The sequence below is a fragment of the Micromonospora sp. NPDC050795 genome (assembly GCF_044456785.1).
Taxonomy (GTDB): Bacteria; Actinomycetota; Actinomycetes; order Mycobacteriales; family Micromonosporaceae; genus Micromonospora.
In genome coordinates, this window is record NZ_JBITGE010000027.1 from 1 (window position 1) to 57,671 (window position 57,671).

Consider the following 57,671-nt stretch of genomic DNA (forward strand, 5'->3'; position numbering starts at 1 on the left):
GACGTCCTCTACGCCATGCTCCGCGACAAGATCCCCTACCAACCACGCCCAGCCACGCCGATCTCCGCTTGACGAAACCCATAGGGACACCCCCCCGATGGCGATCAACATGTGCGACGCGTACGCAGGGGCGTTTCGCTCGGTCGGTTGGCTCGTTGGGTCAGGAGCGACCATCCACATCCCAAAGGGGGCCCGCTCGCAATGACCTGGCCCGGGGCTGCCCTCGACCCCGGCGGGGCGACCGGTGCGACCGAGGCGCGGATGGATCGGCCAACCGGAGACCAGGCGTCTGGCGCCCGGCGGGATCTCGTCGGTCGGGTGCTCCGCTGCTACCCGGTGACCGTCGTCGTGCTCGCCCCGTACGCGCTGCTCATCCTGCCGATGGCGGCCTTCTACCGGAATCCGGAGACCAGTTTCATCGTCTCCCTGGTCGGGCTCGCGTTGCTGGGCAGCGTCGCCGTGGAGACGATCGCTCGACTGTTCATCCGCGCCGACCCGCGCTGGCAGGACGGCTTCCGACGCGCCCACGCCCGCTATCCGTGGCTCTACCCGATCGCCGTCGTGGTCACGGTGACCAGCGTCGCCGCGAACGTGCTCGGGGCCCACCTCGGTCGGGGAACCATCGTCAACCAGATCTCCGGTGACCTGTCCGGCGGGCCGCTCGCCATGGTGAGCACGCTCTTCTCGGGATGGACCGCCCTGGGCTTCGCGCTGCTGGTGGCCAGCCACCTGAGCAGTCGACTGTCGCGGGCGAAGCTGTACGGCTGGCTGGCGGTCCTCGTCGCTGCCCAGCTCTACGTCGCCCTGCTGACGGCGGTCACCGCGCCACTGGTGGGACTGGTGTTCTTCATGGCGGCGACCGGGGCGCTCTGCGGCGTCTTCCGGCTGCGTTACCTGGTGCTCTGCGCGGTGGTGCTCTTCCTCGCCTGGCCGGCCGTGTTCGAGCACCGCAACAGCATCCGGGAGGATCGCGGGGTCGCGGTGGACACCACGGTCACCGCCACGGACCGACTGCGGCTGGACAGCCAGCTCAGTATGGTGGCGGGCTTCGACGTCCCTGTCGACCTGGGCCAGCCCGGGGTCACCGACTACCTGCGGTACGGGCTGGTGCCCCGGGTGCTCGATCCGGACCGGCCGGCGCTGTCCACCGGGCAGCGGATCAACCAGTACATCGGCGGTGGCCCGACGTCGGCCTACACGTTCCTGCTGCTGGGCAACATCTGGTTCTTCGACGGCGCGGCCGGCGTGGTCGCCGTGCACGCCTTCTGGGCCCTGGTGGCGGCGGTGCTGCTGCGGTGGCGGGGCACGCCCGGCCCGATCCGGCTGAGCCTCTTCTGCCTGGTGCTCTCCGACCCCCTGCTCTGGTCCAACACCTACCCGGACTCCACCATCAGCTTTCTGCAACACGTGGTGGCGGCGATGCCGGTCTTCGTCCTCCTGGCGCTCAGCCGCCGTTCCCTGCACGGGGCCCGCAAACGCCCGGAACCCGGCCGGTCACCCGTGCTCCCGGTCGCGCGCCGGTGACCGTGCGGGTGGGCCGGCACGCGGTCGGCCGGGCCGACGCGCCAGCCGGTCGACGCACCGGTCGTCGGGCGCTGCTCGCGTTGGTCGTCGGCGGGCTCTCCAGCGGCGGCAACCTGCTTCTGGCGATCACCGTGACCCGACTGGAGTCGGTCGGCGGGCTGGGTCAGTTCGCCCTCGCCTTCTCGTTCTACATCGTCGGCTCCGGGTTGGTGCGGAGCACCGTCACCGACACCGTGCTGGCCACCGGGGACGGGGTCGCGTCGGCCGCCCGGCGGGCGATCCTGCTCGGCCTCGTCGGTGGCACCCCGGTCTGCGCCGCCGGCGCGGCGTACGGCTCGCCCTACCTGCTGTTCGCGGGCCTCGCCCTGCCCGGGTTGGTCCTCTACGACTACACCAAGGCGGTCGCCGTCGGCATCGGCGCTCCCTCGGCGGCGATGGCCCAGGAGATCGCCTGGGCGGCGCTCACCGGGTGTGCCGCGCTGGCCGGCCTGCTCCGGGTGATCGACACGCCGTACGTCTTCGCCCTGTGGGCGTTCGGCGGTGGTCTGATCGGTGTGGTCGTCGCGGCCCGGCGCCGGTACGCGCTGGTGCCCGGCTGGCGGGTCAGCCGAGCCGAGACCCGCGTCGCGGCGGGGTTCGGTGCGCAGTTCCTGCTGACCACCGGGTCGGCGCAGTTGGCACTGACCGCGGTGGCGCTGGTCGTCGGCACGGCGGTGGTCGGCGCGTTGAGCGCCGGGCGCACGCTGCTGGGGCCGGTCAACCTGGTGCTGTCGACGGCGGCCACGCTGATCCTGCCGCAGTTGGCCCGAACCCGGGCCGCGTCTAGCGCGGTGCGGACGCGGGCGGCGGTTCGGCTGGCACTGCTCGTGGCCGCCGCCGTCCTGCCGTTGACCGTCGCGGTCGCCCTGCTGCCGGACGCGGTCGGGAAGGAGTTGCTCGGGGCAAACTGGACCGTCGCCCGGAGCCTGCTGGTGCTGCTCGCGCTGGAGAGCCTGCTCGCCGTGCCGGCCGCGATCGGCTTCGCCGGGCTGCGGGTGGAGCGGGCGAGCCGGCGGGCGATCGTGCTCGGCATCCTGCTCGGCGGGCTCCGCGTACCGGCGGTCGTCGCTGGGGCGGTCCTTTTCGGCGCGCCCGGCGCGGCGGGTGCGCTGGTCCTGCTGGCCCTGGTCAGCGCGGTCGCCTGGGGCGGCAGCTACCTCCTACTGCTGCGAGACCGTGCGGCGGACCGCGCACCAGCGGTCCAACCAGTCTGACCGCCGGACCCGCGCCGACACCGTCGACGCGGGTCCGGCGGCGGGTCAGGCGATGGTCGCCAGGGCGGCGCGGACCCGCTCCACCACGGCCTTGACGGCCGGTTCGGTCAGATCGGCGTACGTGGGCAGGTTGATGCCACGTCGACTCAGGTCCTCGGTCACCGGACAGTCCGCGCCGGGATCACGATGCGCCGGTAGGTCCGGGATCGGCACGAAGAACGGGCGGGTCTCCACGCCGAGCCGGGCGAGTGCCCGCGCCAGCGCGTCCCGGGACGTCGCGTCCCCCTCGGCCCCGACGAGGAAGGCCGCCATCCACGGCGCGCGGCGAACCCCGGCGGCCACCGGCTGCGCCGACAGCGCCGGCTCGTCGGCCAACTGCTCCTCGTAACCGGCGATCACCCGGTCCCGGTGGGCGATGATCTCGTCGGCCCGCTCCAGTTGGGCGCAGAGCACCGCGGCGCACAGGTTCGTCATCCGGTAGTTGTAGCCCAGCACCGGGAAGTAGTACCGCCGTTGCGGGTCCATGCCCTGGTTACGCAGCAGACGCATCCGGTCGGCCAGGGCCGCGTCGGAGGTGGTCACGCAGCCGCCCTCGCCGGAGGTGAGCACCTTGTTGCCGAAGAACGAGAAGGTGGTGACGTCGGCGAGCGAGCCGGTGGGTCGCCCGTCGACTGTGGCGCCGAACGACTCCGCCGCGTCGGCGACCAGGAGCAGACCGTGCCGGTCGCAGAGGTGGCGCAGGGTGGCGTAGTCGGCCGGGTGCCCGTACAGGTCGACGGCGATGACCGCCCGGGTACGCGGGCCGATCGCGGCGCGTACCGCTGCCGGGTCGACACACCAACTCTCCGGCAGGACGTCCACGCAGACGGCACGCGCGCCGCAGTACGCGACAGCGTTGGCCGTCGCCACGTAGGTCAACGCGGGGACGATCACCTCGTCCCCCGGCCCGACGCCGGCCGCCGCGAGGACCAGGTGCAGCGCGACGGTGCCGTTGCTGGTCGTCAGGGCGTGGTCGGCGGCGCACCGTCGCGCGAAACGTTCCTCGAAGTCACGCAGGTACGGGCCCTGTGAGGAGATCCACCCGCTCCGCAGCGCGTCGACCACGTACCGCTCCTCCAAGGTGGAGAGGCTCGGTCTCGCCACCGGATAGCTGTCGTTCGCGAGGCTCATGTTCCGTCCCCTCCGCCGGCCACGGTGTCGTTCGCGGCCGCCGTGACGAAGGGAGACCGTGGCACCGGGCCCGATCCACCCCGCGCCGCCCAGCCCAGGACGTCCAGGTAGTCGCGGGCGGTGGCCGCCCAGGTGCGACCGGCCAGTCGGTCGTTCGCCCGCCGGGAGGCGGCGGCGTAGCGCTCCCGGTCGTCGAGCAGGTGCCGCACCGCGTCGGCCAGGGATCGCGGATTCCGCGCCTCGAAGACGGCTGCCTCGGCGCGGTTGAACGTCAGCTGGTCGAGCAGCGGCTCGACGTCGGCGCAGGCGACCGGGAGCCCCCAGGTGAACGCTTCCAGGATCGCGCCGCTGGCGGCCTCCCAGAGCGAGGGTACGACCACCGCGTCCGCCCGGGCGTAGATGGCGTTCAGCTCGTCCAGGCTGACGAAACCGGGGAAGGACACCCGGCCGCGCAGGTCGGGTTGCGCGGCGCGGGCCAGCAGCCGGCTCGCCTCGGGCTCGACCAGCGGCCCCGGGCAGATGAGGCGGCAGTCCGGCAGCAGCGCCATCGCCTCCAGCAGGGTCGCGTGGTTCTTGTGTTCCGCGGTGGACGACGGGTAGACCAGCAGCCCCGGTTCGGTCCGCGCGTGCGCGCGCTCCGGTGCGGGTTGGAACGCCGGGGTCGGGATGAGCACGGTCCGCTCCGCGGCCTCCGGGAAGAGGCGCAGTGTCTCCCGGTACGGATGCGGCCAGGTGACCACGATCGCCGCCGCGCGGGCCACGTTCTCCCGGATCACCGCCGCGAAGCCGGGGGCGTGGAACTCGGCCCCCAGGTGGCGCAGGTCGTGCAGGACGACGACCGATCTGGTCGACCCGATCGGCGCACAGTGGAACGGGAACAGGGTGACGTCGGTGTCGGCGTGCCGCACGACGGACCGTTGCCGGACCGCGTTGACGGCCGTGCGAACCGTGCGGGAGTTGCGCATCACCCTCGGCGTCCACCGGCGCAGCAGTTGGCCGGTGGGGTTGTCGGAGCGTAGCGGCTGCGCCACCTCGGTCCAGCCGATCCGCGCGTCGGGCACCTGCTCCCGCCACTGGGGCAGCGTGCCCCGCAGGACGTTCACCCGCAGCTCGCAGGAGTCGTCGTCGGCCATGCCGGTCAACAGGCCGTAGGTGAAGGCTTCGAGCCCCGCGGCGTGACCGGGACGGATGGGTGCGGCGTCGACCGCGACCCTCACCGGTCCACCCGGATCAGTCGACCCATCCGCTCGTCCTCGAGAAGCTGCCGGTCGGCGTCGACCATGACCCGGACCAGGTCGCTGAAGAGCGTCTTCGGCGCCCACCCCAGGGTGCGTCGGGCCTTCGAGTAGTCGCCGATGAGGGCGTCGACCTCCGCCGGGCGGAAGTAGGCCGGGTCCAGCTCCACGTACTGCTGCCACTCCAACCCGACCCGGTCGAACGCGGCTTCGACGAACTCGCGCACGGTGTGACCCTCGCCGGTGGCGATCACGTAGTCGTCCGGGGTGTCCTGCTGGAGAGCGAGCCACATCGCCTCGACGTACTCCGGCGCGTAGCCCCAGTCCCGAACGGCGTCGAGGTTGCCCAGGTAGAGCTTGTCCTGGATGCCGGCCTCGATCCTGGCCACCGCACGGGTGATCTTGCGGGTCACGAAGTTCTCACCCCGGCGCGGGCTCTCGTGGTTGAACAGGATGCCGTTGGCGCAGAACATGTTCCAGGACTCGCGGTAGTTCACCGCCGACCAGAAGGCGTACACCTTGGCGCACGCGTACGGGCTGCGCGGGTGGAACGGGGTCTCCTCGCGTTGCGGGGGTGGGGTCGAGCCGAACATCTCCGACGAGGACGCCTGGTAGAACCGGCAGCCGACGTCGGCGGACCGGGCCGCCTCCATCATGCGCAGCGCCCCGAGCCCGGTGACGTCCGCCGTGTAGCCGGGGATGTCGAAGGACACCCGGACGTGGCTCTGTGCGCCCAGGTTGTAGATCTCGTGGGGGCGGATGTCCCGAATCAGCGCGGTCAGTGAGGCCGGGTCGGACAGGTCGCTGTAGTGGAGGAAGAGGCGGGCGTCACCGCTGCGCGGATGGACGTCGACGTGGTCGATCCGCTCGGTGTTGAAAGAGGACGACCGCCGTTTGATGCCGTGCACCGTGTATCCCTTGTCGAGCAGGAACTCCGACAGGTAACTGCCGTCCTGACCGGTGATGCCAGATATGAGTGCCGTTCGTGACATGAAGTCCCTCTTCCGCTGGGCCAATTTTCCCCCGCGGTTCCTTATATCGCTCTCGGGCCCGCCACTTCTGAGGTTTCATGAATCTGGCGGAGTTTATTCTGCGCCGTCCATTTGAGAAGGTGACTCAGTCACGGATCGGGCATCCACTCGTTGAGTCAATCGATCCCGTGGCACGATCGAGGAGCGAGGATGGCCGGCGAACCCACCCCCGCGGCGGACACCCGAGAAGCACTGGCGACTGTCGACAAGAATAAATTCCACGTCCTTGTCACGGCCGGTTACTTCGCTCCTGGCTGGCGTGCCGGAGGGCCTGTTCGGTCCATTTCCGAAGTGCTCGCCCTGGCCAGTGACGATATTGAGACGTCCATGCTGACCCGCGATCGTGATCTCGGATGCCGTGACCCCTATCCAGGCCTCTCCGGCCGCTGGGCCCGGGTCGGCCGGACCAACGTCTTCTATCTCGGCGTACGTCGGCCGGGGCAGTGGCTGTCGCTCTGGCGCTCGCTGCGCGCCGGCCGTTTCGATCTGCTGTACGTCAACAGCGTCTGGTCGACGTTCTCCATCCTGCCCATGGCCGCGGCCCGACTCGGTCTGCTGCGGGTGGGCCGAATCCTGGTCGCGCCCCGGGGTGAGTTCGGCGAGGCCGCCCTTCGGGTGCACCGATTCCGTAAGCGGATCTTCCTGACCGCCTGGCGCTGGATGCTGCTCGACCGTCGGGTGCTGTGGCACGCCACCACACCTGTCGAGGCGAATGACATCCGGCGGGTGCTGCCGCGGGCGCGGATCGGCGTCGTCGCGGTCAGCCGGGGTCCCGAACCGCAGGAGACGCCGGTCGAGATACCCGCGACCCACCACGCGCGGCTGGTCTTCATCGGGCGGATCTCGCCCATGAAGAACCTCGACCTGGTGCTGGCCGCGCTCGCCTTCGTGCCGGTGCCGGTGCGGCTGGACATCTACGGCCCGGTGGAGGACCAGGCGTACTGGCGACGCTGCCGGGAGCACCTGGCCGAGCTGCCCGACTCGGTCGCCGTCAGCTACCGGGGTGAACTGCTGCCCGAGCAGGTCCGGGCGACCTTCTTCCGCTACGACGCCTTCGTCATGCCGACCCGGGGGGAGAACTACGGCAACGCCATCGCCGAGAGCCTCTCCGCGTGCTGCCCGGTGCTCTGCTCTGATCGGACACCGTGGACGTCGGTGCTGCGCGACGGCGGTGGGCTGGTCCTCACCGAGCTGACTGCGACGGCACTGGGCGCCCTCGTCACTCAGGTGGCGACCAGCACCCCCAAGCAGCGGCACGCGGCGCGGGTCGAGGCGGGAGCCGCGTACCGCCGTTGGCGGGCGAGCAGGGCGCCGATCAGCGTCCTCGACCAGGCGTGGCGGGTGATTCGCGATCCCGCGTACCGGGAGCCCTGCCCACTTCCCGCTCAGCGGGCCGAATCCGCACACCTGCCACCAGGAGGCGTCAAGTGACCCGCGTGATGACCGTCGTCGGAACCCGGCCGGAGATCATCCGGTTGGCCCGGGTGATCGACTCGTTGGATCGGACCGTGGAGCACACGTTGGTGCACACGGGACAGAACTGGGACCCCTCGCTCTCCGATGTCTTCTTCAGTGAGTTGGGGGTCCGCGCTCCGGATCTCTTCCTGCGGGCCGACACCCGGTCGCTCGGCAGCCTCCTCGGCGCCGTCCTGGTTGGTACGGAGAGGGCGATCACCGAGTTGCGCCCGGACGCGCTGCTGGTGCTCGGTGACACGAACAGCGCGATATCGGCACTGATGGCTCGTCGGATGAACGTGCCGGTCTACCATATGGAGGCCGGCAACCGCTGCTTCGACCTGAACGTGCCGGAGGAGACGAACCGGTGCATGGTCGACCACATCGCCGACTTCAACCTGGTCTATTCGGAGCACGCCCGGCGCAACCTGCTCGCCGAGGGGCTGCACCCGCGCCGCATCCTGCACACCGGCTCACCGATGCGCGAGGTGCTCGATCACTACCGGCGGCAGATCGACGGATCCACCGTGCTGGCCCAGCTCGAACTCGAACCGGGCGGCTACTTCGTTGTCAGCGCGCACCGGCAGGAGAACGTCGACCACCCGGACCGGCTCCGTCGGCTGCTGGACTGCCTGCGGGCGGTCCGCGACGAGTGGCGGCTACCGCTGCTGGTCTCCACGCATCCGCGTACCCGTAAGCGGTTGGAGGCGCTCGCGGGCGACGGCCTGCACCTCGACGGCGTGGCCTTCCACGAGCCGTTCGGCTTCTTCGACTACGTGACACTGCAACGGCATGCCCGGTGCACCCTCTCCGACAGCGGCACCGTCAGCGAGGAGGCCGCGATTCTCGGGTTCCCGGCGGTGACCCTGCGCGAATCCATCGAGCGTCCCGAGGCGCTGGACAGCGGGGCGATCGTGATGACCGGCCTGGAACCCGACGGGGTCGTCGAGGCCATCCGGGTGGTGATCGCGCAGGTGGCCGATGGCTCGGTCGCCTGCCCGCTCGACTACCAGGTTCCCGACACGTCACGCCGGGTGGTCGACTTCATCCTGTCGACCGTGCGCCGCCATCACGACTGGGCGGGCATTCGCCGGTGACCGGTCCATGGGCCGGGCCGGCACACCCGTGACCACGACTTCCGGGGCGACATCGCGCGTCACGCAGGCACCTGCGCCCACAGTGGCGTCCCGGCCAACGGTCAGCTTCGGCAGGATCGCGGCCGTGGTGCCCACCAGGACGCCGTCCCCCAGCCGGCAGTACCCGGAAACCGCGGCGAGCGGATTGACCGAGACATAGTCCCCGAGCACGGTGTCGTGCCCCACCGTGCAGTTCTGGTTGAGGTGCACGTGGCGCCCCAGCAGCACGTTCGTCGTCACCCGGGCGCCGCCGGCGGCGAACAGTCCCTGCTGGTAGACGCAGTCGGGGCCGATCTCGGCGGCCGGGTGCAGCACCGTGGCCGCCGGTAGGCCGTACCCGGCGATGGCCTGGTCGGTCTCGCGGCGCAACCTCGGATGGCCGACGCCGAGCGCCACATGGGTGCTTGCCGGTTGGGCTGCCAGCCATCGGGTCGGGCCGAGGAAGGCGACGCCGAGGCGGTGTACCGACTCGACGTGGAGTTCGGTGGGGTAGTCGTCGACGAAGCCCAGAACCCGCCAGGGTGGCGCATTGTCCGAAATGGTGTTCAACAGCCGAATGACCCCATATACCTCACGGCCCATCCCACCCGCGCCTACGATCACTACGTCGGTCGTCAACCGCGGCTCCCTCGGCTACGGAGAACGCTGGCCGCTCTCCGTCATCTGAACCGGTTACCGGTGCCGATGGTGACGGGTGAGTGCCGGCGACGGTGACGGTCGGTCGCCCGTGACCGCCAACGCGTCGGCCGCATCAGTACCGGGCGTCACATGCGAGCCGTACCCGGCGCTTCCTCCGGGTGCTCTCGTCAATCCTCGCGCGTTCCAGGTGTCGGCGTGCCGGTGCCGACGCCGGGTCAGCAGTCTGGAAGGTGAACCGAAGGTGAACGAGCTGGCAAGGACGCGTCTAACCGGCAGCGCCGGGACAGCCAGGGGGGCGACGCGATCCGCGACCACTGCGGCTTACCGGGTGCTCGCCACCGCTCGCGTTTTCGAGCCGGGGTTTCGTGGCGGCGGCCCGATCCGCTCCCTGCGGTTCATCCTGGACACCCTGCCGGATGACCTCGACGTCACCCTGGTCACCGGAGACCGGGACCTCTGTTCGCCCAAACCCTACCGGGGCCTGTCCGGGCGGCTGGTGCGGCGCGACGAGCGCTGCGCCGTCTTCTACCTCGGCCCGTTCGCGCTGCGGCACTGGGTCCGACTGGCTCGGCACATCCGGTCCCGCCCGGTCGACCTGATCTACGTCAACAGCCTCTGGTCCCTCTTCTCGGTGCTGCCGATTCTGGCGGTGGCGCTGCGACTGGTGCGCGTCCGCGCGATCATGCTGGCCCCGCGCGGCGAGCTCTCGCCCGGCGCGCTCGCCATCAAGGCGCGCAAGAAGCGGCTCTTCCTGGCGGTCTGGGCCCCGCTGCTGCGTCGGCTCGACGTGCGCTGGCAGGCGTGCAGTGGGCTGGAGGAGAACCAGATCCGCACCGTCCTGCCGTGGGCGCAGATCATGGTGAACGGCAACGAGTGCCCGATCCCGGATCAGCCGCCACCCCCGGCCGTCGCTCACGACGGGCCGTTGCGGTTGGTGTTCGTCGGCCGGATCTCCCCGATGAAGAACCTCACCAGGGCGTTGGAGGCGGTCGCCGGCGCCACCCACCCGCTGGAGTTCGACATCTACGGTCCGCGGGAGGACGAGCAGTACTGGGCGGGCTGCCGACGCCTCATCGACGCGATGCCCGACCACGTCCAGGTCCGCTACCTCGGGGAACTCAAGGCGGACGAGGTGATGGCGACGTTCAGCCGATACGACGCCTTCCTCTTCCCGACGCTTGGCGAGAACTACGGACACGTCATCCTGGAAAGTCTCGCGTCCGGTTGCCCGGTGGTCTGCTCCGACGCGACGCCATTCAGCGACCTGATCGCCACCGGCGGGGGAGCGGTGGTCCGACCCGCGACCGCTGCCGCGCTGAGTGAGACCCTCGACCGGCTGGCCAACCGGTCGGCCCGCGAGCGCGCCGAGGCGAAGGAGATCGCCGGCCGGCGCTACCGACTCTGGCGACAACAGGTCCGGGAACTCAACGTCCTGGACCACGCCCGGCAGTTCTGCGCCTGATCCGGCTGGGCGCGACCGCGTCACTCGGGCTGGAGCTGCGTCGTTGCAATGGCTGGGCCCGCGTTGGCGGGTCCGTCGTCCGCCACCCCGGTAGGCTCCGATGAGCGAGGACAGCACGTGCCCAAGCGCGTTCGTACGATGGTCCGACGAGTCCAGGACCACCTGGCCGCCACCCGTGACCCCGAGGCGTTCGCGCGGTCCCTGGGGGTGAACCTGACCGGTCGGGTCAGGTTCTACGGCATCAGCCGGGCGATGTTCGGCTCGGAGCCGTGGCTGATCACCATCGGAAACAACGTCTACATCACCTCCGAGGTCCAGTTCGTCACGCACGACGGCGGCACCCTGATCCTGCGCAAGGACCATCCCGACCTGGACTGGACCGCCCCGATCACGATCGGCGACGACGTCTACATCGGGATGCGGTCGATGATCCTGGCCGGGGTCACCATCGGAAACCGGTGTGTCATCGGGGCGGGCTCGATCGTCACGCGCGACATCCCGGACAACACGGTCGCGGCCGGTGTCCCGGCCCGACCGCTGCGGACCACCGACGAGTACCTCGAACGGTTGCAGGCCAGGTCGCTGGGCATCGGGCACCTTCCCGTCCCGGAGAAGCACGCGGCGATGAAAAAGATCTACGGCGTGACCACCGTCTGACCCGTGATCCGGGTCAGGCCCTGCGGTATGCGACCCGTGGTGGCGGCAGCTGGTGGACATCGGCGATGGTGATCGCCCCCAACGCGCCGGTCGTCCCGGTCGCCTCGTAACCGAACCGGTCCCCGGTCATCGCCGCCGAACTGGTGCCGAGGTTGAGGGTGGTGCCGGCGCCGGCGCTGCTGGCCCGCAACGTGGGCGGGGTGACGTCGCTCGTCTGCCACACGTGCCCGTACCAGTGCCAGCCGGCGGGCAGCATCACGGAGCCACTCAACACCGACTCCTGGACCCCGGTGGACGTGATTCCGACGCTGCCGAAGTCGGCGATCGGGCCGAGACCGGCGGGCCGGCCGGTGGCCGGATCGTGGGCGTACACGCCGTGCCGTAGCACCCCGGAGCCCGCGGCGGTCACCTCGACGCACACGCGGTCGACGGGGGTCGGCTCCGCCAGGTACACCGGATGCAGCAGCAGCAACTGGTAGGTGCCGGTGTAGGTGAACTGCTGGGTCGGGCCGGCGAGGGCCAGGAACCAACTGCCACGCGGGCACGTCGCCCCGGGCAGCGGCCCCACCCGTGCCGGGCCGGGTTCCGCGCGCCACATCCCGTACCCGGTGGGGACGCTCATCCCGTACGAGATCCCGCCGACGGCGACCCGGTCCGGCACGGTGAGGTTCGTCGGGCCGGCCGGGACCAGCAGCCGGTGGAACAACTGGGGCGCCGCCATCTGGGCCTGGGCGACCGCTTCGACCCGCTCGATCATCACGAAGTCGCCTGTGGAGTCCGACACCACGATCTCGGTGGCCGCCGAGGGCGGTGCCAGGTAGCGCCGGTAGGCGGTACCGGTCACGGATTCGCCGGCTCCCAGGGTGCGACCCCACACCAACTGCGGGTAGTTCTTCTTCAGACTGGAGGTGATGAACCAGCCCTTGGCCGTGGTGTGCCGGGCCCGGATCTCGGGCACGCCGTCGGCGACCGGCAGCAGCCCCACGGCGATGCCCCACTGCTGGACCTGGCCGCTGTTGAGCACCCACTGGGTCATGCTGCTCGCCGGCATCAGCCGGTTCGTCAGGGTAGACGGGGTGAAGTCGGTGAGGGCCGCGAGCGTGTCGATGTTGGCCCACACCGACCAGTTCAGGCCGCCGGCCGCGCCCACGTTCGGCATGAACTGCCGGCGGGTGCCACCGGCCACCGCGGTCAGCGGGTGGCACTGGGTCACCCCGGCGTTCACTGTGAAGCGCTCCAGCGCGGCCACCGTCTGCCCGACCAGCAGGCCGCCCTGCGACCAGCGGTAGACGTTCGAGATGCGGCACAGGGACGGGATCCGCGACATGATCGTGCTGATGGGTGTGCCGATGTTCGCCCGTGCGGTGTCGATCATCCCCTGGTAGGACGGGATCAGGTACGACTCGCGGATCGTCAGCTCCTGCCCCGTGAACCGGCCGTCCGGCACCGGTCGCCCGTCGAGTTCGACGGTCACCGTGTGGGAGTGGGTGGCCGGGCGGATCTGCACGTCGGGCGTCAGACCCGTGATCGGCACTGTCGCGGTGTGGGTCGCCCCCGAGAGGTGGGTGAGCGGCGCGCCCGGCTTGACCCGGGCGCCCTGCGCGATGCCGTCGACGATCGTGTACGGGTTGCCGAACAGCAGGCTGTCCGCGTTGGTGATGGCCAGCAGGGTGAAGGTGCGCGTCCCGTCGGTCCACTGCGAGCCCACGTCGACGGTCGTCTTGCCGTGGTTGGCGACGACGATCTGGTTGCCGACGTTGTAGCCGTGGTTGCCGCCGACGTACGACCAGCCGGTATTGATCGGGCAGTTGTCGTCGGAGGTGTCGTGGATCTTCGTCCCGACGGCGGACATGACCGGCCACACCTGGGCGTCGGTAGCGGTCGAGGGCACCAGGGTGACCTGGGGGAGACCGGAGTGCCACATACCGACCATCGCCTCGGCGTACGCGAGGTTGGCCGGCATGACGAGGTCCCGGGTGCTGTCGAAGCGCGACCTCACGGACATCAGGGCGTTGGACCGGTAGACGATCAGCTCGGGCATGGTCGGAACCTCCACCTCGATTGCAGTGCCGACGAAACCCCACTGTGCGCCGTCGGGGCGAAGCTGGTCGTTGTCGGTCAGCACCCGGACAGGGTGAAATTCCTGCTGTCGCCGTCACGCGGGCCGGGTTCACTCGATGAACAGGTGTTCTGGCGTCCACGGGGGGTTTCATGCGCATTCTGATCACCGGCGGAGCCGGTTTCATCGGGTCCAATCTGGCCCGCGCCGCGATGGTCGAGCCCACAATCGGTGGGGTCACCGTCCTCGACGACTTCTCGGTCGGGCTGCGGGCCAACCTCGACGGTCTGGACGTCAAGCTGATCGAGGGCTCAATCCTGGATCCGGCCGCCCTCGACGAGGCGATGGCGGGCCGCGAGGCGGTGGTCCATCTGGCCGCGCTGCCCAGCGTCCCGCGCTCGCTGAGCGATCCGTTGGCCTCCCACCACGCGAACGCGACAGGCACCCTGATGGTGTTGGAGGCGGCGCGACGGCAGGGCGTCGCGCACGTCCTCGTCGCGTCCTCCTCGTCGGTGTACGGCATGAATCCGGCCCTGCCCAAGGCCGAGCTGACCTGGACCCGCCCGATGAGCCCGTACGCGGCCAGCAAGCTCGCCACCGAGGCGTACGCCCTGGCCCACCAGGCGTCGTTCGGGCTGCCGACGATGGCCTTCCGCTTCTTCAACGTGTTCGGCCCGGGGCAGCGACACGACCACGCGTACGCGGCTGTCATCCCCCGCTTCGTGCACGCCGCCCTGCGCGACGAACCCGTGGTGGTGCACGGCGATGGGACACAGTCGCGCGACTTCACCTACGTCGGCACGGTCTGCGACGTCATCCTCGACGCACTCCGCCGCCGGGTACATCACCCCCATCCGGTGAACCTGGCCTTCGGCGCCCGGGCCAGCCTGCTGCGGGTCCTCGACGAGGTCGAGTGGTTGTGCGGCAGACCGATCGCCCGCGAGTACGCGCCGCCGCGTACCGGCGACGTCGCGCACTCCCTGGCCGACAACGCCACGCTGCGGCACCTGTTCCCGGACGTCGCGCCCGTCGCCCGTGCGGAGGGCCTGCGCGCGACAGTCGAGTGGATGGCCGGTCGGTTGGACGCCGAGCGCGCCGTAGTCGCCGCACCTCGGTGACCCGGGCAGCGAGTCGGGCCGTACCGGAGCCGCTGGCTCCGGTGGCGGCGGTGCCAGCCGCCGCCACCACCGTCGCGCCCGCCGCGCCGACTTCGGCGGTGTCGAAGGACCGGGACCGCACGGTCACGGTGGGCATCGCCGCCGCGATGGTGGCGAAGGGTATCGGCCTGGCCGCCCCCCTGGTCATCACCCCGGCGTGTTTCCGGTTCCTCGGCGACCAACGGTACGGCCTGTGGATGGCGGTCACCGCCCTCACCGGGATGGCGTGGTTCGCCGATCTGGGGCTGGGAAACGGGCTGCTCACCCGGCTCAGTCACCTGGCCGACGACCCCCGGCAGCAGGCCCGGGAGATCTCCGGCGCGTTCGCCACCCTCGGTGTGGTCGCGGTCGCGCTGCTGGCGGGTCTCGTGCTCGCCGTACCCGTGGTGCCCTGGGCCGCGCTGTTCAACGTCAGCGACCCGGGTGTCGCCGCAGAGGCGTCCGCCCTGATCCTGCTCTGCTTCGGCGCCTTCGTGGTCAACATTCCGCTCTCGCTGATCCAGCGGATTCAGTACGCCCGGGGCCAGGTGGTGCAGAGCAACATCTGGCAGTCGGCCGGGGCTCTGGCGGCCATGGCTGCCGTGCTCGCCGCCATCGCCGCCGGGTGGCGACCGCTGGCGGTCATCGCCTGCGCGGTGCTGGCCGTGCCGGTGACCAACCTGCTGAACTGCGTGACGTACTTCTGGTTGCAGGATCGCGGACCGCGACCGGGCCCGAAGCTCGTGCACCGGGCGACCGCTGTCGGTCTGCTCCGGTTGGGTCTGCGGTTCTTCGCGCTCACCACGATGTCGGCGATCGCGCTGAACGTCGACAGCCCGCTGGTCGCGAACGTCCTCGGGCCCACCGCGGCCGCGCACTACGCGGTGGTGGGGAAGCTGTTCGGCGTCCTCTCGATCTTCGTCGGTCTGGTCGGTATGACGGTCTGGCCGGTGAACGGCGCCGCTCTGGCGCGGGGCGAGGTGGCCTGGGTGCGTCGCAACACGCGGCGGATGGTGCTGCTCTACGGGGTGATCGTGGGGGCGGTCGGGGTGGTGCTGGTCGGCTACGGCCACCGGCTGATCGACCTGTGGGTGGGCGGCATCGATCGCACCGAGATTCCGGTCACCGTGCTGGTCGGGCTGGCGATCTGGTCCCTGCTGATCGCGGTCACCTCCCCGCTGATCCTGGTACAGAACAGCATCGGGCTGCTCCGGCCGCAGTTCGTCGGCTGGGCCGCGTTCCTGCTACTGGCCACCGCGCTCAAGATCTGGGCGCTGCGGGAGTTCGGGCTCGCCGGCCTGCCGGCGGCGGCCTGCGTCGCGTACGTGCTCACCATGGGGCCGGCCGCGCTGGTGGGATACCGCCGGGCGCTGAGCGGGGGAGAGCCGACGTGACCGGACAGTGCCGGGTGCTGCGGGTCGTCGGCGAGCTGAATTTCGGCGGCACCGAGATGCGGACCGCCGAACTGCTACCTCGTCTCTCCGTGGCCGGCGTCGAGGTGCACCTGGTGACGCTCAGCGACCGGATCGGTCCCGGCCCGCTGGCCGGTGTGGTCAGCCGGCACGGCGGCACTGTCACTCCGATCCCGCTTGACCTGCGCTTCGCCACCCGCTTCCTGGGCCTGCTGCGTCGACTGCGACCGGACGTGGTGCACGTCGACTGCGCCAACTTCTCCGGGTTGTTGCTCGCGCTCGCCGCCCTGTGCGGTGTGCCCGTCCGCGTCGCCCACTTCCGGGGCGACGACAACCAGCACCGCAACCTGCGCCGACGCGTCTACCGCTGGATCTGTAAACGGCTGTTGCGGATCTCCGCCACCGACATCCTCGGCGTCTCGCCCAGCTCGCTCACCTTCGCCTACGATCCGCTCTGGCGCGACGACCCCCGGTGCCAGGTGGTCCTCAACGGACTCGACCTGGACCGACTGCGCCGCCCCAGCCGCGACGACCTACGCGAGTTGATCGGCGCAGGCCCGGCCGAACTGGTCTGCGTCAGCGTCGGCCGGGCGTCGCCGGAGAAGCGGCGCTGGCTCCTGCCGCCGATCCTCGCCGAGCTGCGGGCCCGGGGCGTGGAGGCCCACGCCGTCCTCATCGGGCCGGGCGACGACGCCGACGACGAGCGCGTCCGGGTGGCGGCGGTCGCCGCCGGTCTCGCCGACCGGGTGCACCTGCTGGGCCCGCGCGACGATGTTGGCGGGCTGCTCAGCCAGGCCGACGTCGTCATCCACCCGTCCTGCCTGGAAGGGCTGCCCGGGGGCGTGTTGGAGCCCATCGCGTTGGGCATCGGCACGGTGGCCGCCGACCTGCCCGGGGTGCGCTTCATCGACGAGCACCTGCCCGGCGTGACCATCGTCGACACCGACGCCCCGCCGGGGCGGTGGGCGAGCGCGGTGTGCGCGGCGGCGTCGTACACCGGGCAGGCCTCGGCCTCGGCGGCGTCGGAGCGGTTCGGGGGCAGCGTCTTCGCCATCGACACGGCGGCCGCCACCCACCTGACGATCTACCGACGGTGGGCGTCGGGCCGCCCGCGCCACCCGGTGGCACCCCGGCCGCCGGCCCTCTCGACACGGGGAGAGAGATGAACGATCAGACAACGGTGATCGGCCGGCAACCGCGCCGGGAGGCGGGTTCGACCGGGCGGGCCAACCGGCCCCGTCCGCTGCTGGTGGGCGCGTACGCCTTTCCGCACGGGGACGCCACCTCCAACCGCCTGTTGCAACTCGCCCGTTCCGCCGCGCCCGACGGCGCGCACACGCTGGTGGTCAACGACTGGCCCTGCGAGGTGGCCTTCCCGGCCGGGCAGCCCGCCGTGGCCGGCATCGACCTGGTCACCATGCGGATCCACGGTCGGCACCACCTCACCCGCGCGTCGGCCCGGCTGGCCCGACCGCTGCGCGTGCTGCGGGCCGTGCGCCGGGTCGGCGTGGCTCGCGGTGACGTGAGTGTCGTGTTGTTGCCGATGGCCCTGCTGACCCTCGGTAACTGGGCGACCCTGCGCCTCGCGCTGCGGTGCCCGGTCGTGGTGGACGCCAGCGAACGCCACGACCGACGGCAGTTCCGTCGCGGCTGGCTCACCCCGTACTTCGTGCGGCATCGCTGGTCGACGTTCCTGGCCACCCGGCTCGTCGGGCGGGCCACGGCGGTCTCCACCACGCTGGCCGACTACCTGACCGGCCATGGCCTGGACGTGCTCGTGGTGCCGCCGCAGGTGGACTGCGACGAGTTCCGGGCGCCCCAACCACCCCCGATCAGTGACGGTCTGCGCCTGCTCTACGCCGGCACTCCCGGGCGCAAGGACATGCTCGACGTGATCCTGCGGGGGCTCAGCCGGCTCGCTCCGGAGCACCAGCGGCGGGTCAGCCTCACCATTGCCGGGGTCAGCGCGCAGGACGCCGCCGCCCATTCGGATCTGGACGTCGGGGTGCTGGACGCCGTCTCGGCGGACGTGCGGTTCCTCGGGCGCGTTCCGCGTGAGACCGTGCTGACCCTGCTGTCGGAGTCGCACTTCTCGATGCTGGTCCGCCCCACCGGGGGGTACGCGGCCAACGGGTTTCCGTCCAAGGTGCCGGAGAGTCTCGCCGCCGGGTGCCCGGTGCTGCTCAACCACACCAGTGACCTCGCCGCCTACGTCCACGACGGGGTCGAGGGGTTGGTGCTCGACGGCAACGGGCCGGACGATGTCCGGTCGGCGGTCGAGCGGGCGCTGCGGCTGCGCGACGAAGAGTGGACGGCGATGAGCGGGGCGGCCCGGTCGCGGGCCCGCGAGTCGTTCGACCACCGGGCCTGGCGGGACCGGGTGAGCGCCTTCATGACGGCGGGCCGGGGCAACTGAGCCCGACACCCACCGGCCGGGGTTCGCGCAGTGCGCGGGCGCTAGCGCAGCAGGGCTGTGGGTCGGCGTGGCACGCCCTCGTCGAACACGCCGGCCCGCTGATGGCGTGCCTCCGCGTGAGGCAGGTTGGCGCGGGCCGTGGCCTCCCGGTCGGCGGGGTCCGGCCTCTTCGGCAGGTGCAGCAGCGCGGCGGCGACCACGGTCCAGAACACGTACGGGTAGGTCTGGCCCGTGCCGAACATGGCCGACTCGGTGACCTGGATCAGTAGACCGGTGACGACGAGCCAGACCAGACCCGCGCCGGCCCGGCGCACCGGTGCCCGCAGGACGACCCGCCCCGCGGCCAGGAGCAGTAGCAGCAGCGGTATCACGGCGGCGAGCCCCAGCTCCAACAGCAGCTGCAGGTAGCTGTTGTGCACCACGCTGACGCCGGCGGTGCCGAAGAACTCGTCGGCGCCGGCTAGTTCGAACAGGTGGTTGCGCGACGCGTACCCGAAGCCCAGCGTGGGGCGGTTCTGCCACCACAGGTCGACGGTCGTCTGCCACATCTGGGTCCGCCCGTTGGACAGGTCGCCGCCGGTGGGGTCGGTGAAGCGCATGACGAACTGGCGCATCCAGGGTGCGGCGAAGACGGTGGGCAGCATGTTGAGCAGGTGTGCCACCAGCAGCAGGGCGGTCACCCCCGCGGCCAGCCGCACCATCCGGCCGAGCCCGTAGCGCAGCACCAGCCAGAGCGCGCCGACGAGCACGGCGATCAGCGCGGTACGCGACTGGGACAGCAGCAGGCTGGCGGCGGCCGGCACCATGCCGAGCAGCGCGACCTGCCGCCGGGACTGCCGGTAGACCGCCCAGCCCAACGGGATCGTCAGGGCGCAGACGATGCCGAGCATGTTCGGGTTGTTGTAGAGGCCCTGGAACCGCGTGACGCTGGAGGTCGCCGCGACGAGCGTTCCGTCGGCGAACCCGATGCCGAGACTGACCACGATGGACGCGGTGAGGACCAGGTAGACCACGCGCAGATCGGCCATCATGACCGCACCATCGGGCCACCGACGCCGGACGAGCACGTGCACCAGGGCGGCCAGCAGCAGCAGCGCGACGCCCCGCTGGAGGGTCTCCATCGGGACCACCGACCAGGCGAAGCTCACCGTGGCGAGGCCGCCCATCGCCCAGAGCGCAGCGACGAACACGTGGGTCCAGACATCGGTGCGCGCCGGCGTGCGGCCGGGTAGGCAGAGCCCCCAGAGGACCAGGCCCGCGACCGCCGCGTACCGGGGATAGAAGCTGGCCTCGACCACCGCCGGCACATTCGACGAGGCGCACACCAGAAGGCCGATGGTCAGGGCCAGCATCCACCGCCAGCCGTCCACCCGCCGACTGAAGGCGAGCAGCAGCACCAGCGCCACCAACCCGGTCGCGACCAGCGGGGCGGTGATGGCCGCGATGGTGGTGACCACCACGAGACACGTCGCGCCGACGAGCAGGCCCAGTTGGCCCATTCGGTTTCCCACGTGAAGTCCTTTGAAGTCCGGCCGCAGGCGTTGCCGGCGGTCGTCGGGTGGACCGCTCTCAGCGAGGCACGTCCTGTAGACCCGGTTGGGCCGGTTCGACAGCCCAGCGGGCCCTGGCGGCGTGCATCGCCCAGATCATGTCCGGCCAGTTCGGTGGCCGGTAGCCGGTGGCCTGGGCGAGGGCGTCCGCGTTCATCGACCTGTCGCAGGTGAACTCGTCGTCCGGCAGGATGTCGCCGGGCCACCCGTACACCTCGGCGATCAGGCGGAGCAGGTCGTACTTGGAGATCGGCTCGGCGGCCACGTGATACAGCCCGGTCAGCCCCGTCTGGGGCAGGATCACCGTACGGAGCAGTCGGGCGAACTCGACCGTCGTCACGCCGCTGTAGATGGCCCGGGTGAAGCCGCGTACCTGCCCCCGCTGGGAGAGGAACCAGTCCACCAGCGAGCGGTTCGTGACCAGCTCGTGCCCGATGATCGACGTACGGAGGGTGAGCGCGGACACCCCGCGCGCCTCACCCAGCAGCTTGGACCGCCCGTACAGGTCGGGTGGGTCCGGCAGGTCGTCCTCGACGTAGCCGCCCCGCCGACCGGAGAAGACGCAGTCGGTGCTGACGTGGATCAGGCGGCTGCCGAGCTGCCCGCAGGCGTCGGCGAGCAGGTGGGGAAAGAGCGCGTTCAGGGTGACCGTCTGCACCGCGTCCTGCACGTCCGGTCGTTGTTTGATCACACCCACACAGTTGACCACGACGTCCGGCCGCAGGTCGTCGATGAGCTGCCTGACCTGGCCGAAGCGGGTCGCGTCGACGGCCGTGGTGATCCGGTCGAGCAGGCGCTGGGGGTACCACCCCGCGCGGTCCTCGATGCTCCGGGCGACACCGTGCACGTCGAGGTCCGGATCGTCGCCGAGCTCGCGGATGACCGCGTGACCGAGCATGCCGGTGACGCCGACGACGAGGACGCGTCGCGCCGGGCGCGGTTCCTCCACGCCGGGGCCGCTGCGGCGGCGGGGGACCAGTTCCGGTCGCCGGCCACCGGTATGGGTGCTCATGCCGTTACGACCGCCGCCGCCGCGGCCTCGACCTGTGCCCGCACCTCGGGCAGCGTCAGCAGCAGCGCCTCGATCTCCGGTACGGACAGTCGCCGGGCGTTGTGCGAGTGGAAGTCGGCCATGTTGCCGCTCTCGACGTCGCCCTCCTCGAAGTAGAGGGAGTAGTTGAGGTCGCGGCTGTCCACCGGCACCCGGAGGAACTCGCCGAGATCCTCGACGTGGGCGAGCTCCTCGCGGCTGGCCAGGGTCTCGTACAGCTTCTCCCCGTGCCGGATGCCGAGCACGTTGAACTTCGCCGGGACCCGGAACAGGTTGCACAGCGCGGTGGCCAGATCGCCGATGGTGCAGGCGTCGGCCTTGCGAATGAAGACGTCACCCGGCTGGCCGTGCCGGAAGGCGTGCTCGACCAGGTCGACCGACTGGGGCAGGGACATCAGGAAGCGGGTCATCGTCGGCTCGGTGACCGTCGGCAGCCCGCCCCGCAGGATCTGCTCGATGAACAGCGGGATCACCGATCCGCGCGAGTACATGACGTTGCCGTAGCGCACGCAGCAGACCCGGGTACGAGCTTCGGGATTGTTGCGGGAGTGCGCCTGCGCGACCTTTTCCATGAGGGCCTTGGTCATGCCCATCGCGTTGACCGGATAGACGGCCTTGTCGGTGCTCAGCAGCACCAGCGCCTCGACGCCGACCCGCTCACAGGCGTCCACCACGTTCGCGCTGCCGAGCACATTGGTCCGCACGGCCTCCAGCGGAAAAAACTCGCACGAGGGGACCTGCTTGAGAGCCGCAGCGTGAAAGACGAACTCCATTCCCCGCGCGGCCTTGAGCACACTGTCGTAGTCCCGGACGTCACCGACGTAGTAGCGGACCCGGTCGTCGCCGAGGCGGTGCCGCATCGCGTCCTGTTTCGACTCGTCACGGCTGAGTACGCGCACCTCGGCCGCCCCGGCGTCGAGCAGTCGGGAGACCATCGTCTGGCCGAAGGATCCGGTGCCACCGGTGATCAGGAATCGCCGGTCCGAAAGCGAGGAAACCACATCTTCTCCTGCCTGTTTCCCGGGAGGCCATCCACGGGAATCGGATTCTCGTCGAACGCGACCCTACGCGCGGATAAGTGGCACCGTGACCTCTTCCGCTAAACGGAATTGGAGTCGCGTTCGACTGTCCATGGCGGTCGTCGGCAGATATGCGAACAAGGCTCGGCGTTGTTGAAATAGCCGTTCGGCCCCGCGCTGTCGACGCGCCGAAGTCGTTAGCGCTGAAGACGGAGTTGGCCTTCTGGAAAGGTGGTATGCGTACTCCATGCCAAAAGTTGCTCTCCACGCGGCGCACCCGCGCCCCGGTGCTTCCGACCTGACTACCGGCCGGGAAACACTTCGGGAAGGCACTGCGACACGGCGACCCTATGATCGTTGGAAGCGGCTTCTCGACGTCCTCGGCGCTCTTCTCGTTCTGGTGCTCGGCGCTCCCGTGCTGGCGCTGGTGGCACTGGTCGTGCTGGTGACGCACGGACGTCCGGTGCTGTTCCGGCACACCCGCCCCGGGCTGCACGGCAAACTGTTCGAGGTGGTCAAGTTCCGGACGATGCGCCATCCCGACCCGGACCGGGGGCTGGTGAGCGACGCGGATCGCCTGACCCGGGTGGGCCGCTGGTTGCGGGCCAGCAGCCTCGACGAGCTGCCGGAGTTCTGGAACGTGCTGCGGGGCGAGATGAGCGTGGTCGGTCCCCGCCCGCACCTCGTCCGCTACCTCAGCCTCTACAACCCGGAACAGGCCCGCCGGCACGACGTGCGGCCGGGCATCACCGGGCTGGCCCAGGTGCGTGGCCGCAACGCGCTGGACTGGGACGCGAAGTTCACCTACGACGTCGAGTACGTCGACCGCCGCTCGTTCCTGCTGGACCTGCGGATCGTCCTGGCCACCATATGGGTGGTGCTCAGCCGCCAGGGAATCTCCGCGCCGGGCGCGGCCACCTGGCACGAGTTCACCGGCAACGCGCCCTCGCAGGCGACCGCCGAACACGACTCCGCCCACCGGCGATGAACCGGGTCCTGCTCCTGGGCGCCGGTGGATTCCTCGGCCGACACATCCGGACGGCGCTGGCCGCCCACACCACCGTCCGGTCGATCACCCGCGCGGAGTGTGACCTGGTCCGGGTCGAGCTGCGGGACCTGACCGCGTTGGTCGCCCGGGAACGACCGGACGTGGTGGTGACGGCGGCCGGGCGGATCGTCGGCTCCGGGTACGACTTCGTGCAGGCGCACGTCGTCGCGACCGCGAAACTGATCGAGGCGGTGGCCGCCGCCGCCCCCGGAGCCCGCCTGATCCGGATCGGCTCGGCCGCCGAGTACGGCACCGTGCCGCACGGTCTCGCCGTCGACGAGGACTACCCGGGCACACCCGTCAGCGAGTACGGGCTGAGCCACCTGGCCGCCACCCGGCTGGCGGAACTGGCCGGTGGGGCCGGCCGCCTCGACACGATGGTGTTGCGGATCTTCAACCCGGTCGGGCCGGGAATGCCGCCGGGGAACGTGCTCACTCGGGTGACCGCGATGGTGAGGTCGGCGGTCGCCACCGGAATGGAGGAGATCGCCGTGGGCCTGCACGACACGTACCGGGACTTCGTCGACGTGCGGGACGTCGCCACGGCGGTCCTCGCGGCGGCGCGCTCCCGGCCGGGGCCCGCGCGGGTCTTCAACGTGGGCAGCGGAAAGGCGGTGGCGACCCGCGAGGTCGTCCAGCTGCTGGCCGAGGTGTCCGGCTTCACCGGCGAGATCCGCGACGGCAGCTTCGCGCCGGACGCCAGCCGCTCAGCCGCGGTGCCCTGGATGTGCGCCGACATCGAGCGCGCGAGCCGGGTGCTCGGGTGGGCGCCCGCGTACGACCTCGGTGAGTCGCTGACCACGCTGTGGCAGGCCGATGGCGAGCAGTCCGCGCGCCCTGTCGCCGGCTCCGCGGCGAGGTGAGGCCGATGCGGATCGGTCTGCTCACCCAGTGGTTCGACCCGGAGCCGGGCGCCGCCGCGCTCCCCGGGATGCTCGCCCGGGCCCTCGCCCGCCGAGGGCACGAGGTCCAGGTCCTCACCGGCTTCCCCAACTACCCGACCGGCGAGTTGGCGCCCGGCTACCGGGTGACCCGCCGCCTCGACGAGGTCGACGGCACGACCCGGATCCGCCGGGTGGCCCTCTATCCCAGCCATGACCGCTCCGCGCTGCGACGGATGGCGAACTACGGCTCCTTCGCCGCCTCCGCGCTGCTCTCCGGCACACCGGCGCTGCGCGGCCTGGACGCCCTCTGGGTCGGCAACTCACCGATCAGCGTCGCCCTGCCGATGTGGTTCACCCGGTACGTGCAGCGGGTGCCGGTGCTCCTGCACGTCCTGGACCTGTGGCCCGACAGCGCGGTGGCCAGCGGCTTCATCGGCACCGACCGGGTCTCGCGGATGATCGAGCGGGGCATGGCCAGTTGGTGCGGTGGGATGTACCGCAGCGCCGGCCGGGTCGCGTACGTCTCGCCCGGCGCCGCCGACCTGCTCGCCAGCCGAGGCGTGCCCCGGGAGAAGCTCGTCCACATTCCGGTCTGGGCCGACGAGACACCGCGTACCGGCGTCGTGGACCTACGCGCCGAACTCGGGCTCCGTGAGGACCAGGTGGTGCTGGTGTACGCCGGCACGCTCGGCGAGGCGCAGGGGCTCGACTCGCTCATCGACGCCTGCGTCCGGATCCGCGACCCGCGGCTGGTCTGCCTGATCGCCGGCTCCGGCACCACGGAGGAGCGGCTACGCCGCCGGGCCGAGGAGGCGAACGCGACACACGTGCGTTTCCTCGGGCGGGTGCCCCGGGAGCGGATGCCCGCCCTCATGGCCACCGGCGACGCGCACTACGTGAGCCTGCGACCGGGCGGCATGTCCGCGTACACGATGCCGAGCAAGGTGCAGGCCACCCTCGCCGCCGGTCGGGCCCTGCTGGTCGCCGCGGAGGGGGACGCCGCCGCTGTGGCGCGGGACAGCGGTGCGGGTATCACCGCCCGCCCGGGTGACCCCGACTCCATCGCCGACGCCCTGCGGGAACTCTGCGACCTGGGCCGGGAAAAGCTAGAGCTGCTCGGCCAGGCCGGACAGGCGCACTACAACCGGGTCTTCTCCGTCGCCGCCGGTGCCGAACGGGTCGAGCGGGCGCTGTGCGAGGCGGTGGAGAGCCACCGGCGGCGCTGACCCCGGTGCAGCACGGTCCAGAGCGTGGGCAGCTCGTCCAGACTGGTGGCGCGTAGCCAGCGCCCGAGCGGGGTGGGTCGATCGCGATCTTCGACCAGGCCGAGGCTCACGTTGCGAACTCGGCCTCGTGCAGTTCCTGGCCTCGACGGGGCGAGCTGTAGAGTCGCGACGGCCGGTCGGCGAGGGAAGAACGGCCGGACCTGCGAGGGGATGGCGCGTGCTGCACCTGAGGGTGATCGCCCCGGACAGCAGGTCGACGGAGGTCGTCGACCTGCTGTCCGCAGAGGCGGGGGTGACTCACCTTGCCGTGCTGCCTGGTGCCGCCCGGCAACCGCAGGGTGATCTCATCCTCTGCGACGTGGTGCGGGAGAGCGCCGACCGCGTGCTGCGGGGGTTGCGGCGGATCGGCGTGGACACCAGCGGCGGCATCGCGGCCGAGGACATCGAACTGACCATCTCCGCGTCGGCCGACCGGGCGGCGGACCGGGCACCGGGCAGTGGCGCGGACGCGGTGGTCTGGGACGAGATCGCCGCGAAGACCGGCGAGCAGACGGAACTGTCCGGCACGTACCTCGTGCTGATCGTGGTGGCCACCATGATCGCCGGCATCGGGGTGCTGCTGGACCAGCCGATTCTCATCGTCGGGGCGATGGTCGTCGGTCCGGAGTTCGGCCCCCTCGCCGCGCTGTGCGTAGCGTTGCTGCGCCGCCGGCTCGGGGTGATCGGCCGCTCGGTGCAGGCTCTCGTGGTCGGCTTCCTGGCGGCCATGGTGGCGACCGTGCTGAGCACCTGGGCGCTGACCGCAGCCGGCCTGGTCAGTCGGGAGATGCTGCTCGCCGAACGGCCACTCACCGACTTCATCTGGCGGCCGGACGCGCTGTCCTGGGTGGTCGGTCTACTCGCCGACGTGGCCGGGATGCTCTCGCTGACGTCGAAGAAGTCCGGCAGCCTGGTCGGGGTGCTGATCTCGGTGACCACGGTCCCGGCCGCGGCGAACGTGGCGGTGGCCGCCGCCTACGGAGTGTGGGACGAAGCGGGCGGCTCGGCCCTCCAACTGGTGATCAACCTGTGTGCGATCGTCCTGGCCGGACTGCTCACCCTCGTGGTGCAGCAGGTCTGGTGGTGGGGTGTGGCTCGCCGGTCCCGTCGTCCAGCAACCGGGTGAGCAGCGTCCGCAACGGGATCGACTCACCGTCGCGGCCACCGGCCCCGACCACCAACGGCGCCGGACTCGGCTCCGGGTCAGCGCCGAACAGCCGGGCCCGCAGACCGCCCGGCACGGTCAGCAGGTGGAACCGACCGGCCACGTCCACCGCCCGGGTCTCGGCCCGGTCGACGTACCAGCCGGTCAGCCTGGTCCGGTAGCGCCCGCGCCCGTCGTAACCCCGGGCGGCCAGCCGGGTGGGGCGCAGCCCCCGCCGGGTCGCCTCGGCCACGAACCAGGCCACCAGCTTCGCTGCCTCGGCCTGCTCGGCGGCCCGCCGCCGCGCGTCCGCGTCGGCGTGCGCCCGCACCGCCTGCTGCTGCTTCTCCCGCCACGTCCGGCCGTCCGGCTCAGTCACGACGCCGACGGTACGCGACGCGGCTCAGTCGAGTACGGCCCGCAGGGTGCGTCGGGCGATCGCAGCCATCACCAGGTTGGTATCGACGTGGTACGGCAGCGCGTTTATCGCTCGCTGTAGCGCCCATCCGCGCCCGCGCTCCCACGTCGCATCGTCCACGCCGAGCGCCCGCCGGTACGTCTCCCGCGACCCGGCGTCGAACAGGTTCCATGCCGGCATCAGGCCCACCGCCGGGTCGCCCACGTCGACAGCGCCCAGATCGATGACCGCGGCCAGCCGGCCGTCGCGCACCAGCAGGTTCCCCGGCATCAGGTCGGCGTGGATCCACAGTCGGCCACCTGAAACCGGGGGATGGCCCGGCAGCGGTCCCACACCCCGGCGAGGCGAGCGGTGTCGGTGAGCTGGACGCTGCTGGCCAGGGCCGACCGCAGACCGTCGTCCTGATCGCCCAGCGGGCCGCCCCGGACCAGACCCGGCCGCCGAGGTCGATGGCGTGCAGGGCGGTGACGACGCCGGCCAGGTCCCGGGCCGAACGCGTTCAGGTCGCCGAAGCGGCCGGGGTGGATCGGCCGCGAGATCATCACCCCGACCGCGCAGCCACGCGAGCGCATTACCCGCCAGCCCCGCACCCCGGTGCCCGGTGCCCGCACCCCGGTGCCCGCGCCGATCTTGCAGCTTCAGTCGTCGAGATAGGCCGAATGCGGGCTTATGTCGGGACAGTAAGTGCAAGATCGACGGAGGAGGGCAGCTCGGCTTCGTCGATCATGGAGTTGTGGTGCCTGGCTTAGCGCTATGCGGGCGATTTGTCACCCACCACAACTCCATGATCGACGGGGCAGCGCGGGGGTCAGGCCAGGCCGGCGCGGCGCAGGGCTTCGGCCATCGCGTCGTTGGCCGGCGCCGGCGCGCCCTGCCGCTGCCCGCCGCGACCACCCTGCCCGCCGCCGCGACCGCCTTGGCCACCACGACTGTCCTGCCCACCACGACTGTCCTGCCCACCGCGACTGTCCTGTCCGCCGCGACCGGCCTGGCTTTCGCGACCGGCCTGGCCGCTGCCTCGGCCACCCTGCGGCGCGCGCTGCGCCGGGCCGCCACGGCCCTCCTGGCTCGCCCGACCACCGCCGCCACCACCGGCGGCGGCGGGTTCGTCGTCCAGGCGCAGGGTCAGCGAGATCCGCTTGCGGGGTACGTCCACGTCGAGCACCCGGACCTTGACCACGTCGCCGGACTTCACCACCTCGCGGGGGTCCTTCACGAAGGTCCGGGACATCGCCGAGACGTGCACCAGACCGTCCTGGTGAACTCCGACGTCGACGAACGCGCCGAACGCGGCCACGTTGGTGACCACGCCCTCCAGCACCATCCCCGTCGTCAGGTCGCTGATCTTCTCCACCCCCTCGACGAAGGTGGCGGTGCGGAACTCCGGGCGGGGATCCCGGCCCGGCTTCTCCAACTCGGCGAGGATGTCGGTGACGGTGGGGAGGCCGAACCGGTCGTCGACGAAGTCGGTGGCCCGCAGCCCGCGCAGGATGCCGCTCTTGCCGATCACCGAGCGCAGGTCCTGCCCCGTGGTGGAGAGGATGCGGCGCACCACCGGGTACGCCTCGGGGTGCACGCTGGAGGAGTCCAACGGGTCGTCGCCACCGGGGATGCGCAGGAAGCCGGCGCACTGTTCGAACGCCTTCGGCCCGAGCCGCGCCACCTTCTTCAACTCGGTACGCGTACGGAACGGCCCGTTGGCGTCCCGGTGCAGCACGATGTTCTCGGCCAGGCCGGCGCCGATCCCGGAGACCCGGGTCAGCAGCGGCGCGGAGGCGGTGTTGACGTCCACCCCGACCGCATTCACGCAGTCCTCCACGACCGCGTCCAGCGACCGGGACAGCTTCACCTCGGACAGGTCGTGCTGGTACTGGCCGACGCCGATCGAGCGCGGGTCGATCTTGACCAGCTCCGCGAGGGGGTCCTGGAGGCGGCGGGCGATGGAGACCGCTCCGCGCAGCGACACGTCCATCCCGGGCAGCTCCTGGGAGGCGTACGCGGAGGCGGAGTAGACCGACGCGCCGGCCTCGGAGACCATCACCTTGGTCAGGCCGAGCTGCGGGTGCCGGGCGATCAGATCACCGGCGAGCTTGTCGGTCTCGCGGGAGGCCGTGCCGTTGCCGATCGCAATCAGCTCCACCCCGTGCGCCCCGGCCAGCCGGGCGAGGGTCTCCACCGACGCGTCCCACTGCCGGCGCGGCTCGTGCGGATAGATCGTGTCGGTGGCGACCACCTTGCCGGTGGCATCCACAACGGCCACCTTCACGCCGGTCCGCAGGCCCGGGTCCAGGCCCATCGTGGGGCGGGTGCCGGCCGGCGCGGCGAGCAGCAGGTCCCGCAGGTTGGTGGCGAAGACCCGGACGGCCTCCTCCTCGGCCGCCTGCCACAGCCGCATCCGCAGGTCCGCGCCGAGGTGGATGAGGATCCGGGTACGCCACGCCCAGCGGACCGTGTCGGTCAGCCAACGGTCGGCCGGGCGGCCCGCGTCGGACACCCCGAACCGGCCGGCGATGGCCGCCTCGTACCGGGTCGGGCCGGTCGGTACGGCGTCCGCCTCGCCCGCCTCCTCCGACTCCATGGTCAGGTCGAGCACGCCCTCCTTCTCGCCCCGGAACATCGCCAGGATCCGGTGCGAGGGCAGCTTCGGGTACGGCTCGGAGAAGTCGAAGTAGTCGGCGAACTTCGCGCCGGCCGTCTCCTGACCCTCGCGTACCCGGGAAACCAGCCGGCCCCGCGACCACATCTGCTCGCGCAGCGTGCCGATCAGGTCGGCGTCCTCCGCGAAGGTCTCGATGAGAATGGCCCGGGCGCCCTCCAGCGCGGCGGCGGCGTCGGCGACGCCCTTGTCCTCGTCGACGAACCCGGCGGCGGTGGCCTTCGGGTCCTGACCCGGGTCGGCCAGCAGCGTCTCGGCCAACGGGGCCAGCCCGGCCTCGCGGGCGATCTGCGCCCGGGTCCGCCGCTTCGGCTTGTACGGGAGGTAGATGTCCTCCAGTCGGGACTTCGAGTCGGCGGCCATGATCTGCGCTTCCAGGGCCTCGTCGAGCTTGCCCTGGGTGCGGATCGACTCCAGCACCGCGGCCCGCCGCTCGTCCAGCTCGCGCAGGTAGCGCAGCCGCTCCTCCAGGGTGCGCAGCTGGGTGTCGTCGAGCAGGCCGGTGGCCTCCTTGCGGTAGCGGGCGATGAACGGCACTGTGGCGCCGCCGTCGAGCAGCTCCACGGCCGCCCGCACCTGACGCTCGGCCACGCCGAGCTCGTCGGCGATCCGGTGATGAACAGACTGGGTCACGATCTCGATCCGCCTTCGGGATTGGGTACCGGTTGCATTCTGCCGGGCGGCCCCGGTCGCTGTCGCCGCGCCCGGCCCAGGGCGGCAGACCGAACCGCGGCGCCCGGCCGGGGTGACCAGCGGCGGTCCCGTCGGGCCTGCGCTAGCGTTGCGATCATGGAATCTGCTGCGGAGCCGCGCGCCCGGCGGCTCTTCGGCGGCAGCGCCCGGGCCCTCGGCGACCTCACGGCCAACCCGTTCCGTGCCGACCGGGACCGGATCGTCGGCTCGCCGTTCTTCGCCCGCCTCGGTGGTGTCACCCAGGTGATCAGCCCGGTCGGCTCCGGGCTGCTGGTGCACAACCGGCTCACCCACAGCCTCAAGGTCGCCCAGGTGGCCCGGGCGATCGCCGAGCGGTTGGGAGCCGACGAGCGCTGGCGTGACCTGCTGGACAAGCTCGGCGGCTGCGACCCCGACGTGGTGGAGGCGGCGGCGCTCGCCCACGACCTCGGCCACCCGCCGTTCGGGCACCTGGGGGAGCGGGTGCTGGACCGGCTGGCCCGCCAGCGTCTCAGCCTCTCCGACGGTTTCGAGGGCAACGCGCAGTCGTACCGCATCGTCACCAGCACCGAGATCCGGGGCGCGGCCACCACCGGGTTGGACCTGACCGCGGCGGTCCGCGCGGCGATGCTGAAGTACCCGTGGACCCGCCTGGACCACCCGGACCCGCACCCGCGCACCATGGACCCGCCGCCGCGCGGCGCCACCCCGCCGCCGGACGACCCGGAGAGCGGGTCGTCGAAGTTCGGCGCGTACCGGACCGAGCTGGACGACCTGCGGCAGGCCCGGGCACCGTTCGCCGACCGCATCCCGGACTGGCAGCAGACCGTGGAGGCGTCCGTGATGGACACCGCCGACGACATCGCGTACGCCATCCACGACGTGGAGGACTTCTACCGGGTCGGGGTGCTTCAGCAGGGTTCGGTCTCCGCGGAGTTGATGGCCTGGCAGCGCGAGAGCGGGCAGCTGCGGGCGATCACCGACGCGGCACTGGCCACGGCTGCCCGGCGACCCGGGGCGGCGATCGAGCGGCTACGCCGACAGCTGCACCGCAAGGACGCCTGGATCGCCGACGACGACGCGTTCGCCGCCGCCGTCGAGCACGTCCGCGAGGAGTTGGTGGACGGGCTGCTCGCGATGCCGTTCGACGGCTCGATCGAGGCCGAGCAGTACGTGGCCCGGTTCTCCGCCCGCTGGTCCACCCGCTTCGTCGAGGCGATCACGGTCACCGAACAGCCGTCGGTGCGCTCCGGCCACGTGCTGCTGGGCTGCGCCCAGTGGCACGAGGTGCAGGTGCTCAAGTTCGTCCACCACCGGTTCGTGCTGGCCCGCCCGGACCTCGCCCTGCACCAGCGCGGCCAGGCCCGGCTGCTGGGCACCCTGGTCGAGGCGCTCTGGGAGTGGCTGCTCGACCCGGAGGAGGAGTCCCGGCTGCCCCGCCGGTTGCACGACCTGGTCGAGCTGGCCGAGGCGGAGCTGCACCCGCGTACCCCGGACCGGATCGGTCGCGCCCGGGGCCGGGCCATCGTCGATTTCGTCGCGCAGCTCACCGACGGTCAGGCGGTGGCCATGCTCGACGCGCTCTCCGGCCGGTCCGGCGCGCTCTGGACCGACGCGTTCGTGCTCTGACCCGACGGCCGCCTCAGGCGACGGCCTGCCACCACCCGTCGACGGCGGGCGGCTCGTCGACGACGACCCGCTCGCCGGGGCGGGGCACGGCGAGGCGGACGTCGCGGGCCTTCGCCTCGGCCCACAGTCGGTCGACCGGCTCGGACCAGTCGTGCAGGGCCAGGTTGAACGTCGCCCAGTGCACCGGCACGAACAGCCCGCCGCGCAGGTCGAGGTGGGCGCTGACCGCCTCCTCCGGGAACATGTGGATCGTCGGCCAGGCCCGGTCGTACGCGCCGATCTGCATCAGCGTCACGTCGAACGGCCCGTGCTCGGCGCCGATCTCGGCGTACCCGTCGAAGTAACCGGAGTCGCCGGTGTAGAAGACCTTGCGGCGCGCCCCGGCCACCACCCACGAACTCCAGAGCGTGCCGTCGCGGCGCAGCCCGCGTCCGGAGAAGTGCTGGGCGGCGGTGGCGGTGATCTCCAGGCCGGCCACCCGGTGCGACTCGGACCAGTCCAGCTCGATGATCCGTTCGGCGGGCACGCCCCAGCGGTCCAGGTGCGCGCCCACTCCGAGCGGCACCAGGAACGGCGCGGACTGTCCGGCGAGCAGCGCCCGCACGGTGGCCATGTCGAGGTGGTCGTAGTGGTCGTGCGAGATCAGGATGGCGTCCAGCGGGGGCAGTTCGTCGATGCCCACCGGCGGCTCGTGCAGCCGGCGTGGGCCGACCAGACCCGAGGGAGAGCACCGCTCGCTCCAGACCGGGTCGAGCAGCACCCGCCGGCCCTCGATCTCGATCAGCGTCGAGGCGTGGCCGTACCAGACGATGTTGAGCTCGTCGGCGGCCTCCGGCCCGTCGGCGCTGGGGCGCAGCAGCGGGACGGCCGCGGTCGGACGCCGCTTCTGCTTGCCGAAGATCAGCTCGCGGACCAGGTTGCGCCCCGGCTCGGCGACCATCGTGCGGGTGCCGGCCCGGTTGTGGAAGGTCCCCTCGCGGAACTGCGGCGAGCGGGCCGCCCGTTCGGCCCGTGCCCCGCTGAGCCGGCCACCCAGGGCCGCCGGCACATCCCGGGCGACCCAGGCCAGGCCGGCCAGCGCGGCCAGGCCGGCGACGCCCCGCATCCGCCGCCCGAGCGACCGTTCGACGTCCATGTTCTGCGCTCGTGCCATTGCCGTCCCTCCGACGTGTCCGCCTTACACGGTAGTCACCCGGACCGACCCGTGCCTCGGTGGTCGCCACGCCGGGTCGGCCGCCGGCAGCGGCGACCGACCCGGGACAAGTTCCTAGCCGCCGTTGCTGGGGCGCCGGGCGGTGATCCGGAACGTCTTGCCCACGCCCGCGATCCGGTCCACCGCCGCCAGGAACTTCGGGCCCATGGCGGCACGGGCCTGCACCGCCGGGTGGGTCGCGCCGAAGTCCTCCGGGTTGGCCTGCCCGTCGGCGAAGAGGGCGTAGGTGAGCACCGCCGCGCCGGAGCGGTCGAAGATCACACCGGCCTCGTGCCGGGCGTCGGCGTACCAGCCGGCCTTGGTGGCGATCCGGGCCCGCTCGTCGGAGGACATGGTGCGCCGGATGCCGTCGGTGAACGCCACCGGGGAACGCAGGAGGCCCAACAGGTACGTCGTGGAGGCGGGGGAGAGCAGCGTGCCGGCGACCAGGGCGCGCAGCAGGTCGTGCGTCTCCCGGGGGGTGCTGGTGCCGAGGAAGAACCGGTTCGGGTTGGCCACCGGCTGGACCTGGGTGTTCGGGAAGCCCTTGGCGACCAGGATGGAGTTGATCTCGGCGGCCGGGGCGACCAGCCCGTACAGCCGCACCGCCGTGTCGTCCGAGACGGTCAGCAGGTTGGCCAGCACGTGCCCGATGGTGACCAGGCTCGGGTACGCGCCGTCCAGGCTGAAGATGCCGTCGCCGCCCGGCACGACGATCGCCGCACTCACCTCGACCTGCTGGTCCAGGGTGAGCAGCCCTCGGTCGACCTTGTCGAGCACCGCCGTGGCGACGGCGATCTTGTTGACGCTGTACGCCTCGATCCGGCGGTCCGCGTCAGCCTCGACCGCTACCACCGGCGCACCGGCCGGGTCGGCGACGCTGACGTACGCCTGCCAGTTGCCGCCGGCCTCGGCGCTGTGCTTGGCGAAGACGGAAGCGACCCGACGGGCGGCCCGAGCAGGGGTGGTCGGCGACGCCTCGGTGGACTCGGCTGCGCTCGCCGGGGCGGCGGCGCCCAGCACGGTGCCGGCGGTGGCCACAGTGCCCAGTCCGAGTGCCGTTCTGCGGTTCAGTCGCATGGTCAATCGTCTCCCCGATCGTGGTGTGCCTGAGCGCTTGCTGGCCCACCACCCTAGGCGAGTTGATCGACGCACGATGCCCCCGAATATGTCCCGAACAGTCCCGAACAGGTCAGCCGAACCGTCGGCGCAGTGCGGCGCCCACCGCACCAACCGGTCCGAACACGATTTTCCGCAGGTCAGGCAGGTGGCCGCCGCGGACCGCCTCGCCGGAGGGGTTCGGGGCGAAGACCGAGCCGTCATGTGCGGCGACTGACCGTCCACTCAGGCCGGCAGCCCGCATCAGCGGCCCGACGAGGACGTCGTAGACCCCCGGCAGGACTGTGAAGCCGGCCCGCAGCACCACATTGAGCCGGCCCACCGAGACCTCCCGGCGGGGTCGGTCCACACAGTGCACGATGGCCCGCGCCACCCGCTGCGGGCTGGTGATCGGCGGCGGAGGCCGCCCGATCCGGCCCAGGTAGTTGGCCGCCTGCTGGTACACCGGAGTGTCCACACTGCCCGGGTTGACCAGACACACCCGGATCTCCGGGCTGTCCCGCAACTCCTGCTGAACCGTCCGAACCAGACCCTGCAACCCCCACTTGCTCGTCACGTACGCGCTCATGTACGGCGCGGTGATGTGCCCGAGCAGAGAACCGGTGAGAATCACCGTGCCAGCCCCAGCGGCCCGGAAGTGCCGCAGCGCCACCCGCACCGAACCGGCCGCGCCGAGCAGGTCGGTCCGTACCACCTGGTCGAAGACCCGTTGCGGCAACTCGTCGAAGCGACCGTAGGCCATCACCGCCGCCGTGTGCACCCACACGTCGACACGGCCGAAGCGGTCGATCGCGGCCTCCGCGAGCGCGTCCAGCGCGTCCGGCTCGGTCAGGTCGGTCGGCACGGGCAGCACGTCGACGTCGGCGCACTCGGCGCGTACCTCGGCCAGGGTCGTGGCGGCGCGGGCGGCGAGGACCAGGCGGTCGCCGCGCTCGGCGAACGCCCGGGCCGTCGCCCGGCCTATGCCGCTGGTCGCGCCAACGATCACGACCACCCGGCTCACGGCACTCTCGCACTCATGGTGCGAGCACGACCTTGATGCAGCCGTCTTCCTTCTTCTGGAACATCTCGTACGCCTGGGGCGCCCGGGCCAGCGGCATCCGGTGGGTGCGCAGATCCTCCACGCCCAACGGGTCGTCGTCGCCGGAGAGCAACGGCAGGATCTCGTCGGTCCACCGGCGCACGTGACACTGCCCCATCCGCAACTGGATGCCCCGATCGAACATCTCCATCAACGGCATCGGGTCCGCCTCGCCGCCGTACACCCCGGAAACCGATACGGTGCCGCCACGGCGAACCCCCTTGACCGCGGCGTGCAGGACGGACAACCGGTCCATGCCGACCCGGTCGGTCATCGCCTGCGCCAGCTTGTCCGGAAGTACGCCGACCGCGGCGTGGGCAAGCTTCCCCACCGGCGACCCGTGCGCCTCCATCCCCACCGCGTCGATCACCGCGTCCGGGCCCCGGCCGTCGACCAGGTCGATCAACGCGCCCGGCACGTCGGACAGTTGGCTCACGTCGATCACCTCGATGCCGTGCCGGCGGGCCAGCTCCAGCCGCTCCGGCACGAGGTCCAGCCCGATCACCCGGCCCGCGCCGAGGTGACGGCCGATCCGCGCGCAGAACTGCCCGACCGGACCCAGACCGAAGACGGCCAGGGTGCCGCCCGGCGGGGTGTCGGCGTACTTCACCGCCTGCCAGGCGGTGGGCAGGATGTCGGACAGGTAGAGGTAGCGCTCGTCGGCGCCGGTCTCCGGGATCTTGATCGGCCCGAAGTGGGCCTGCGGGACACGCAGGTACTCGGCCTGCCCGCCCGGCACCGAACCGTAGAGCGAGGTGTAGCCGAACAGGGACGCGCCCTTGCCCTCGCTGGTGACCTGGGTGGTCTCGCACTGCGCGTAGAGCTGGCGCGAGCACATCCAGCAACTGCCGCAGGCGATGTTGAACGGCACCACCACCCGGTCGCCCGGCTTGAGCCCGGTCACCTCCGACCCGACCTCCTCGACGATGCCCATCGGCTCGTGGCCCAGGACGTCGCCCGGCTTCAGGTACGGCCCGAGCACCTCGTACAGGTGCAGGTCGGAACCGCAGATCGCGGTGGAGGTGATTTTCACGATCGCGTCGGTTGGTTCCTCGATCCGGGGGTCCGGGACTTCCTCGACCCGTACGTCCCGCTTGCCCTGCCAGGTGAGCGCCTTCATGTCCTCATCCCCTTCACGCTGCCGTCTCGAAGGACTGCTACCCGGGCTCGAGCACTTGAACCTGGCCGCCCGTCCCTGGCCTGTGGTCGTGGTTCCTGCGTCCTCCCTCCCGGGTCTGTCGGTGGCGGGTCTGTCGGTGGCCGGGGTTGTCGCTGGTTGCGCTGGGGCTGGGGGCGACCGTCCCCGGCTTCGGGCGGTCGGGCTTGATCCCTACACCGGGGACGGTCGCCCCCAGCCCTCGTGGATTTTGTCCGCCGGCGCGTTGCCGGCGGAGCAGCTCAGCCCTGGTGCGTTCGCAGGGCGGGCACGCATCTTGTCGTGCCGGCACGGGGGCCGCGCGGCCTTGATCCACTCGAGTTCCTTGAAGTCGCGGTATCCCAGGCCCGGCAACAGGCCGACTTCCTGAAACCCGAGTGGATCATCGCGATGCGCGACGGGTGGGGGCTGTGCGCGACGAAGCAGACGGCGGCGCGACGGGTGGTGCCAGCCCCAGCCCCACCGCAACCGAAGCCCGAAGCCCGGAGCCGGAGCCGGAGGCCGAGCCCAAAGCCCGCAGCCGCGAGAAAGCAAGACCGCCGTACCCCGAGGAAAGCGGGGTACGGCGGTCTGGTGTCGTGCGGCGGGCCTCAGGAGCCGGGGGTGTTGTTCGCCCCCTTGGCGGTGGCCGCGAGGTAGTCGCGGTTGAGCCGGCCGATGGTGTTCAGCGGGATGCCCTTCGGGCAGGCCGGGGTGCACTCGCCGGCGTTGGTGCAGCCGCCGAAGCCGGCCTCGTCGTGCGCGTCGACCATGCCGATCACCCGGGTGTAGCGCTCGGGCTGGCCCTGCGGCAGCAGGGAGAGCTGGGTGAGCTTGGCGGCGGTGAAGAGCATGCCGGAGCCGTTCGGGCAGGCTGCCACGCAGGCGCCGCAGCCGATGCAGGCGGCCGACTCGAAGGCGGCGTCGGCGTTGGCCTTGGCGACCGGGGTGGAGTGGGCCTCGGGCGCGCTGCCGGTCGGCGCGGTGACGTAGCCACCAGCCGCGATGATCGTGTCGAAGGCGCTCCGGTTGACGACCAGGTCCTTGACCACCGGGAAGGCGCTGGCCCGCCACGGCTCGATGTCGATCGTCTCGCCGTCCTTGAACTGCCGCATGTGCAGCTGGCACGCGGTGGTGCCGCGCTGCGGCCCGTGCGCGTCGCCGTTGATCATCAGGCCGCACATGCCGCAGATGCCCTCGCGGCAGTCGTGGTCGAACGCCACCGGGTCGTCGCCCGAGAGGATCAGCCGCTCGTTCAGCACGTCGAGCATCTCCAGGAACGACATGTCCGGGGACACGTCGTCGACCGGGTAGGTCACCATCCGACCCTTGTCCTCAGGGCCCTTCTGGCGCCAGATGCGCAGGGTCAGGTTCACTTGTAGCTCCGCTGCGTGGGGTGGACGTATTCGAACTTCAGGTCTTCCTTGTGCAGCACCGAGGGCTCGCCGTCGGCGGTGAACTCCCAGGCCGCCACGTACGCGAACCGGTCGTCGTCGCGCTGCGCCTCACCGTCGGGGGTCTGGTGCTCGGCCCGGAAGTGGCCGCCGCAGGACTCCTCGCGGTGCAGGGCGTCGATGCACATCAGCTCGGCCAGCTCGAAGAAGTCGGCCACCCGGCCGGCCTTCTCCAGCGACTGGTTGAGTTCCTCGCCGGTGCCGGACACCTTGACCCGCTGCCAGAACTGCTCGCGCAGGGCACGGATCTCGTCGATCGCCTTGCGCAGCCCGGCCTCGCTGCGCTCCATGCCGCAGTGTTCCCACATGATCTGGCCCAGCTCCCGGTGGAACGAGTCCACGGTCCGGTCGCCGTCGACAGCGAGCAGCCGCCGGATGCGGTCCTCGACGTCGGTGCGCGCCTCGATCGCCGCCGGGTGGGTGGCGTCGACAGTGTCCAGCCCGCCGGAGGCCAGGTAGTTGGCGATGGTGGTGGGCAGCACGAAGTAGCCGTCGGCGAGGCCCTGCATCAGGGCCGAGGCGCCGAGCCGGTTCGCGCCGTGGTCGGAGAAGTTCGCCTCGCCGATCACGAACAGGCCGGGGATGTTCGACTGGAGGTCGTAGTCGACCCACAGGCCGCCCATCGTGTAGTGCACGGCGGGGTAGATGCGCATCGGCACCTCGTACGGGTCCTCGCCGGTGATCCGCTCGTACATCTCGAGGAGGTTGCCGTACTTGGCCTCGATGGCCTTGCGGCCCAGCCGGCCGATCGCGTCGGCGAAGTCGAGGTAGACGCCGAGCTTGGTCGGCCCGACGCCCCGCCCCTCGTCGCACACGTTCTTCGCGGCACGGGAGGCGATGTCGCGGGGGACCAGGTTGCCGAAGGAGGGGTAGATCCGCTCCAGGTAGTAGTCCCGCTCGTCCTCCGGAATGTCCTTCGGGCTGCGGTCGTCGCCCTTGGTCTTCGGCACCCAGACCCGGCCGTCGTTGCGCAGCGACTCGCTCATCAGGGTCAGCTTCGACTGGTGGTCGCCGGAGACCGGGATGCAGGTCGGGTGGATCTGCGTGTAGCACGGGTTGGCGAAGTACGCGCCCTTGCGGTGCGCGCGCCAGGTGGCGGTGACGTTGCAGCCCTTGGCGTTCGTGGAGAGGTAGAAGACGTTGCCGTAGCCGCCGGAGCCGAGCACCACGGCGTCGGCCATCTCGGTGCTGATCTCGCCGGTGACCATGTCCCGGACGACGATGCCGCGGGCCTTGCCGTCGACGAGGACCAGCTCCAGCATCTCGTGCCGGGTGTTCATCTCCACGTTGCCCAGGCCGATCTGCCGCTCGAGCGCCTGGTAGGCGCCGAGCAGCAGCTGCTGGCCTGTCTGGCCCCGGGCGTAGAAGGTGCGCTGCACCTGGGCGCCACCGAAGGAGCGGGTGTCCAGCAGGCCGCCGTACTCGCGGGCGAACGGCACTCCCTGGGCGACGCACTGGTCGATGATGTTGACCGACACCTCGGCGAGCCGGTGCACGTTCGACTCCCGGGAGCGGAAGTCGCCGCCCTTGACGGTGTCGTAGAAGAGCCGGTGCACGGAGTCGCCGTCGTTGCGGTAGTTCTTCGCCGCGTTGATGCCGCCCTGTGCCGCGATGGAGTGCGCCCGGCGTGGGCTGTCCTGGTAGCAGTAGGACTTGACGTGGTAGCCCTGCTCGGCCAGGGTCGCGGCGGCGGAGCCGCCGGCCAGGCCGGTACCGACCACGATCACTGTCATCTTGCGGCGGTTGGCGGGGTTGACCAGCTTGGCCTCGAAGCGCCGGGTCTCCCAACGCTTCTCGACCGGGCCGGCGGGAGCCTTGGTGTCGGCGATCGGGTCGCCCTCGGTGAAGAGTTCCATGTCAGGACACCAATCCGGTGAGTACGGCGAACGGGACCACCAGGTACCCGGCGCAGAGCAGCACGGCGAAGACCAGAGCCGCGGTACGCGCCCTGCGCTCACCGCGTGGCGTCTGCTGGCCGAGGCTGCGGAACGCGCTGAACGCGCCGTGGCGCAGGTGGAAGCCGACCGCGAGGATGGCGAGGGTGTAGAAGAGCGTGACGTACCAGCGCTCGGGCGCGAAGTCGGCGACGACGTTGCCGTACGGCTTGCTCTCGTCGCCGACCGGGTTCAGCGTGCCGGTGGTCAGGTCCAGCAGGTGGTAGATCACGAAGAGCAGGATGATCACTCCACCCCAGCGCATCGTGCGGGCCGCGTAGCTGCCGTTGACCTTCTTGCGGTGGGCGTACTTGACCGGGCGGGCGGCGCGGGCGCGCCGGGCCAGCACGGTGGCGGCCACGATGTGGGCGACGACCGCCACGACCAGCACGGTGCGCAGGATCCACAGGAACCAGACGCCGGGCAGCAGTGGCTTGCCGATGTCGCGCAGCCAGTGCGCGTAGTGGTCGAACGAGGTCTCCCCCGTGAACACCTTCAGGTTGCCGAGCATGTGGGCGATGAGGAACAGCGCCAGCAGGATGCCCGTCACCGCCATGACGGCCTTGAGGCCGACGTTCGAGCGGATGGGCGACCGAGTCTTCGTGATTACCACAGGACCGACGCTAGGAGCACTTCGATCAGTCGTCCAATGCATCAAACTCGCAGTGTTGATAGCCGTAAGCTATGTAGATGCAGCTCCATCAGCTTCGGTACTTCGTCGCGGTGGCCGAAGTACGACATTTCACCCAAGCCGCCGATCTCGTGGGCATCACCCAGCCTTCTCTCAGTAAGCAAATTCACGCTCTGGAGGCCGACCTCGGAGCCCCACTCTTCGAGCGGGTAAGGGGCAACATCGCCCTCACCGCGGCGGGTGAGGTGCTGCTGCCGTTGGCCACTCGGATCCTCGCCGACGTGGAAACCGCGACCCGGGAGGTCCAGGAGCTGGTCGGGCTGCGCCGGGGCCGGGTCCGGCTCGGGGCCACCCCCAGTCTGGCGACCTCGCTCGCCCCGCCGGTGCTGCGCCGGTTCCGCGACGCGCACCCCACCGTCGACCTGCGCGTCGAGGAGGGAGGCTCGCAGGACCTGGTCCGCGACCTGCTCCGCGGCGACCTCGACCTGGCCCTCATCATCATGCCGGCGCAGGGGGCCGATCCGGGGCTGCGGGTCGACCCGATTCTGCGGGAGAGCCTGGTGGTGGCCTCGGTGGGGGAGGTGCCCACCGCGTCGACGACCGGGGAGCTGCGCATCACCGACCTGCGCGACCAGCCGATGGTGATGTTCCGGGAGGGGTACGACCTGCGCGACGCGACCATCCAGGCGTGCCGGGAGGCGGGCTTCGAGCCCACCTTCGCGGTGGACGGCGGCGAGATGGACGCGGTGCTCAGCTTCGTCGAGGCGGGACTCGGCATCGCTCTCGTGCCCGGCATCGTGTTGGCCCGCCGGCCGGGCGTGCGGATCACCCCGCTCGCCCCGCCCGGGGTGCGGCGGACCATCGCGGTGGCCCGTCGGCGCGACGTCGTACCCACCCACGCCGGTCGGGAGCTACGACGCATCCTGCTCGACTACATCCAGTCGGCGATCAACCTCGGCGAACTGCCCCCCGGCGTCGAGCCACTGACCTGACCCGCCGGGGACCGCTGCCGCGAGGAAGCCGGACAGGGCCGCCGCCGCGACCAGCTCGGCGGCGGCCCTGCGGTCCGGCTCAGCGGCCCTCGGCGTCGTCCATCGCCCGGTAGATCCGCTGCTCGGAGACGGGGTACGGGGTGCCCAGCGCCTGAGCGAAGACGTTCACCCGCAACTCCTCGATCATCCAGCGGATCTGCCGGACGGCCGACTCCTGGCGGCGGGCCGGCGACAGGTTGGCGAGCAGGTCGGCGTACTCCTTCTGCACCACAGCGATCCGGTCCTGCTGCTGGCGGTCGCGCTGCGGGTTGCCGCCCAGCCGCTCCAGCCGACGCTCGATGGCGGTGAGGTAGCGCAGCAGGTCGGGCAGGCGCGCGTACCCGGTCTCGGTGATGAAACCGGCGTGCACCAGCCCGGCGAGCTGGTTGCGGATGTCGGCCAGCGCCGCCACCACGGCGAGGTTGCGGGTCGCGCCGAGCCGCTGCTCGACGGCGTACGCGGCGGCGAGGACCTTGCGGACCCGCTCCATCACCTCGACCACTGTGTCGACCAGGTCGGCGCGGACCTTCTCACGGAGGGCCGCGAAACCGTCGGCGTCCCACGCCGGCCCACCGGCCACGCCGATCAGCCGGTCGATGGCGGCGCCGGCCGCGTCCTCAATCAACTCCTGCACGCCGCCGTGCGGGTTGCGGCTCAACGCCAGCTTCGCCTCGTTGTCCAGCCGCCCCTGCAGGAACCGCGCCGGGGACGGCACGGTGAGCCGCAGCAGCCGGCGGGTGCCGGCCCAGTGCGCCGCCTCCGCCTCGGCGGGGGAGTCGAACACCCGCACCCCGACCGTGGCGCCCTCGTCGACCAGCGCCGGGTAGGCGGTGACCGCGTAACCCGCGCGGACCTGCTCGATGGTCCGGGGCAGTGTGCCGATGCTCCACTCGCGCAGCCCGGTGCGGGCCACCTCCGGCGCGGCGGCCTCCACCACCTGGCGTACCTCCTGGCGGAGTTGGCGTTGCAGGGCCGGCAGGTCCTTGCCCTCGGCGACCGGCTTCTCGTCGTCGCCGAGGACCCGGAACGTCACCCGCAGGTGCGCCGGGAGCTTGCCCGGCTCCCACGCGTCGCGGGGCACTGTCACTCCGGTCATCCGGCGCAGCTGCCGGGTGAGCGCGTCCAGCAGCGACTCCTCGCCGGGAGTGATCGCCGCCAGGGCGGCCCGGGCGTAGTCCGGCACCGGGACGAAGTTGCGGCGGATCGCCTTGGGCAGCGACCGCATCAGCGCGATCACCGTCTCCTCGCGCAGCCCCGGCACCTGCCAGTCGAAGGTCTCCGCCGGCACCTGGTTGAGCAGCGGCAGCGGGATGTCCACGGTGACGCCGTCGTCCGGCGTGCCCGGCTCGAACCGGTAGGTCAGTGGCAGGCTCACCCCGTCGGCCTGCCACTCGTCCGGGTAGTCGTCCTCGTCCACCCCCGGTCGGCCGTCGTTGATGAGCAGGTCGCGGGTGAAGGTGAGCAGGTCGGGTTGCTCGCGGCGGGTCTTCTTCCACCAACTGTCGAAGTGCCGGCCGGAGGACACGTCGGCCGGGATCCGCTGGTCGTAGAAGCCGAAGATGGTCTCGTCGTCGACCAGGATGTCCCGGCGTCGGGCCCGGCTCTCCAACTCCTCGATCTCGGCGAGCAGCCGCTTGTTGTCCGCCCAGAACTGGTGGTGAGTCTGCCAGTCGCCCTCGACGAGGGCGTGCCTGATGAACAGTTCCCGGCTCAGCGTCGGGTCGATCCGCCCGAAGTTGACCTTTCGGGAGCTGACCAGCGGGACGCCGTACAGGGTGACCTTCTCGTAGGCCATCACCGCGGCCTGCTTCTTCTCCCAGTGCGGTTCGCTGTAGCTGCGCTTGACCAGGTGCTGCGCCAGCGGCTCGACCCACTCCGGCTCGACCCGGCCGGCGATGCGCCCCCACAGCCGGGAGGTCTCCACCAACTCGGCGGCCATCACCCAGCGCGGCGGCTTCTTGAACAACGCCGACCCGGGGAAGATCCCGAACTTCGCGCCCCGCGCACCCAGGTACTCGTGCTTCTGGGCGTCCTTCAGGCCGATGTGCGACAACAGGCCGGGCAGCAGCGACTGGTGCACCTTCGGGGTGTCGATCTCCTCCGGCAGGTCCGCGCCACCCCGGCGGCCCCGGCCGGCGTCCGCGTCGTCCGAGCTGTCGCGTGCCGGCCGCCCACCACGCCGGTCGCCGTCGGACGGGGTACGCAGCACCTGGCGCAGCTGGCTGACGATGTCCTGCCACTCGCGGATCCGCAGGTAGTTCAGGTACTCCGCCTTGCACATCCGGCGGAACGCGCTGGAGGAGAGCTCCCGCTGCTGCTCGCGCAGGTAGCGCCACAGGTTGAGGAAGGCGACGAAGTCCGACTCCTTGTCGGCGAACCGGGCGTGCGCCTGGTCCGCCTGGGCCTGCTTCTCCGCCGGCCGCTCGCGCGGATCCTGGATGGAGAGCGCGGCGGCGATCACCAGCACCTCGGTGGCGCAGCCGTTGCGTTCACCCTCGACCACCATCCGGGCCAGGCGCGGGTCGACAGGCAACTGGGCCAGCCGCCGGCCGAGCGCGGTGAGCCGCTTCTCCGGGTCGGCCTCGGTCGGGTTCAACGCGCCCAGCTCGTGCAGCAGGTTGACGCCGTCGGTGATGTTGCGCTTGTCCGGTGGGTCGATGAACGGGAACGCGGCGAGGTCGCCGAGCCCGATCGCCGTCATCTGGAGGATGACCGACGCCAGATTGGTCCGCAGGATCTCCGGGTCGGTGAACTCGGGCCGGGATCCGAAGTCCTGCTCGTCGTAGAGGCGGATGCAGATGCCGTCCGAGGTGCGGCCGCACCGGCCCTTGCGCTGGTTGGCCGACGCCTGGGAGACCGGCTCGATCGGCAGCCGCTGCACCTTGAGCCGACTGGAGTAGCGGGAGATACGGGCGGTGCCCGGGTCCACCACGTACTTGATGCCGGGCACTGTCAGCGAGGTCTCCGCGACGTTGGTGGCGAGCACCACCCGGCGCGAGGAGTGCGCGGCGAAGACCCGGTGCTGCTCGGCGCTGGACAGCCGCGCGTACAACGGCAGGATCTCGGTGCCGAGGAGCGAGCGCTTCGTCTGCACCAACTTGCCCAGCGCGTCGGCGGTGTCCCGGATCTCCCGCTCACCGCTGAGGAAGACCAGGATGTCGCCGGGGCCCTCGGCGGCCAACTCCTCGACGGCGTCGCCGATCGCCTGGATCTGGTCGCGGACGGTCTCCTCGTCGCCGTCGCCGTCCTCCTCGCCCTCGGCGAGCTCGACGAGGGGCCGGTAGCGCACCTCCACCGGGTAGGTGCGCCCCGAGACCTCGACCACCGGGGCGGGCACGCCGTCGGGCTCGTCGGCGGTGGGTGGCCCGGCGAAGTGCCGGGCGAACCGGTCGGTCTCGATGGTCGCCGAGGTGATGATCACCTTGAGGTCGGGTCGTCGGGGCAACAGCTCCCGCAGGTAGCCGAGGATGAAGTCGATGTTGAGGCTGCGCTCGTGTGCCTCGTCGATGATCAGCGTGTCGTACTGGCGCAGCATCCGGTCGGTCTGCAACTCGGCCAGCAGGATGCCGTCGGTCATCAGCTTCACCAGGCTGCGCTCGCTGACCTGGTCGGTGAACCGCACCTTGTAGCCGACCACGTCGCCCAACTCGGTGCCCAGCTCGTCGGCGATCCGGTCGGCCACCGTCCGGGCGGCCAACCGCCGGGGCTGGGTGTGCCCGATCAGGCCGTGCACCCCGCGCCCCAACTCCAGGCAGATCTTGGGAATCTGTGTGGTCTTGCCGGAGCCGGTCTCGCCCGCCACGATCACCACCTGGTGATCGCGGATGGCAGCGGCGATGTCGTCCTTGCGCTCACTGACCGGCAGACCCACCGGGTACGTGATCACGGGCACCGCCGCCTGCCGGGCGGCGAGCCGCTGCTCGGCCCGGACCAGGTCGGCGGTGATCTCGGTCAGCGCCGCCTCCCGACGCTGCGGGTCGCGCAGTTTGCGGGCACCGTCCAGTCGCCGCTGGAGCCGGCGCTGGTCGCGGAACATCAGAGGTGTGAGGCGGCGGTGCAGCTCGCGAACGGGGTCGGACGCGACGGAGGCGGTTGGATTCTGCATGTCGTGCCCAAGGATAGGCAGCCCGGCGGCGCAGCGCCCCTGGGTTACCGAGTGGGCGGCTCTCCGACGGCCACCTCCGGTCCCTTGACGGTCACCAGCGGGCCCTAGAGTTGGCGGCCGACGTCGAGCGCTGGGGGAGCCGGATGGAGATGCGCGACACCGACCGCGCGTTGGTGCAGGCCGCCACCGCGGTCTCCAAGCTGCGCTGCCGCAGCCCGCACCACACTGTCGCGTCGGCGGCCCGGACCGCGGACGGGCGGGTCTTCACCGGCGTGAACGTGCAGCACGCCACCGGAGGGGTCTGCGCCGAACTCGTCGTCATCGGCACGGCCGCCACGCAGGGCGTCACCGCCCTGGAGACGATGGTCACTGTCGCCGACCGTGGCCGCGAGGTCGTCGCGCCCTGTGACCGGTGCCGGCAGGTGCTGCGGGATTACTTCCCGCACCTGCGGGTGGTCGTCGGCCCGGTGGACGCCCCGCGGGTGGTCCCGATCGGGGAGTTGCCTGCGGAGGCCGGCAGCGGCTCGCCCGGCTGACCGGGCCCGGGTCAGTCCCCGGAGGCCGCCTCCAGCATCGACTGCGGCACCGGCACGCTCTCGAACCGCAGGGTGCCCTCCGGAAGCAGCCACGATGTGACCCGCGCGACCAGGCGACCGGCCCGCACGGCGGGGTCGTTGGCGAACAACGCGCGTGCCTCGTCCGGGGCGATGGACAGCACCACGAAGCCCCGCAGCTGTTCGTCGTCGGGATGCAGGAACGGCCCGGCCGCGAGGACGAGGCCCTGCTGCACGAGGCCCGCCTGGTGGGCCAGGTGGGCGTCCCGCAACCTGTCGATCGCGTCCTGCGGCAGCTCCGGCGGATCTGACGGTCGGGTCAGCAGGACGACCGTGTGCTGGTCGAATCGCATGTCCACACCCTATGACGTGAATGTCCCTCTTATGGGTGTCATCTGCCATCTGTCCGCCCTGTGGTCGTCCGCGAATCTCATTCTCATATCGAGGTTCGAAGCGACTGGGAGGTGCGGCATGGTCACCAGACGTCGGCTGCTAGCGGCTGGTGCCACCGGCGGCGCGGCGGCGCTGATCCCAGCGGGCTGGGCGGCCTCGGGCCGGGCGCTCGCCGCGGTCGCGCCGCTGGACGTCCGGGACATCCCGAAGTACGTCACGCCGCTGCGGATCCCCCCGGCCATGCCGACGATGGTCACCGATCCGGAGCGTGACACGTACGAGATCGCGGTGCGACAGTTCCGCCAGCAGATCCTGCCGCCGTCATGGCCGCGCACCACGGTGTGGGGTTACGGCTCCACCGCCCACCCCGGCAGCTTCGGCTACCCGGCGCCCACCATCATGGCGCGGGTCGGCCGCCCGGTACGGGTGACCTGGGTCAACCAGCTCGTCGACGACCGAGGCGACTACCTGCCGCACCTGCTGCCGGTGGACCCCACCCTGCACTGGGCCAACCCGGCCGGTGGCATCGAGCACCGGGACCACCACGGGCAGTGGGACGGCAGCCCCCGGGGCTATCGCGGCCCGGTGCCCCAGGTGGTGCATCTGCACGGTGGGCACAGCACGCAGGAGAGCGACGGACACTCCGAGGCGTGGTACCTGCCGGTGGCCCGTGACCTGCCGCCCGACTTCGCCGTGTCCGGCAGCGCGTACCGGGAGTTCCGGTCCCGGTTCGCCGAGCGGTCCGGCCTGCGCTGGGCGCCGGGCTCGGCCACCTTCGAGTACGCGAACGACCAGCGGTCGTGCACCCTCTGGTACCACGATCACGCGCTCGGGCTCACCCGCGAGAACGTCTACGCCGGGCCGGCCGGGTTCTACCTGCTCGGCGGTGGGGACGAGCTTCCGGAGGGAGTGCTGCCCGGCCCGGCGCCGACCCGCGACGATCCGCCGAGCGCCTCGTACCACGACATTCCGCTGATGATCCAGGACCGCAGCTTCACCGCCGACGGTGAGCTGCGCTATCCGACGAGGTACTCCGGCGGCGACGGGCCACCGACCTGGGTGCCCGGGTTCTCCGGCTCCACGATCGTCGTCAACGGCCGCACCTGGCCCTCGTTGACGGTCCAGCGTCGGCGCTACCGGTTCCGGCTGCTCAACGGCTGCAACAGCCGGTTCCTGCTGCTCAGCGTGGCCGCCCACGCCACGGCGCGGCCAGCCCGGCCGGTGCTGCCGGTCTGGCAGATCGGCAGCGACGGCGGTCTCCTGCCCGAGCCGGTGCCGCACGAGCGGGTGACCCTCGGCCCGGCCCAGCGGGTCGACGCGATCGTCGACTTCACCGACGTGCCGGCCGGCACCGAGCTGTACCTGGTCAACGAGGGTCCGGACGGGATGTACGGCGGCGGTCGGCCCGGGGTGGACTTCGACCCCGCCGACCCGCACACCACCGGGCAGGTGCTGCGCTTCGTGGTCACCGACGCGGCCGGTGCGGATTCGAGCGTGCCACCGGAGCAGCTACGGCTGCCGTCACACCCGCGCCTCGGCCAGGCCCAGCGGGTACGCCGACTGTCGCTCAACGAGCGGATGTCCGGCGGGTCGATGATCATGCTGCTCGGCGTCCTCGACGAGCGCGGCCGAGGTCTGCCGTTGCGCTGGAGCGACCCGGTGACCGAGCAGCCGTCGCTCGGCGACACCGAGGTGTGGGAGGTGCGCAACTTCACCCGGCACGTGCATCCGGTCCACCTGCACCAGGTCCAGTTCGAGCTGCTCGGCCGGGGACACTCGGGCCGGTCGCTGCCGGGCCCGGGGGACCGGGGGTGGCTGGACACGGTGCTCGCGTACCCGTGGGAGGTGACCCGCATCAAGGCGCGCTTCGACCTGCCGGGTCGCTTCGCCTGGCACTGCCACCTGCTGGAGCACGAGGACAACGAGATGATGCGGCCGCTCAACGTCCTGCCGCGCGGCGGCGCGGCGGCCGGGGACGGCGGCTCGCGTGACGTGCCGGAGTCGCCACGGGGCGTGCCGGAGGTGGCGGGTACGGCATCGACCGACGCCGGTTAGGCGCCTTTTCGCAGGTCGGCTAAGGTTAGGCGAACCTAAGCCCGATCGTGCAGGAGATTCGTGACCGCCCTCGCCAGCCGGCCGACGCGTAGTCGGGCCAGCACCCGCACCGGGCGTCGGGTGACAGTCACCGTCGGGGCCGCGCTGGTGCTGCTGCTCACCGTCCTGGCCAGCTTCGCGCTCGGCAGCCGACAACTCGGCGTCGACCAGGTCTGGCACGCGCTCGTCGCGCCGGACGGCAGCGACGCCAGCACCATCGTCCGGGAGCTGCGGATGCCCCGGACCGCGCTCGGCCTCGCGGTCGGGCTCGCGCTCGCCGTGGCCGGGGTGCTGTTCCAGGCGCTCACCCGCAACCCCCTCGCCGAGCCGCGCATCCTCGGCATCAGCGCGGGCGCGTCGTTCGGGGTGGTGCTCGCGATCTCCGTCTTCGGCGTCGGCACGCTCGCCGGGTATGTCTGGTTCGGCATCGCCGGGGCCCTGATCGCCGGGCTACTGGTCTTCGCCATCGCCACCCGTGCCCGCGAGGGCGCCAGCCCGGTCACCCTCGCGCTGGTCGGCGCGGCGCTCGACGCCAGCCTTGCCTCCGGGGTGTACGCGCTGCTCAGCATCGACGCCCGCACCTTCGAGGAGTACCGCTTCTGGGTGGTCGGCGGGCTGGCCGGACGGGACCTGTCGGTCGCCGCGCAGGTGCTGCCGTTCGTCATCGTCGGGTTGGTGCTCGCCGCCCTGGTGGCGCGGGGCCTGGACGCACTGGCCCTCGGCGACGACGTGGCCCGTGGCCTCGGCCACCGCATCGGTCTGGTCCGCCTCGGTGGTGGCCTCGCCGCCGTGCTGCTGACCGGCGCCGCGGTGGCCGCCGCCGGACCTGTCGCGTTCGTCGGGCTGGCCGTGCCGCACCTGGCCCGCGCCCTGGTCGGCGCCGACCACCGCTGGACCCTCGCCGTCTCCGCCCTGCTCGGCCCGACGCTGCTGCTCGCCGCCGACATCGCCGGTCGGCTCGTCGCTCCGCCCGGCGAAATCCCGGCCGGGATCGTCACCGCGCTGATCGGCGCGCCACTGCTGGCCGTACTGGTCCGCCGCGCCCGGGTGGTGACAGCGTGACCACCACCCAACGCCCCCCGGAGCCCACCGACCCGCCCCGCCCGTCGAGCCCGATCGGGCTCGCCGAGCCGGCCGGGCAGGCCCGGCTTGCGGGGCGGTCGCTGCTGCGGATCGGCCCGGTCAGCCTGCTGATCCGCCGACGCGCGGTGCTGGTGGCCGCCGCACTGACCGTGCTGCTCCTGCTGGCCGTCGTGCTCAGCCTCTCGCTGGGCACCCCGTACGTCGCCCCGGCCGACGTGCTGCGTGCCCTCTCCGGAGCCGGCACCCCGTACGACCTCGTGGTCTTCGACCTGCGGCTGCCTCGGGTGGTGCTGGCGGCCGTGGCCGGCGCCGCCTTCGGCGTGGCCGGCACGCTGATCCAGAGCGTGGCCCGCAACCCACTCGCCAGCCCGGACGTCATCGGCATCACCCAGGGCGCCGGCCTCGCCGCGACAGTGGCCCTGACCAGCGGGATGGCCGCGGTGCTGGTGGCTCCCACCGCGCTGGTGGGCGGGCTGCTCGCGGCGGTGCTGCTGTTCGCCCTCGGTGCCCGGCACGGGCTGGCCGCGCAGCGGTTCGTGCTCGCCGGGGTGGCTGTCGCGTTCGGCTTCCGGGCGCTCACCGAGGTGGTCATGCTCACCGCCGACCCGATCGACGGGCTGCGCGCGCAGATCTGGCTGATCGGCACCCTGGCCGGCAAGGGCTGGACCGAGGCCGCCTGGATCGCCGGCACACTGCTGGTGCTGCTGCCGGTGCTGGCCTGGGCCGGCTGGGCGCTGAACAGCACCGCCCTGGACGACGACACCGCCCGGGGAGTCGGGCTGCGTCCGGTGGCCCGCCGGGTCGGCCTCGCCGGCACCGGCGTGCTCGTCGCCGCGATGGTCACCGCCCAGGTCGGCGCCGTCGACTTCGTGGCACTGGTCGCCCCGCAGGTGGCCCGTCGCCTGGTACGCGCCGAACGACCGCCGCTGGTCTGCGCGGCGCTGCTCGGCGCCCTTCTGCTGGTGCTGGCCGACCTGGCCGGCCGGCGCCTGTTCGCACCCACCCAGCTACCCGCCGGTGTGCTGACCGCCGCGATCGGCGGCCCGTACCTGATCTTCCTGCTGCTGCGCGGCCGGCGGCGGTCGTCGTGACGCCTCAAGGAGTCGTGTGATGCTCTCCACCCGCGACCTGGTCGCCGGCTACGACGAGCGGACCGTGCTCGACGGGCTCGACCTCGACCTGCCCACCGACGCCTTCACCGTGATCGTCGGACCCAACGCGTGCGGCAAGTCCACCCTGTTGCGCACGATGGCCCGGCTGCTCACCCCCCGCCGAGGCACCGTGCTGCTCGACGGCACCGCCATCCGCGAACTGCCGACCCGGGAGGTCGCCCGCCGCCTCGGCGTCCTGCCGCAGAGCCCGCTGGTGCCCGAGGGTGTCACTGTGGCGGACCTGGTCGGGCGCGGCCGACAGCCCTACCAGCGGTGGTGGCGGCAGTGGTCGGCGCAGGACGGCGCCGCGGTGGACCAGGCGATGGCCCTCGCCGACGTCACCGACCTGGCCGACCGACCGGTGGACAGCCTCTCCGGCGGTCAGCGGCAACGGGTGTGGATCGCCATGACACTGGCCCAGGACACCGACGCCCTGCTGCTGGACGAGCCGACCACCTTCCTCGACCTGGCTCACCAGGTGGAGGTGCTGGACCTCCTGCACCGGCTGCGCTCCGAGCGTGGCCGCACCGTGGTCGCCGTGCTGCACGACCTGAACCAGGCCGCCCGCTACGCCGACCACCTGGTCGCCATGCGCGCCGGCACAGTGGTCGCCGCCGGCCCGCCCCGGGAGATCCTCACCGCCGACCTGGTCCGCGACGTCTTCGGGCTGGCCTGCGTGGTCGTGCCCTGCCCGGTGACGGGCGCACCCCTGGTGGTACCCGCCTACACCGGAGGCAACGCTGTGGCTCCGGGTGACCCGGTCGACGCGTCCGCCGGCGCCAAAGACCCCGATTCGTCGACGGCGCCCGTACCGGACGCCCGACCCTCCACCGGCGACGCGGCCAACCCGCTCGCCGGCTCGCACCCCTCGAAAGGACACTGATGCGTCGTCTCGTCGCAGCCCTTGCCGCGGCCGTCGCCCTCGGCGCCGGCCTCACCGCCTGCGGTGAGAGCGACCCGGTCGCCGGCTCCACCACCGGGGAGACCCGGGAGATCACCCACGCCATGGGCACCACCAAGGTCCCGGCCGAGCCCAAGCGCGTCGTCGTGCTCGACACCGACAAGATCGACACGGCGCTCTCGCTGGGCATCACGCCCGTCGGTGCGGCCACCGCCGGTGAGGCGAAGAGCTGGCCCACGTACTTCGGCGCTGACAAGCTCGCCGGCATCAAGGAGGTCGGGGTGCTCACCGAGCCCGACCTGGAGGCGATCAACGCGCTGAAGCCGGACCTCATCCTCGGCAGCAAGTTCCGCCAGGAGAAGTTCTACGACGAGCTGGCCGCCATCGCGCCGACCGTGTTCACCGACAAGGTGGGCATCACCTGGAAGGACAACCTCCTCCTCGACGGCAAGGCGCTCGGCCGCGAGCAGCAGGCCAAGGACCTGCTCGCCACGTACGAGAAGCGGGCCAAGGACTTCGGCGCGACGCTCGGCGACGCCGCCGCGCGCAAGGTCTCCATCGTGCGGTTCCTGCCCGGCAACATCCGGGTGTACGGGCCGGACTCGTTCTCCGGCATCGTCATCGGCGACGCCGGCCTGGGCCGCCCCGAGCGGCAGCTGCTCGCCAACAAGGAGGACAAGCGCTTCGACCTGGTCAGCCCCGAGCGGATCAACGAGGTCGACGGTGACGTCATCTTCGTGACCGCGTACGGCGACAAGGCCGCCGCCGAGCAGACCAAGGTCTCCGGCGGGGCGCTGTGGAAGGGCCTCGGCGCGGTCAAGGCCGGCAAGGCGTACCCGGTATCCGACGAGGTCTGGATGACCGGCATCGGCGTCGGCGCCGCCAACAAGATCCTCGACGACCTGACCAAGTACCTCCCCGCCGCCTGACCCCCCCGCACCCGCTTCCCAAGATCCGCGCAACTTCGGGGAAACTGCTGCCTCACGAGCTGGTGAGACAGCAGGATCCCTGGAGTTGCGCGGATCTTGGCGCATGGGGGTCTGGGGGTCCGAGACAGAGTCAGCGGGAGCGGGACCGCAGGGCTTGGCGTAGTTCGGCGAGGAAGCCGTCGAAGTCCTCGCGGAACCGCTTCGCGGTGACGTGCAGGACGATCCAGTCCTCACCGAGCAGGCGGTTGAGGCGGCGTCGGTCTCGATGGAACTGCTCGGGATCGTCATGCCACAACCCGTCGTACTCGACGGCGACCTTGAGGTGCGGCCACGCCAGATCGAGACGGGCCACGAACTTCCCATCGCGCTCGACCACGAACTGCGTCACGGGCGTCGGCACCCCGGCGAGCACTATTCGCACGCGGAGCCGGGACTCTGGGATCGACTCCGCGCCCGCGTCGGCCAGGTCAGCCACACGCGCCATCCGTTTCCAACCCCGGTTGCCGATCCATGTTCGGGAGTCCGCGCGCAGTCGAGGGAGGGCCACCAGCCGTTGACCGGCAAGGCGATCTATGACGGCGACGGCGTCCTCCGTTGGCAGCCACTGGGCCAGGTCCCAACAGGTGCGCGTCGGTGTGGTCAGCGGGATGCCCTGACGTACGGCGACGTCGGTCGCGGTGATCGCGCCGGTGTGCACAACGAGCCCTGAGACCGGACCGAACCGCTTGCCGGCGGGCACGAGCACATCGATGGGCTCGTGGTCGGCGACCGACGCCGCGCCGTACAGCGCCGCCGCACTGCGACCAGCGATCGCTGCACCCGGTGGCAGAACCCACCGTGCCGCGGCGGCACAACGAGTGCGGTGGGTGACCACCAGTCGGGCATCGGCGTAGACATCCCGGAACAGCGGACGCCACGCCCTGCTGCGTAGCTCCGTCCGGGTCAACAGACCTTGGGCAACGACGCGGGAGCCGCGAAAGACGCGTCCCTGCAGGCTCATCGGCCGTCGTGGGGGAACAGGCATGTCAGAAACCATGACCGGGTCCAGCATTCGCCCGCAGCCCCTGTGGATAACCCTGAACCAGGGCCGGAACGCCAAGATCCGCGCAACTTCGCTGTTCTTGCTGCTTCCTCGCGACGCGAGACAGCAGCATCCCGGAAGTTGCGCGGATCTTGGGCGGATAGAGCGCCGCGGGAGCGGGTGGGGTGTGTGGGTGGGTGGGACGTGGAGGTCGGGGGTGGGTCAGGCGGCGGTGGACCAGATGGCGCGGAAGGCGGCTGCTTCGCCGGAGAGCCATCGTTCGATCTGGTCGGGCTTGGCGTCGGCGGGCATGCGGTGGGCCAGGCCGCGGCGGACGTCGACCAGGACCGGCTCGGCGTGCGGGAGCACCGCGTCCATGTGTCGGGCCATCAGGTGCAGGGTGGCGAGCACCGATTCCTCACTCGGTGGGGCCTCGTCGAAGTGCAGGCGGATCGCTTCGGCGCGGCCGTCGGCGTGGCGTACCCCGAAGTGGGGGTTGATCTTGACGGGCAGGTCGCCCAGCATGGCCAGGGCGTCGCGGGTCTGGGCGAGATCGAGGGCGGCCGGCTCGCCGAGGGAGCGAAGCCAGGTCGTGGCACCGGGGACGAGCGCCTGGTAGAGCGGCCGCCATCGTGGCTTGACGATGTCGGCCACCCCGGCCAGGTGGGTGCCGCCGGTGTGGAAGGCGATGTCGGCCTTGAGTGCCTTGACGAACTGGCCGTGCGGGTTGAAGCCGGACCGGCTGGCGCGCTGCTTGCGCAGCCCACCCACGAAGGTCGCCTTGGTGGGGCCGGTGCGGTCGACGTAGCGGGTGAAACCGAGCAGTGTGGCGTAGGGGGTGAGGGGCGTGGAGGCGGGCGCGGTCACGGGCGTCCTCCCAGGTCAGGATCTTGATTAGTACATACATTCTAATCGACGGGTCTGACATTGCCCAGCGAAGTTGGGGGGATCGCCGCCTCCTGCCAACCAGCCGATTTGCCCGTATCCGGTCCGGCCGAAGGTGGCCGGTCCACGGGACGTTGGCCAACGGCGGGGCAGCGATCGCCTCCCGCCGCCCAGCCGATCGGAGCGCCACGAGTCATCCGGACGTCGGGCGGCCCCTCTTGTCAGCGTCGGTGGTCTGCCCGCCTGCGTGGATCGTCACAGCCGCCGACCGCATCCGCCCAGGCGAACTGACGTATGTGAATCACGGCATCCATCCTTGCCGCAGCCGGCACGCAAGCGGTTGGGTCACTGACATGGCTCGCATCGCCTACAACAGCCACGACGCGGCAGCGTTCGAGGCCACCCGTCACTTGTCCGACCAGGCGCTCGCCGGCTGGCGTGACGCGGTGACCCGCCACCTCAACCCTCAACCCGGCACCCGCCTGCTCGACCTCGGCGCGGGCACCGGCGCGTGGGCGCAGACCTTCACCGACTGGTACGACGGCATCGACGTTGTCGCCGTCGAGCCGGCCGAGGCCATGCGAGCCCGCTGCCTGCACCCTCAGGTCCTGGCCGGGGACGCCGCCAACGTCCCGCTGGCGGCCGGAAGCGTCGACGCGGCCTGGCTGTCCACCGTCATCCACCACGTGCCGGACCTGACCGCTGCCGCACGTGAGCTGCGCCGCGTGCTGCGTCCCGGCGGGCCGGTGCTGATCCGCTCCGCCTTCGCTGGCCGCCACCACGCAATCACGCTGTTCCGCTTCTTTCCCGAGGCCATCCGGGTGTTAAACACCTACCCCAGCGTGCACGACGTCGAAGCGGCTTTTGCCGCCGCTGGCTTCTCGACGATCGCACTCGAACAGGTTCCGCAGACCACGGCACCGTCGCTTCGCGACGTCGCGGCCACCATGCGCCGGGAAGCACACACGCCCCTACAACTGATCACCGACAACGAGTACGCCGCCGGTCTGGCTCGACTCCACCTCGCCGCCCACACCGAATCCGGCCCAGTCATCGACGCACTCGACCTCCTCGTCCTCCGATAGAACGCCGTGCTCAGCGGCCAATCCAAGATTCATCGACTCGGGAGAAAGTGTCGTGACCCACCGCCGGTAGGTGGTCGTCGCGGCCTCCGCCCGGCCTCCCGGGCTGCTGCGCGTGAGGGTTGCCCCGGGGATCCGGACCATCCGGCCCCTTGTCTGTCGGGGGAAGCTGGCTGATCGGAGGAACAGCCCGCCTACGGCCGGCCGCTCCCGTCACTCGCGTTCGCAATGCCGCGAACTTTGTCCTAGTTGTGGCGTTATTGTGCGTTGTGGTCATCGGTGAGGCGTCCAGGGTCGTCATCCCTGGTAGGGGTACGGCGGCGCGCGCCGTCCAGTCCGCCGACCCCGCAGACGGCCGGGACCGCTACCTGGACCTGCTGCGGACGCTCGCCCTGGTCCGCGTCGTGATCTTCCACGTCACCGGGTGGATCTGGTTGAGCCTGCTGGTGCCGGCGATGGGCCTGATGTTCGGCATCGCCGGTTCGTTGATGGCGGCGTCGCTGGACCGGCACGGTCCGCCGGCCGTGCTTCGGCGGCTGCGCCGGCTGCTGCTGCCGTACTGGGCGTTCGGCGCGATCGCACTGGTGGTGCTCTTCGTCGGGTGGCGTCCGCTGCCGAGTGGCGTGGCCGGCTGGGCTGAACTGCTCTGGTGGGTGCTGCCCCTGCGGGTGCCACCGGTGGGTGGACAGTCCTGGGCCTGGGTGTTCCACATCGGGCTCTGGTACGTCGTCACCTATCTGTGGTTGGTGCTGCTCTCGCCGGTGCTGCTGTGGCTGTTCCGCCGCTGGCCGTGGCCCAGCATCGGCGTCGCCACCGCGCTGCCGGTCGGGATGCATCTCGGCGGTGTGCACGCCGGTTACTTCGTCGCCGCCTACCTGTCCTGCTGGCTGCTGGGCTTCGCCCACCATGATCGACTGCTGCACCGCGTCCCGTGGCGCTGGTACGGCTGCCTCGTGGCCGGCCTCGCCGGGGTGGGCGGCACCTGGGTGGTGGCCGCCATGGTGACCGGCCGGGCCGTCGACCTCAACCACATCGCGGGTGGCACCACACTGTGGTCGATGGCGCTCGTCGCCGTGCTGCTCAGAGTGCAGCCCCGGCTGGTCGGCCGGGGGCCGCTGGGTGCCGTGCTCCGGGTGGTCAACGCCCGGGCGGTCACCATCTACCTGTGGCACATCCCGGCCAGCCTCGGGATGTTCCTGCTGCTCGCGCCGGTGCTCCCGTACAACTCGGTGGCCTCGATCGCGCTGCGACTGACTGGGGTGTGCCTACTGGCCGCCGGGGCGGTGCTGCTGTTCGGCTGGATCGAGGACGTGGCCGCCCGGCGTACCCCGGCGCTGTTTGGCCTTCGGCCGGGCACCGCCGGACGGCACCGCGCCGATCGACACCTCAGAGCTGGCCGACGTCGGTGATCCGGACGACCGCCGCCCCGACCTCGTCCGAGGCCACCAGGTCGATCTCGGCGCTGATGCCCCAGTCGTGGTCGCCGTCCGGGTCGTCGAAGATCTGCCGTACGGTCCACCGCTCCCGGCCCTGCTCGATCATGAGCAGCGCCGGACCGCGGGCGTCCGGCCCGACCCCGATCGAGTCGTACGACTCGAAGTACGGCGCCAGGGCGTCGGCCCACGCGTCGTAGTCCCAGCCGTCCTCGGCGTCCAACTCGGCGAGCAGGTCCCAGCGGCGTAGCGCGGCCAACTCGACGCGCCGGAACAGCGCGTTGCGCACCAGCACCCGGAACGCCCGCGCGTTGCGGGTCACCGCCGGTGGCCGATCGGTCAGGGCGGCGTGCGCCTGGGCGACCTCGGCCACGTCGGACGGGTTGCGCAGCCGTTCCCACTCGTCGATGAGGCTGGAGTCGACCTGGCGGACCAGCTCGCCCAACCACTCGATGAGGTCGATCAGCTCCTCGGTCTTGGCGTCCTCGGGCACGGTCTGGCGCAGCGTCTTGTACGCGTCGGCCAGATAGCGCAGGACGAGA

General features: G+C 71.4%; 48 protein-coding genes (1 of these 48 running past the window's edge). 24 read left to right on the forward strand and 24 right to left on the reverse strand.

Annotated features, from left to right (window positions below):
- The first annotated feature begins 261 nt into the window (after positions 1-261).
- Together ACIBEF_RS22620 and ACIBEF_RS22625 are read left to right on the forward strand one after the other, a co-directional pair.
- Positions 262-1,524, forward strand: a complete 1,263-nt coding sequence (locus ACIBEF_RS22620; RefSeq protein ID WP_396795152.1) for a hypothetical protein — start codon at positions 262-264, stop codon at positions 1,522-1,524.
- A complete protein-coding gene (locus ACIBEF_RS22625) occupies positions 1,521-2,777 on the forward strand; it encodes a hypothetical protein (RefSeq protein WP_396795153.1) in 1,257 nt (418 codons plus the stop codon). The genes ACIBEF_RS22620 and ACIBEF_RS22625 overlap by 4 nt, the downstream gene beginning before the upstream one ends.
- Before the next feature lie 45 nt (positions 2,778-2,822).
- Here ACIBEF_RS22625 and ACIBEF_RS22630 read toward each other — a convergent pair whose 3' ends face one another.
- Genes ACIBEF_RS22630 through gmd form a run of 3 tightly spaced genes read right to left on the reverse strand, consistent with a single transcriptional unit; the run spans position 2,823 to position 6,174 of the window.
- Positions 2,823-3,947, reverse strand: a complete 1,125-nt coding sequence (locus tag ACIBEF_RS22630) for a DegT/DnrJ/EryC1/StrS family aminotransferase (protein ID WP_396795155.1) — start codon at positions 3,945-3,947, stop codon at positions 2,823-2,825.
- Entirely contained in the window at positions 3,944-5,164 is a 1,221-nt protein-coding gene (locus ACIBEF_RS22635; RefSeq protein ID WP_396795156.1) for a glycosyltransferase, read from the reverse strand. Before ACIBEF_RS22635 ends, ACIBEF_RS22630 begins: the two co-directional genes overlap by 4 nt.
- The gene (gene gmd / locus ACIBEF_RS22640; protein WP_355007140.1) at positions 5,161-6,174 is read right to left on the reverse strand and encodes a GDP-mannose 4,6-dehydratase; all 1,014 of its coding nucleotides are present in this window, start codon (positions 6,172-6,174) and stop codon (positions 5,161-5,163) included. The genes ACIBEF_RS22635 and gmd overlap by 4 nt, the downstream gene beginning before the upstream one ends.
- Positions 6,175-6,363: 189 nt before the next feature.
- On the opposite strand from gmd, the gene ACIBEF_RS22645 reads away from it, so the two are divergent.
- The gene (locus tag ACIBEF_RS22645) at positions 6,364-7,644 is read left to right on the forward strand and encodes a glycosyltransferase (protein WP_396795157.1); all 1,281 of its coding nucleotides are present in this window, start codon (positions 6,364-6,366) and stop codon (positions 7,642-7,644) included.
- Positions 7,641-8,765, forward strand: a complete 1,125-nt coding sequence (wecB, locus tag ACIBEF_RS22650) for a non-hydrolyzing UDP-N-acetylglucosamine 2-epimerase (RefSeq protein ID WP_396795158.1) — start codon at positions 7,641-7,643, stop codon at positions 8,763-8,765. The genes ACIBEF_RS22645 and wecB overlap by 4 nt, the downstream gene beginning before the upstream one ends.
- Here wecB and ACIBEF_RS22655 read toward each other — a convergent pair.
- Positions 8,694-9,407, reverse strand: a complete 714-nt coding sequence (locus ACIBEF_RS22655) for a NeuD/PglB/VioB family sugar acetyltransferase (protein WP_396795227.1) — start codon at positions 9,405-9,407, stop codon at positions 8,694-8,696. The two genes, wecB and ACIBEF_RS22655, sit on opposite strands and share 72 nt — an antisense overlap.
- Positions 9,408-9,771: 364 nt before the next feature.
- Here ACIBEF_RS22655 and ACIBEF_RS22660 point away from each other — a divergent pair, with 364 nt between their 5' ends.
- Together ACIBEF_RS22660 and ACIBEF_RS22665 are read left to right on the forward strand one after the other, a co-directional pair.
- Entirely contained in the window at positions 9,772-10,905 is a 1,134-nt protein-coding gene (locus ACIBEF_RS22660) for a glycosyltransferase family 4 protein (RefSeq protein ID WP_396795159.1), read from the forward strand.
- A 117-nt stretch (positions 10,906-11,022) separates the two neighbouring features.
- Positions 11,023-11,562 (forward strand): acyltransferase, encoded by a 540-nt coding sequence (locus ACIBEF_RS22665; protein ID WP_355007144.1) that lies wholly within the window; start codon positions 11,023-11,025, stop codon positions 11,560-11,562.
- A 13-nt stretch (positions 11,563-11,575) separates the two neighbouring features.
- On the opposite strand, the gene ACIBEF_RS22670 is transcribed toward ACIBEF_RS22665, so the two are convergent.
- On the reverse strand, positions 11,576-13,687 hold the full coding sequence (locus ACIBEF_RS22670) for a hypothetical protein (RefSeq protein ID WP_396795160.1): 2,112 nt from the start codon (positions 13,685-13,687) through the stop codon (positions 11,576-11,578).
- Positions 13,688-13,773: 86 nt separating this feature from the next.
- On the opposite strand from ACIBEF_RS22670, the gene ACIBEF_RS22675 reads away from it, so the two are divergent.
- From ACIBEF_RS22675 to ACIBEF_RS22690, 4 genes are read left to right on the forward strand one after another with little or no spacing between them, the layout of a single operon-like run.
- Positions 13,774-14,739 carry an NAD-dependent epimerase/dehydratase family protein gene (locus ACIBEF_RS22675; protein WP_396795161.1) on the forward strand — a complete coding sequence of 322 codons (966 nt, stop codon included), beginning with the start codon at positions 13,774-13,776 and terminating at the stop codon, positions 14,737-14,739.
- Positions 14,736-16,151: a lipopolysaccharide biosynthesis protein gene (locus ACIBEF_RS22680; RefSeq protein ID WP_396795162.1), complete on the forward strand. Its 1,416-nt coding sequence runs from the start codon at positions 14,736-14,738 to the stop codon at positions 16,149-16,151. Before ACIBEF_RS22675 ends, ACIBEF_RS22680 begins: the two co-directional genes overlap by 4 nt.
- Positions 16,148-17,335: a glycosyltransferase family 4 protein gene (locus ACIBEF_RS22685; RefSeq protein ID WP_396795163.1), complete on the forward strand. Its 1,188-nt coding sequence runs from the start codon at positions 16,148-16,150 to the stop codon at positions 17,333-17,335. Before ACIBEF_RS22680 ends, ACIBEF_RS22685 begins: the two co-directional genes overlap by 4 nt.
- Positions 17,332-18,585, forward strand: a complete 1,254-nt coding sequence (locus ACIBEF_RS22690; protein ID WP_396795164.1) for a glycosyltransferase — start codon at positions 17,332-17,334, stop codon at positions 18,583-18,585. The genes ACIBEF_RS22685 and ACIBEF_RS22690 overlap by 4 nt, the downstream gene beginning before the upstream one ends.
- Before the next feature lie 41 nt (positions 18,586-18,626).
- Here the strand turns inward: ACIBEF_RS22690 and ACIBEF_RS22695 are convergent, their stop codons facing one another.
- From ACIBEF_RS22695 to ACIBEF_RS22705, 3 genes are read right to left on the reverse strand one after another with little or no spacing between them, the layout of a single operon-like run.
- Positions 18,627-20,096 carry an O-antigen ligase family protein gene (locus ACIBEF_RS22695; RefSeq protein WP_396795165.1) on the reverse strand — a complete coding sequence of 490 codons (1,470 nt, stop codon included), beginning with the start codon at positions 20,094-20,096 and terminating at the stop codon, positions 18,627-18,629.
- Positions 20,097-20,154: 58 nt separating this feature from the next.
- Positions 20,155-21,147: a dTDP-4-dehydrorhamnose reductase family protein gene (locus ACIBEF_RS22700; RefSeq protein ID WP_396795166.1), complete on the reverse strand. Its 993-nt coding sequence runs from the start codon at positions 21,145-21,147 to the stop codon at positions 20,155-20,157.
- Positions 21,144-22,187: a polysaccharide biosynthesis protein gene (locus tag ACIBEF_RS22705; RefSeq protein ID WP_396795167.1), complete on the reverse strand. Its 1,044-nt coding sequence runs from the start codon at positions 22,185-22,187 to the stop codon at positions 21,144-21,146. The genes ACIBEF_RS22700 and ACIBEF_RS22705 overlap by 4 nt, the downstream gene beginning before the upstream one ends.
- Positions 22,188-22,605: 418 nt before the next feature.
- On the opposite strand from ACIBEF_RS22705, the gene ACIBEF_RS22710 reads away from it, so the two are divergent.
- From ACIBEF_RS22710 to ACIBEF_RS22720, 3 genes are read left to right on the forward strand one after another with little or no spacing between them, the layout of a single operon-like run.
- Positions 22,606-23,193 carry a sugar transferase gene (locus ACIBEF_RS22710; RefSeq protein ID WP_355007153.1) on the forward strand — a complete coding sequence of 196 codons (588 nt, stop codon included), beginning with the start codon at positions 22,606-22,608 and terminating at the stop codon, positions 23,191-23,193.
- A complete protein-coding gene (locus tag ACIBEF_RS22715) occupies positions 23,190-24,116 on the forward strand; it encodes an NAD-dependent epimerase/dehydratase family protein (protein ID WP_396795168.1) in 927 nt (308 codons plus the stop codon). Before ACIBEF_RS22710 ends, ACIBEF_RS22715 begins: the two co-directional genes overlap by 4 nt.
- A 5-nt stretch (positions 24,117-24,121) precedes the next feature.
- Complete coding sequence (locus ACIBEF_RS22720) at positions 24,122-25,363, forward strand: glycosyltransferase family 4 protein (RefSeq protein ID WP_396795170.1); 1,242 nt, start codon at positions 24,122-24,124, stop codon at positions 25,361-25,363.
- On the opposite strand, the gene ACIBEF_RS22725 is transcribed toward ACIBEF_RS22720, so the two are convergent.
- Positions 25,276-25,473, reverse strand: a complete 198-nt coding sequence (locus ACIBEF_RS22725; protein WP_396795171.1) for a sugar transferase — start codon at positions 25,471-25,473, stop codon at positions 25,276-25,278. The two genes, ACIBEF_RS22720 and ACIBEF_RS22725, sit on opposite strands and share 88 nt — an antisense overlap.
- 107 nt (positions 25,474-25,580) lie before the next feature.
- On the opposite strand from ACIBEF_RS22725, the gene ACIBEF_RS22730 reads away from it, so the two are divergent.
- Positions 25,581-26,528 carry a DUF389 domain-containing protein gene (locus ACIBEF_RS22730; protein ID WP_396795172.1) on the forward strand — a complete coding sequence of 316 codons (948 nt, stop codon included), beginning with the start codon at positions 25,581-25,583 and terminating at the stop codon, positions 26,526-26,528.
- On the opposite strand, the gene ACIBEF_RS22735 is transcribed toward ACIBEF_RS22730, so the two are convergent.
- The 3 genes from ACIBEF_RS22735 to ACIBEF_RS22745 all read right to left on the reverse strand — a co-directional run bounded on the left by ACIBEF_RS22735 (position 26,458) and on the right by ACIBEF_RS22745 (position 30,253).
- Positions 26,458-26,925, reverse strand: coding sequence for a hypothetical protein (locus ACIBEF_RS22735; RefSeq protein WP_396795173.1), 468 nt, complete (start codon positions 26,923-26,925; stop codon positions 26,458-26,460). The genes ACIBEF_RS22730 and ACIBEF_RS22735 overlap by 71 nt on opposite strands.
- Positions 26,926-26,949: 24 nt before the next feature.
- Positions 26,950-27,234 carry a phosphotransferase gene (locus tag ACIBEF_RS22740; RefSeq protein WP_396795174.1) on the reverse strand — a complete coding sequence of 95 codons (285 nt, stop codon included), beginning with the start codon at positions 27,232-27,234 and terminating at the stop codon, positions 26,950-26,952.
- Between the two features lie 538 nt (positions 27,235-27,772).
- Entirely contained in the window at positions 27,773-30,253 is a 2,481-nt protein-coding gene (locus ACIBEF_RS22745) for a Tex family protein (protein WP_396795175.1), read from the reverse strand.
- 156 nt (positions 30,254-30,409) lie between these two features.
- Between ACIBEF_RS22745 and ACIBEF_RS22750 the strand changes: the two genes are divergently transcribed.
- Entirely contained in the window at positions 30,410-31,921 is a 1,512-nt protein-coding gene (locus tag ACIBEF_RS22750; RefSeq protein WP_396795176.1) for a deoxyguanosinetriphosphate triphosphohydrolase family protein, read from the forward strand.
- A gap of 13 nt (positions 31,922-31,934) precedes the next feature.
- Here ACIBEF_RS22750 and ACIBEF_RS22755 read toward each other — a convergent pair whose 3' ends face one another.
- The 7 genes from ACIBEF_RS22755 to ACIBEF_RS22785 form a co-directional block, all read right to left on the reverse strand.
- On the reverse strand, positions 31,935-33,074 hold the full coding sequence (locus tag ACIBEF_RS22755; protein WP_396795177.1) for an MBL fold metallo-hydrolase: 1,140 nt from the start codon (positions 33,072-33,074) through the stop codon (positions 31,935-31,937).
- A 114-nt stretch (positions 33,075-33,188) separates the two neighbouring features.
- On the reverse strand, positions 33,189-34,193 hold the full coding sequence (locus ACIBEF_RS22760; RefSeq protein WP_396795178.1) for a serine hydrolase: 1,005 nt from the start codon (positions 34,191-34,193) through the stop codon (positions 33,189-33,191).
- 112 nt (positions 34,194-34,305) lie between these two features.
- Positions 34,306-35,235, reverse strand: a complete 930-nt coding sequence (locus ACIBEF_RS22765; RefSeq protein ID WP_396795179.1) for an SDR family NAD(P)-dependent oxidoreductase — start codon at positions 35,233-35,235, stop codon at positions 34,306-34,308.
- Between the two features lie 13 nt (positions 35,236-35,248).
- Complete coding sequence (locus ACIBEF_RS22770; protein WP_396795180.1) at positions 35,249-36,433, reverse strand: zinc-dependent alcohol dehydrogenase; 1,185 nt, start codon at positions 36,431-36,433, stop codon at positions 35,249-35,251.
- Positions 36,434-37,059: 626 nt separating this feature from the next.
- Positions 37,060-37,824 carry a succinate dehydrogenase/fumarate reductase iron-sulfur subunit gene (locus tag ACIBEF_RS22775; RefSeq protein ID WP_396795181.1) on the reverse strand — a complete coding sequence of 255 codons (765 nt, stop codon included), beginning with the start codon at positions 37,822-37,824 and terminating at the stop codon, positions 37,060-37,062.
- Positions 37,821-39,758 (reverse strand): fumarate reductase/succinate dehydrogenase flavoprotein subunit, encoded by a 1,938-nt coding sequence (locus ACIBEF_RS22780; RefSeq protein WP_396795182.1) that lies wholly within the window; start codon positions 39,756-39,758, stop codon positions 37,821-37,823. Before ACIBEF_RS22780 ends, ACIBEF_RS22775 begins: the two co-directional genes overlap by 4 nt.
- A gap of 1 nt (position 39,759) precedes the next feature.
- Positions 39,760-40,443 carry a succinate dehydrogenase cytochrome b subunit gene (locus ACIBEF_RS22785; protein WP_357206583.1) on the reverse strand — a complete coding sequence of 228 codons (684 nt, stop codon included), beginning with the start codon at positions 40,441-40,443 and terminating at the stop codon, positions 39,760-39,762.
- An 83-nt stretch (positions 40,444-40,526) separates the two neighbouring features.
- Between ACIBEF_RS22785 and ACIBEF_RS22790 the strand changes: the two genes are divergently transcribed.
- Positions 40,527-41,459, forward strand: a complete 933-nt coding sequence (locus ACIBEF_RS22790) for a LysR family transcriptional regulator (RefSeq protein WP_357228684.1) — start codon at positions 40,527-40,529, stop codon at positions 41,457-41,459.
- 79 nt (positions 41,460-41,538) lie between these two features.
- Here the strand turns inward: ACIBEF_RS22790 and hrpA are convergent, their stop codons facing one another.
- Complete coding sequence (gene hrpA, locus ACIBEF_RS22795; protein ID WP_396795183.1) at positions 41,539-45,603, reverse strand: ATP-dependent RNA helicase HrpA; 4,065 nt, start codon at positions 45,601-45,603, stop codon at positions 41,539-41,541.
- A 143-nt stretch (positions 45,604-45,746) separates the two neighbouring features.
- On the opposite strand from hrpA, the gene ACIBEF_RS22800 reads away from it, so the two are divergent.
- A complete protein-coding gene (locus ACIBEF_RS22800) occupies positions 45,747-46,139 on the forward strand; it encodes a cytidine deaminase family protein (protein WP_396795184.1) in 393 nt (130 codons plus the stop codon).
- A gap of 11 nt (positions 46,140-46,150) precedes the next feature.
- On the opposite strand, the gene ACIBEF_RS22805 is transcribed toward ACIBEF_RS22800, so the two are convergent.
- Positions 46,151-46,510, reverse strand: coding sequence for a YciI family protein (locus ACIBEF_RS22805; RefSeq protein WP_091402189.1), 360 nt, complete (start codon positions 46,508-46,510; stop codon positions 46,151-46,153).
- Between the two features lie 118 nt (positions 46,511-46,628).
- On the opposite strand from ACIBEF_RS22805, the gene ACIBEF_RS22810 reads away from it, so the two are divergent.
- The 5 genes from ACIBEF_RS22810 to ACIBEF_RS22830 are packed head-to-tail and all read left to right on the forward strand — an operon-like array spanning position 46,629 to position 52,708.
- The gene (locus tag ACIBEF_RS22810) at positions 46,629-48,605 is read left to right on the forward strand and encodes a multicopper oxidase family protein (protein ID WP_396795185.1); all 1,977 of its coding nucleotides are present in this window, start codon (positions 46,629-46,631) and stop codon (positions 48,603-48,605) included.
- Between the two features lie 60 nt (positions 48,606-48,665).
- A complete protein-coding gene (locus ACIBEF_RS22815; RefSeq protein ID WP_396795186.1) occupies positions 48,666-49,706 on the forward strand; it encodes a FecCD family ABC transporter permease in 1,041 nt (346 codons plus the stop codon).
- Positions 49,703-50,818, forward strand: coding sequence for a FecCD family ABC transporter permease (locus tag ACIBEF_RS22820; protein WP_396795187.1), 1,116 nt, complete (start codon positions 49,703-49,705; stop codon positions 50,816-50,818). The genes ACIBEF_RS22815 and ACIBEF_RS22820 overlap by 4 nt, the downstream gene beginning before the upstream one ends.
- A gap of 19 nt (positions 50,819-50,837) precedes the next feature.
- Complete coding sequence (locus tag ACIBEF_RS22825) at positions 50,838-51,761, forward strand: ABC transporter ATP-binding protein (protein WP_396795188.1); 924 nt, start codon at positions 50,838-50,840, stop codon at positions 51,759-51,761.
- Positions 51,761-52,708, forward strand: coding sequence for an ABC transporter substrate-binding protein (locus ACIBEF_RS22830; RefSeq protein ID WP_396795189.1), 948 nt, complete (start codon positions 51,761-51,763; stop codon positions 52,706-52,708). Before ACIBEF_RS22825 ends, ACIBEF_RS22830 begins: the two co-directional genes overlap by 1 nt.
- A 130-nt stretch (positions 52,709-52,838) precedes the next feature.
- Here ACIBEF_RS22830 and ACIBEF_RS22835 read toward each other — a convergent pair whose 3' ends face one another.
- Both ACIBEF_RS22835 and ACIBEF_RS22840 read right to left on the reverse strand, forming a co-directional pair.
- Entirely contained in the window at positions 52,839-53,654 is an 816-nt protein-coding gene (locus ACIBEF_RS22835) for a hypothetical protein (RefSeq protein ID WP_396795190.1), read from the reverse strand.
- A gap of 297 nt (positions 53,655-53,951) precedes the next feature.
- The gene (locus ACIBEF_RS22840; protein WP_396795191.1) at positions 53,952-54,596 is read right to left on the reverse strand and encodes a hypothetical protein; all 645 of its coding nucleotides are present in this window, start codon (positions 54,594-54,596) and stop codon (positions 53,952-53,954) included.
- A 371-nt stretch (positions 54,597-54,967) separates the two neighbouring features.
- Between ACIBEF_RS22840 and ACIBEF_RS22845 the strand changes: the two genes are divergently transcribed.
- The gene (locus tag ACIBEF_RS22845) at positions 54,968-55,699 is read left to right on the forward strand and encodes a class I SAM-dependent methyltransferase (protein WP_396795192.1); all 732 of its coding nucleotides are present in this window, start codon (positions 54,968-54,970) and stop codon (positions 55,697-55,699) included.
- Between the two features lie 266 nt (positions 55,700-55,965).
- Positions 55,966-57,105, forward strand: coding sequence for an acyltransferase (locus ACIBEF_RS22850; RefSeq protein WP_396795193.1), 1,140 nt, complete (start codon positions 55,966-55,968; stop codon positions 57,103-57,105).
- Here the strand turns inward: ACIBEF_RS22850 and ACIBEF_RS22855 are convergent.
- On the reverse strand, positions 57,083-57,671 hold the 3' portion of the coding sequence (locus ACIBEF_RS22855; RefSeq protein ID WP_396795194.1) for a DEAD/DEAH box helicase. The gene runs 1,925 nt beyond the window's last position; only the last 589 of its 2,514 coding nucleotides appear in the window; its start codon lies off the right edge, out of view; it ends in the stop codon at positions 57,083-57,085. The genes ACIBEF_RS22850 and ACIBEF_RS22855 overlap by 23 nt on opposite strands.

What these genes read in the sequence shown, in the direction of transcription:
- ACIBEF_RS22620 (WP_396795152.1), top strand. Translation starts at nt 262, where the DNA reads ATGGATCGGCCAACCGGAGACCAGGCGTCTGGCGCCCGGCGGGATCTC.
- ACIBEF_RS22630 (WP_396795155.1), bottom strand. Translation starts at nt 3,947, where the DNA reads ATGAGCCTCGCGAACGACAGCTATCCGGTGGCGAGACCGAGCCTCTCC.
- gmd (WP_355007140.1), bottom strand. Translation starts at nt 6,174, where the DNA reads ATGTCACGAACGGCACTCATATCTGGCATCACCGGTCAGGACGGCAGT.
- ACIBEF_RS22645 (WP_396795157.1), top strand. Translation starts at nt 6,364, where the DNA reads ATGGCCGGCGAACCCACCCCCGCGGCGGACACCCGAGAAGCACTGGCG.
- ACIBEF_RS22675 (WP_396795161.1), top strand. Translation starts at nt 13,774, where the DNA reads ATGCGCATTCTGATCACCGGCGGAGCCGGTTTCATCGGGTCCAATCTG.
- ACIBEF_RS22690 (WP_396795164.1), top strand. Translation starts at nt 17,332, where the DNA reads ATGAACGATCAGACAACGGTGATCGGCCGGCAACCGCGCCGGGAGGCG.
- ACIBEF_RS22700 (WP_396795166.1), bottom strand. Translation starts at nt 21,147, where the DNA reads ATGAGCACCCATACCGGTGGCCGGCGACCGGAACTGGTCCCCCGCCGC.
- ACIBEF_RS22715 (WP_396795168.1), top strand. Translation starts at nt 23,190, where the DNA reads ATGAACCGGGTCCTGCTCCTGGGCGCCGGTGGATTCCTCGGCCGACAC.
- ACIBEF_RS22720 (WP_396795170.1), top strand. Translation starts at nt 24,122, where the DNA reads ATGCGGATCGGTCTGCTCACCCAGTGGTTCGACCCGGAGCCGGGCGCC.
- ACIBEF_RS22740 (WP_396795174.1), bottom strand. Translation starts at nt 27,234, where the DNA reads ATGCCGGGGAACCTGCTGGTGCGCGACGGCCGGCTGGCCGCGGTCATC.
- ACIBEF_RS22750 (WP_396795176.1), top strand. Translation starts at nt 30,410, where the DNA reads ATGGAATCTGCTGCGGAGCCGCGCGCCCGGCGGCTCTTCGGCGGCAGC.
- ACIBEF_RS22755 (WP_396795177.1), bottom strand. Translation starts at nt 33,074, where the DNA reads ATGGCACGAGCGCAGAACATGGACGTCGAACGGTCGCTCGGGCGGCGG.
- ACIBEF_RS22760 (WP_396795178.1), bottom strand. Translation starts at nt 34,193, where the DNA reads ATGCGACTGAACCGCAGAACGGCACTCGGACTGGGCACTGTGGCCACC.
- ACIBEF_RS22770 (WP_396795180.1), bottom strand. Translation starts at nt 36,433, where the DNA reads ATGAAGGCGCTCACCTGGCAGGGCAAGCGGGACGTACGGGTCGAGGAA.
- ACIBEF_RS22780 (WP_396795182.1), bottom strand. Translation starts at nt 39,758, where the DNA reads ATGGAACTCTTCACCGAGGGCGACCCGATCGCCGACACCAAGGCTCCC.
- ACIBEF_RS22790 (WP_357228684.1), top strand. Translation starts at nt 40,527, where the DNA reads ATGCAGCTCCATCAGCTTCGGTACTTCGTCGCGGTGGCCGAAGTACGA.
- hrpA (WP_396795183.1), bottom strand. Translation starts at nt 45,603, where the DNA reads ATGCAGAATCCAACCGCCTCCGTCGCGTCCGACCCCGTTCGCGAGCTG.
- ACIBEF_RS22800 (WP_396795184.1), top strand. Translation starts at nt 45,747, where the DNA reads ATGGAGATGCGCGACACCGACCGCGCGTTGGTGCAGGCCGCCACCGCG.
- ACIBEF_RS22805 (WP_091402189.1), bottom strand. Translation starts at nt 46,510, where the DNA reads ATGCGATTCGACCAGCACACGGTCGTCCTGCTGACCCGACCGTCAGAT.
- ACIBEF_RS22810 (WP_396795185.1), top strand. Translation starts at nt 46,629, where the DNA reads ATGGTCACCAGACGTCGGCTGCTAGCGGCTGGTGCCACCGGCGGCGCG.
- ACIBEF_RS22825 (WP_396795188.1), top strand. Translation starts at nt 50,838, where the DNA reads ATGCTCTCCACCCGCGACCTGGTCGCCGGCTACGACGAGCGGACCGTG.
- ACIBEF_RS22830 (WP_396795189.1), top strand. Translation starts at nt 51,761, where the DNA reads ATGCGTCGTCTCGTCGCAGCCCTTGCCGCGGCCGTCGCCCTCGGCGCC.
- ACIBEF_RS22845 (WP_396795192.1), top strand. Translation starts at nt 54,968, where the DNA reads ATGGCTCGCATCGCCTACAACAGCCACGACGCGGCAGCGTTCGAGGCC.